The 55,930-nt window shown below is 71.0% G+C and carries 56 protein-coding genes (1 of these 56 cut by a window edge); 23 read left to right on the top strand and 33 right to left on the bottom strand.

Going from position 1 to position 55,930, the window contains the following annotated elements:
• On the top strand, positions 1-873 hold the 3' portion of the coding sequence (locus tag AB0H32_RS18240) for a S28 family serine protease (protein WP_361121020.1). Its footprint begins 495 nt before the window's first position; 873 of the gene's 1,368 nt are visible here — the last part of the coding sequence; its start codon lies off the left edge, out of view; it ends in the stop codon at positions 871-873.
• Here the strand turns inward: AB0H32_RS18240 and AB0H32_RS18235 are convergent.
• The gene (locus AB0H32_RS18235; protein ID WP_361121017.1) at positions 844-1,806 is read right to left on the bottom strand and encodes a LysR substrate-binding domain-containing protein; all 963 of its coding nucleotides are present in this window, start codon (positions 1,804-1,806) and stop codon (positions 844-846) included. The two genes, AB0H32_RS18240 and AB0H32_RS18235, sit on opposite strands and share 30 nt — an antisense overlap.
• 63 nt (positions 1,807-1,869) lie before the next feature.
• Between AB0H32_RS18235 and AB0H32_RS18230 the strand changes: the two genes are divergently transcribed.
• The 3 genes from AB0H32_RS18230 to AB0H32_RS18220 all read left to right on the top strand — a co-directional run bounded on the left by AB0H32_RS18230 (position 1,870) and on the right by AB0H32_RS18220 (position 5,510).
• Positions 1,870-3,153 (top strand): MFS transporter, encoded by a 1,284-nt coding sequence (locus AB0H32_RS18230; RefSeq protein WP_361121014.1) that lies wholly within the window; start codon positions 1,870-1,872, stop codon positions 3,151-3,153.
• Between the two features lie 97 nt (positions 3,154-3,250).
• Positions 3,251-4,387: a DNA polymerase III subunit beta gene (gene dnaN / locus AB0H32_RS18225; RefSeq protein WP_361121011.1), complete on the top strand. Its 1,137-nt coding sequence runs from the start codon at positions 3,251-3,253 to the stop codon at positions 4,385-4,387.
• Positions 4,388-4,505: 118 nt separating this feature from the next.
• Positions 4,506-5,510: a sigma-70 family RNA polymerase sigma factor gene (locus AB0H32_RS18220; RefSeq protein ID WP_361121008.1), complete on the top strand. Its 1,005-nt coding sequence runs from the start codon at positions 4,506-4,508 to the stop codon at positions 5,508-5,510.
• On the opposite strand, the gene AB0H32_RS18215 is transcribed toward AB0H32_RS18220, so the two are convergent.
• Entirely contained in the window at positions 5,403-5,789 is a 387-nt protein-coding gene (locus tag AB0H32_RS18215; protein ID WP_361121005.1) for an STAS domain-containing protein, read from the bottom strand. The genes AB0H32_RS18220 and AB0H32_RS18215 overlap by 108 nt on opposite strands.
• A 68-nt stretch (positions 5,790-5,857) precedes the next feature.
• On the opposite strand from AB0H32_RS18215, the gene AB0H32_RS18210 reads away from it, so the two are divergent.
• The gene (locus AB0H32_RS18210) at positions 5,858-6,778 is read left to right on the top strand and encodes an AEC family transporter (protein ID WP_361121003.1); all 921 of its coding nucleotides are present in this window, start codon (positions 5,858-5,860) and stop codon (positions 6,776-6,778) included.
• A gap of 3 nt (positions 6,779-6,781) precedes the next feature.
• On the opposite strand, the gene AB0H32_RS18205 is transcribed toward AB0H32_RS18210, so the two are convergent.
• From AB0H32_RS18205 to AB0H32_RS18160, 10 genes are all read right to left on the bottom strand, one after another.
• Complete coding sequence (locus tag AB0H32_RS18205) at positions 6,782-7,099, bottom strand: Uma2 family endonuclease (protein ID WP_361121001.1); 318 nt, start codon at positions 7,097-7,099, stop codon at positions 6,782-6,784.
• Positions 7,100-7,357, bottom strand: coding sequence for a hypothetical protein (locus AB0H32_RS18200; RefSeq protein WP_361120998.1), 258 nt, complete (start codon positions 7,355-7,357; stop codon positions 7,100-7,102).
• Between the two features lie 98 nt (positions 7,358-7,455).
• Complete coding sequence (locus AB0H32_RS18195; RefSeq protein WP_361120995.1) at positions 7,456-8,739, bottom strand: thymidine phosphorylase; 1,284 nt, start codon at positions 8,737-8,739, stop codon at positions 7,456-7,458.
• A gap of 72 nt (positions 8,740-8,811) precedes the next feature.
• Complete coding sequence (locus AB0H32_RS18190) at positions 8,812-9,216, bottom strand: cytidine deaminase (protein WP_361120993.1); 405 nt, start codon at positions 9,214-9,216, stop codon at positions 8,812-8,814.
• Complete coding sequence (locus AB0H32_RS18185; RefSeq protein WP_361120991.1) at positions 9,213-10,475, bottom strand: ABC transporter permease; 1,263 nt, start codon at positions 10,473-10,475, stop codon at positions 9,213-9,215. Before AB0H32_RS18185 ends, AB0H32_RS18190 begins: the two co-directional genes overlap by 4 nt.
• Positions 10,475-11,596, bottom strand: a complete 1,122-nt coding sequence (locus tag AB0H32_RS18180) for an ABC transporter permease (protein ID WP_361120988.1) — start codon at positions 11,594-11,596, stop codon at positions 10,475-10,477. Before AB0H32_RS18180 ends, AB0H32_RS18185 begins: the two co-directional genes overlap by 1 nt.
• On the bottom strand, positions 11,593-13,266 hold the full coding sequence (locus tag AB0H32_RS18175; protein WP_361121035.1) for an ABC transporter ATP-binding protein: 1,674 nt from the start codon (positions 13,264-13,266) through the stop codon (positions 11,593-11,595). The genes AB0H32_RS18180 and AB0H32_RS18175 overlap by 4 nt, the downstream gene beginning before the upstream one ends.
• Positions 13,267-13,500: 234 nt before the next feature.
• Positions 13,501-14,547, bottom strand: coding sequence for a BMP family ABC transporter substrate-binding protein (locus AB0H32_RS18170; RefSeq protein ID WP_361120985.1), 1,047 nt, complete (start codon positions 14,545-14,547; stop codon positions 13,501-13,503).
• 248 nt (positions 14,548-14,795) lie between these two features.
• Entirely contained in the window at positions 14,796-15,878 is a 1,083-nt protein-coding gene (locus AB0H32_RS18165) for a BMP family ABC transporter substrate-binding protein (protein WP_361120982.1), read from the bottom strand.
• A gap of 276 nt (positions 15,879-16,154) precedes the next feature.
• Complete coding sequence (locus AB0H32_RS18160; RefSeq protein WP_361120979.1) at positions 16,155-17,378, bottom strand: amidohydrolase; 1,224 nt, start codon at positions 17,376-17,378, stop codon at positions 16,155-16,157.
• Between the two features lie 220 nt (positions 17,379-17,598).
• Here AB0H32_RS18160 and AB0H32_RS18155 point away from each other — a divergent pair, with 220 nt between their 5' ends.
• Both AB0H32_RS18155 and AB0H32_RS18150 read left to right on the top strand, forming a co-directional pair.
• Positions 17,599-18,252 (top strand): class I SAM-dependent methyltransferase, encoded by a 654-nt coding sequence (locus tag AB0H32_RS18155; RefSeq protein WP_361120976.1) that lies wholly within the window; start codon positions 17,599-17,601, stop codon positions 18,250-18,252.
• A gap of 195 nt (positions 18,253-18,447) precedes the next feature.
• Positions 18,448-18,807: a hypothetical protein gene (locus AB0H32_RS18150; protein ID WP_361120973.1), complete on the top strand. Its 360-nt coding sequence runs from the start codon at positions 18,448-18,450 to the stop codon at positions 18,805-18,807.
• Positions 18,808-18,850: 43 nt separating this feature from the next.
• Here the strand turns inward: AB0H32_RS18150 and AB0H32_RS18145 are convergent, their stop codons facing one another.
• Genes AB0H32_RS18145 through AB0H32_RS18130 form a run of 4 tightly spaced genes read right to left on the bottom strand, consistent with a single transcriptional unit; the run spans position 18,851 to position 23,645 of the window.
• Positions 18,851-19,999, bottom strand: a complete 1,149-nt coding sequence (locus AB0H32_RS18145) for a hypothetical protein (protein WP_361120970.1) — start codon at positions 19,997-19,999, stop codon at positions 18,851-18,853.
• A 47-nt stretch (positions 20,000-20,046) separates the two neighbouring features.
• Positions 20,047-20,985 (bottom strand): N-acetylneuraminate synthase family protein, encoded by a 939-nt coding sequence (locus AB0H32_RS18140; RefSeq protein WP_361120967.1) that lies wholly within the window; start codon positions 20,983-20,985, stop codon positions 20,047-20,049.
• A gap of 12 nt (positions 20,986-20,997) precedes the next feature.
• Positions 20,998-22,293, bottom strand: coding sequence for an N-acylneuraminate cytidylyltransferase (locus AB0H32_RS18135; protein WP_361120965.1), 1,296 nt, complete (start codon positions 22,291-22,293; stop codon positions 20,998-21,000).
• A gap of 32 nt (positions 22,294-22,325) precedes the next feature.
• Positions 22,326-23,645, bottom strand: a complete 1,320-nt coding sequence (locus AB0H32_RS18130; protein ID WP_361120962.1) for a DUF6716 putative glycosyltransferase — start codon at positions 23,643-23,645, stop codon at positions 22,326-22,328.
• 198 nt (positions 23,646-23,843) lie between these two features.
• Between AB0H32_RS18130 and AB0H32_RS18125 the strand changes: the two genes are divergently transcribed.
• The 3 genes from AB0H32_RS18125 to AB0H32_RS18115 all read left to right on the top strand — a co-directional run bounded on the left by AB0H32_RS18125 (position 23,844) and on the right by AB0H32_RS18115 (position 27,475).
• Positions 23,844-24,821: a glycosyltransferase family 2 protein gene (locus AB0H32_RS18125; RefSeq protein ID WP_361120959.1), complete on the top strand. Its 978-nt coding sequence runs from the start codon at positions 23,844-23,846 to the stop codon at positions 24,819-24,821.
• Positions 24,818-26,152: an alpha-2,8-polysialyltransferase family protein gene (locus AB0H32_RS18120; protein WP_361120956.1), complete on the top strand. Its 1,335-nt coding sequence runs from the start codon at positions 24,818-24,820 to the stop codon at positions 26,150-26,152. Before AB0H32_RS18125 ends, AB0H32_RS18120 begins: the two co-directional genes overlap by 4 nt.
• A 186-nt stretch (positions 26,153-26,338) precedes the next feature.
• Positions 26,339-27,475, top strand: a complete 1,137-nt coding sequence (locus tag AB0H32_RS18115) for an acyltransferase (RefSeq protein WP_361120955.1) — start codon at positions 26,339-26,341, stop codon at positions 27,473-27,475.
• Here AB0H32_RS18115 and AB0H32_RS18110 read toward each other — a convergent pair.
• Complete coding sequence (locus AB0H32_RS18110) at positions 27,472-28,134, bottom strand: TetR/AcrR family transcriptional regulator C-terminal domain-containing protein (RefSeq protein WP_361120952.1); 663 nt, start codon at positions 28,132-28,134, stop codon at positions 27,472-27,474. The genes AB0H32_RS18115 and AB0H32_RS18110 overlap by 4 nt on opposite strands.
• A gap of 65 nt (positions 28,135-28,199) precedes the next feature.
• Here AB0H32_RS18110 and AB0H32_RS18105 point away from each other — a divergent pair, with 65 nt between their 5' ends.
• A complete protein-coding gene (locus AB0H32_RS18105; protein WP_361121032.1) occupies positions 28,200-29,579 on the top strand; it encodes an FAD-dependent monooxygenase in 1,380 nt (459 codons plus the stop codon).
• A gap of 9 nt (positions 29,580-29,588) precedes the next feature.
• Here AB0H32_RS18105 and leuE read toward each other — a convergent pair whose 3' ends face one another.
• Both leuE and AB0H32_RS18095 read right to left on the bottom strand, forming a co-directional pair.
• Positions 29,589-30,239 (bottom strand): leucine efflux protein LeuE, encoded by a 651-nt coding sequence (gene leuE / locus AB0H32_RS18100; protein ID WP_361120949.1) that lies wholly within the window; start codon positions 30,237-30,239, stop codon positions 29,589-29,591.
• A gap of 69 nt (positions 30,240-30,308) precedes the next feature.
• On the bottom strand, positions 30,309-31,889 hold the full coding sequence (locus AB0H32_RS18095; RefSeq protein WP_361120946.1) for a methylmalonyl-CoA mutase family protein: 1,581 nt from the start codon (positions 31,887-31,889) through the stop codon (positions 30,309-30,311).
• Positions 31,890-31,969: 80 nt separating this feature from the next.
• On the opposite strand from AB0H32_RS18095, the gene AB0H32_RS18090 reads away from it, so the two are divergent.
• Positions 31,970-32,851 (top strand): L,D-transpeptidase family protein, encoded by an 882-nt coding sequence (locus AB0H32_RS18090; RefSeq protein ID WP_361120944.1) that lies wholly within the window; start codon positions 31,970-31,972, stop codon positions 32,849-32,851.
• A gap of 225 nt (positions 32,852-33,076) precedes the next feature.
• Here AB0H32_RS18090 and AB0H32_RS18085 read toward each other — a convergent pair whose 3' ends face one another.
• From AB0H32_RS18085 to AB0H32_RS18050, 8 genes are all read right to left on the bottom strand, one after another.
• Complete coding sequence (locus AB0H32_RS18085; RefSeq protein WP_361120941.1) at positions 33,077-34,201, bottom strand: hypothetical protein; 1,125 nt, start codon at positions 34,199-34,201, stop codon at positions 33,077-33,079.
• Complete coding sequence (locus AB0H32_RS18080) at positions 34,201-34,863, bottom strand: RNA polymerase sigma factor (protein WP_361120938.1); 663 nt, start codon at positions 34,861-34,863, stop codon at positions 34,201-34,203. The genes AB0H32_RS18085 and AB0H32_RS18080 overlap by 1 nt, the downstream gene beginning before the upstream one ends.
• Positions 34,864-35,241: 378 nt before the next feature.
• Complete coding sequence (locus tag AB0H32_RS18075) at positions 35,242-36,027, bottom strand: hypothetical protein (protein WP_361120935.1); 786 nt, start codon at positions 36,025-36,027, stop codon at positions 35,242-35,244.
• Positions 36,028-36,129: 102 nt separating this feature from the next.
• A complete protein-coding gene (locus AB0H32_RS18070) occupies positions 36,130-36,762 on the bottom strand; it encodes an RNA polymerase sigma factor (protein WP_361120933.1) in 633 nt (210 codons plus the stop codon).
• Between the two features lie 321 nt (positions 36,763-37,083).
• Positions 37,084-37,470: a hypothetical protein gene (locus AB0H32_RS18065; protein WP_361120930.1), complete on the bottom strand. Its 387-nt coding sequence runs from the start codon at positions 37,468-37,470 to the stop codon at positions 37,084-37,086.
• Positions 37,471-37,616: 146 nt separating this feature from the next.
• The gene (locus tag AB0H32_RS18060; RefSeq protein ID WP_361120927.1) at positions 37,617-38,174 is read right to left on the bottom strand and encodes a hypothetical protein; all 558 of its coding nucleotides are present in this window, start codon (positions 38,172-38,174) and stop codon (positions 37,617-37,619) included.
• Positions 38,175-38,265: 91 nt separating this feature from the next.
• The gene (locus tag AB0H32_RS18055) at positions 38,266-39,024 is read right to left on the bottom strand and encodes a DUF4328 domain-containing protein (RefSeq protein ID WP_361120924.1); all 759 of its coding nucleotides are present in this window, start codon (positions 39,022-39,024) and stop codon (positions 38,266-38,268) included.
• Positions 39,025-39,165: 141 nt separating this feature from the next.
• Positions 39,166-40,824, bottom strand: coding sequence for a glycoside hydrolase family 20 protein (locus AB0H32_RS18050; protein ID WP_361120921.1), 1,659 nt, complete (start codon positions 40,822-40,824; stop codon positions 39,166-39,168).
• A 154-nt stretch (positions 40,825-40,978) separates the two neighbouring features.
• Here AB0H32_RS18050 and AB0H32_RS18045 point away from each other — a divergent pair, with 154 nt between their 5' ends.
• The 9 genes from AB0H32_RS18045 (at position 40,979) to AB0H32_RS18005 (ending at position 47,430) form a co-directional block, all read left to right on the top strand.
• Entirely contained in the window at positions 40,979-41,551 is a 573-nt protein-coding gene (locus tag AB0H32_RS18045) for a 2-oxo-4-hydroxy-4-carboxy-5-ureidoimidazoline decarboxylase (protein WP_361120918.1), read from the top strand.
• Between the two features lie 194 nt (positions 41,552-41,745).
• Positions 41,746-42,126, top strand: coding sequence for a succinate dehydrogenase, cytochrome b556 subunit (gene sdhC, locus AB0H32_RS18040; RefSeq protein WP_361120915.1), 381 nt, complete (start codon positions 41,746-41,748; stop codon positions 42,124-42,126).
• A gap of 5 nt (positions 42,127-42,131) precedes the next feature.
• Positions 42,132-42,614, top strand: a complete 483-nt coding sequence (locus tag AB0H32_RS18035) for a succinate dehydrogenase hydrophobic membrane anchor subunit (protein ID WP_361120912.1) — start codon at positions 42,132-42,134, stop codon at positions 42,612-42,614.
• 19 nt (positions 42,615-42,633) lie between these two features.
• Positions 42,634-44,388, top strand: coding sequence for a succinate dehydrogenase flavoprotein subunit (gene sdhA, locus AB0H32_RS18030; protein ID WP_361120909.1), 1,755 nt, complete (start codon positions 42,634-42,636; stop codon positions 44,386-44,388).
• Positions 44,388-45,149, top strand: a complete 762-nt coding sequence (locus AB0H32_RS18025) for a succinate dehydrogenase iron-sulfur subunit (protein ID WP_361120906.1) — start codon at positions 44,388-44,390, stop codon at positions 45,147-45,149. The genes sdhA and AB0H32_RS18025 overlap by 1 nt, the downstream gene beginning before the upstream one ends.
• A gap of 122 nt (positions 45,150-45,271) precedes the next feature.
• Positions 45,272-45,682 carry a VOC family protein gene (locus tag AB0H32_RS18020; protein ID WP_361120903.1) on the top strand — a complete coding sequence of 137 codons (411 nt, stop codon included), beginning with the start codon at positions 45,272-45,274 and terminating at the stop codon, positions 45,680-45,682.
• 93 nt (positions 45,683-45,775) lie between these two features.
• Positions 45,776-46,183, top strand: coding sequence for a hypothetical protein (locus AB0H32_RS18015; RefSeq protein WP_361120900.1), 408 nt, complete (start codon positions 45,776-45,778; stop codon positions 46,181-46,183).
• Positions 46,180-46,692 carry a DUF393 domain-containing protein gene (locus AB0H32_RS18010; RefSeq protein ID WP_361120897.1) on the top strand — a complete coding sequence of 171 codons (513 nt, stop codon included), beginning with the start codon at positions 46,180-46,182 and terminating at the stop codon, positions 46,690-46,692. Before AB0H32_RS18015 ends, AB0H32_RS18010 begins: the two co-directional genes overlap by 4 nt.
• Positions 46,693-46,701: 9 nt before the next feature.
• The gene (locus tag AB0H32_RS18005; RefSeq protein WP_361120894.1) at positions 46,702-47,430 is read left to right on the top strand and encodes a TetR family transcriptional regulator; all 729 of its coding nucleotides are present in this window, start codon (positions 46,702-46,704) and stop codon (positions 47,428-47,430) included.
• Here the strand turns inward: AB0H32_RS18005 and AB0H32_RS18000 are convergent, their stop codons facing one another.
• From AB0H32_RS18000 to AB0H32_RS17990, 3 genes are all read right to left on the bottom strand, one after another.
• On the bottom strand, positions 47,431-48,990 hold the full coding sequence (locus AB0H32_RS18000) for an ABC transporter substrate-binding protein (RefSeq protein WP_361120891.1): 1,560 nt from the start codon (positions 48,988-48,990) through the stop codon (positions 47,431-47,433).
• A 197-nt stretch (positions 48,991-49,187) separates the two neighbouring features.
• Complete coding sequence (locus AB0H32_RS17995) at positions 49,188-50,429, bottom strand: metallophosphoesterase (RefSeq protein ID WP_361120888.1); 1,242 nt, start codon at positions 50,427-50,429, stop codon at positions 49,188-49,190.
• A 15-nt stretch (positions 50,430-50,444) separates the two neighbouring features.
• Complete coding sequence (locus tag AB0H32_RS17990) at positions 50,445-50,684, bottom strand: hypothetical protein (protein WP_361120885.1); 240 nt, start codon at positions 50,682-50,684, stop codon at positions 50,445-50,447.
• A 205-nt stretch (positions 50,685-50,889) separates the two neighbouring features.
• Here AB0H32_RS17990 and AB0H32_RS17985 point away from each other — a divergent pair, with 205 nt between their 5' ends.
• Positions 50,890-52,182, top strand: coding sequence for a D-alanyl-D-alanine carboxypeptidase (locus AB0H32_RS17985; RefSeq protein ID WP_361120883.1), 1,293 nt, complete (start codon positions 50,890-50,892; stop codon positions 52,180-52,182).
• Here the strand turns inward: AB0H32_RS17985 and AB0H32_RS17980 are convergent.
• Positions 52,130-53,038 carry a YihY/virulence factor BrkB family protein gene (locus AB0H32_RS17980; protein WP_361120880.1) on the bottom strand — a complete coding sequence of 303 codons (909 nt, stop codon included), beginning with the start codon at positions 53,036-53,038 and terminating at the stop codon, positions 52,130-52,132. The genes AB0H32_RS17985 and AB0H32_RS17980 overlap by 53 nt on opposite strands.
• An 85-nt stretch (positions 53,039-53,123) precedes the next feature.
• Here AB0H32_RS17980 and AB0H32_RS17975 point away from each other — a divergent pair, with 85 nt between their 5' ends.
• On the top strand, positions 53,124-53,879 hold the full coding sequence (locus tag AB0H32_RS17975) for a decaprenylphospho-beta-D-erythro-pentofuranosid-2-ulose 2-reductase (RefSeq protein WP_361120878.1): 756 nt from the start codon (positions 53,124-53,126) through the stop codon (positions 53,877-53,879).
• A gap of 94 nt (positions 53,880-53,973) precedes the next feature.
• Here the strand turns inward: AB0H32_RS17975 and AB0H32_RS17970 are convergent, their stop codons facing one another.
• Entirely contained in the window at positions 53,974-54,558 is a 585-nt protein-coding gene (locus tag AB0H32_RS17970) for a 2'-5' RNA ligase family protein (RefSeq protein WP_361120875.1), read from the bottom strand.
• Positions 54,559-54,727: 169 nt separating this feature from the next.
• Positions 54,728-55,744 carry a tryptophan--tRNA ligase gene (gene trpS, locus AB0H32_RS17965; protein ID WP_361120872.1) on the bottom strand — a complete coding sequence of 339 codons (1,017 nt, stop codon included), beginning with the start codon at positions 55,742-55,744 and terminating at the stop codon, positions 54,728-54,730.
• Positions 55,745-55,930: the final 186 nt, after the last annotated feature.

The following is a 55,930-nucleotide window of genomic DNA, read 5'->3' as shown; positions in this document are numbered from 1 at the left end:
GGGCTGTACCGGGGCGCATGGATCTCCACCGGCAGCAGCAAGGGCGGCATGACCAGCGTCTACCACCGCCGTTTCCACCCCCACGACGTGGACGGCACCGTGGCCTACTCCGCCCCGGACATCGTCGACGGCCGTGACGACTCGGCCTGTGCGCGCTTCCTGGAGAACGCGGGCAGCGAGGAGTGCCGCGAGGCCCTGCGGACCGTGCAGCGGCAGGCCCTGCTGCGCCGCACGGACCTGGCCGCCCGCTACGAGGCCTGGGCCGCCGCCGCCAACACCGCGTTCCGCATCGTCGGCAGCGCCGACAAGGCCCTCGAAATCGCCGTCCTGCGCGCCCCGTTCATGTTCTGGCAGCGCAGGACCGCCGCGGACTGCGCCGGCATCCCCGGCCCGGACGCCGGCACCGACGCCCTGTACGCGTGGCTGGACGACATCACCGGCCTGCCCCTCTACGCCGACTCGGCCCTGCAGCACTACGTCCCGTACTTCTACCAACTCGGCACCCAGCTGGGGTACGTCGACTTCCCCACCGACCACCTGTCCGGCCTCCTGCGGTACCCGGACGCCACCGCGCCCCGCACGTTCGTCCCGCGGGACATCCCGATGCGCTTCGACCGTGACGCCATGGCGGACATCGACCGCTGGGTCCGCCGTCGCGGCAGCCGGCTGCTCTTCGTCAACGGCGCCCAGGACCCCTCCGTCGCCGAGCCCTTCAGGCCCGGCCGCGACGACTCCCGCATCCTGTGGGCGTCCGGCTCCAACCACAGCACCGAGATCGCCGACCTGTCGCCCGCCGACCGTGCGCAGGCCGTCGGCATGCTCACCCGGTGGGCCCGGGTCCCCTCAGGCGGGCAGCAGGCTTCCCCGGCGTGACAGCAGGAACTTCTTGAAGGCCGCCACGGGCGGGGTGTCGGGGCGGTCCGCCGGCCAGGCGACACCGATCTCCCTGACCGCCCGGGGTGCCGTGACCGTCAGTTCCACCACGCCCGGGCGCGGGACCGTCGGAGGAGGCAGCAGGGCGACCCCCAGCCCGGCCGCGACCAGCCCCCGCAGGGTTTCGGCCTCCTCGCCCTCGAAGGCGACACGGGGCTTGAAGCCGGCCTCGCGGCACAGGGCGTCGGTGATGCGGCGCAGGCCGTAGCCGGGTTCCAGGGTCACGAAGGTCTCCTCGGACGCCTCGGTCAGCCGGACGCGTTTGCGCACGGCCAGGCGGTGGTCGGCCGGGACGACGAGCCGCAGCTTCTGCTCGTCGAGACGGCGGGCGACGAGGTCGGGGGCGTCGGGGACCGGGGAGGTGAGGCAGAGGTCCAGCTCCCCCGCGCGCAGCCCCTCCAGCATCGCCTCGCCGTAGTTCTGGACGAGGCTGAAGCGCACCCGCGGATGGTCGGCACGGAAGGCGTGCAGGAGACCCGGTACGGTCTCTGCGCCCATGGTGTGCAGGAAGCCGAAGGCGACCTTGCCGGTGGCCGGGTCGGCGTCGGAACGGACCTCCTCGGCGGCGCGCTCGACCTCGGCGAGGGCTCGTTCGACGGAGGCGAGGAAGGTGCGCCCGGCGGTTGTCAGGGAGACGGTGCGGCCGTGGCGGGCGAACAGGTCGACGCCGAGGTCCTGCTCCAGGCGGGCCATCGCGCGCGAGAGGGTCGACTGGGGGACGTTCATCTCGCGGGCGGCCCGGGTGACGTGCTCGGTACGGGCCACGCCGGCGAAGTACGCGAGGCGCGGCGCGAGCAGCATCGACATCTCAGTCATGTCTTCTGTGTCACTGGACGGTGACAGTCGAGCCCGTGAGCTTTGCTGATGCGCCATGGGAACGATTATGGCGAATCCATGCATTGGACGGATGAGCAAGGCCGTACGTAGCTTCGAGGCATGTCTCCCGCCAGTACCGGGGCGTCCACCAGCGTGGACGCCGTATCGCCCGTCCGTTCCCCCGATGCCGACACCCGGCTGACGCCGGGTGGACCCGGCTACCGCCGGATGAGCTTCGCCCTCTTCCTCGCCGGCGTCGCGACCTTCGCCCTCCTCTACTCCACACAGGCCCTGCTGCCGCTGATCTCCGGGGAGTTCGGGGTCGCGGCGAGCGAGGCGAGCTGGACGGTGGCGGCCGCGACCGGCGGTCTGGCGCTGTTCGTGCTGCCGATGAGCGCCCTGTCGGAGCGCTTCGGCCGCCGTGCGGTGATGACGGCCTCGCTGGCGGTCGCGGTGGGTGTCGGCCTGCTGGTGCCCTTCGCGCCGTCGATCGGCGTGCTGGTGGTGCTGCGGGCGGTGCAGGGCGCGGCGCTGGCCGGTCTTCCGGCGTCGGCGACGGCGTACCTGGCCGAGGAGGTCCGGCCCAAGGCGCTGGTCACGGCGATCGGGCTGTTCGTGGCGGGCAACAGCGTCGGCGGGATGAGCGGCCGCCTGATCACCGGCTGGGTCGCGCAGGAGTGGGGCTGGCGGGTCGCCGTCGGGGTGATCGGCGTGATCGCGGTGGCCTGCGCGGTGGCGTTCCGCCTGCTGCTGCCGGCGCCGCGGCACTTCAAGCCCGGCTCGCTGCGCCCGCGCATCCTGCTCGGCACGGTCCGCGACCACCTCGGTGACCCGCTGCTGCGCCGCCTGTACGCGATCGGTGCGCTGTTCATGACGGTGTTCGGCGGCGTGTACACGGTGATCGGCTACCGCCTATCCGAGGCGCCGTTCTCGCTCCCGCAGGGCATCGTCGGCTCGGTCTTCCTGGTGTACCTGGTCGGTACGGTGTCCGCGTCGACGGCCGGCCGGCTGGTGGGCCGCCTCGGCCGCCGGGGCGCGCTGTACCTGGCGGGCGGCACCACGGCGGCGGGCCTGCTCCTGACCCTGGCCGCCTCCCTCCCGCTGGTCCTGCTGGGACTGGTGCTGATCACCGCGGGCTTCTTCGCGGGTCACGCGGTCGCCTCGTCGGCGGTCAGCAAGGCGGCCACCCACGGCCGCGCACAGGCCTCCGCCCTCTACCAGTCGGCGTACTACATCGGCTCCAGCGTGGGCAGCACGGTCGGCGCGACGGCCTTCCACGCGGGCGGCTGGGCCGGCACGGTCACCGTGGGCATCCTGGCGGTCCTCGGCGTCGTCACGATCACCGTCCTCGGCTCGCGGGCGGCCCGGGTGGCGTCCCGGCGCGCCCCGGTGGCGGCGCACTGACCTTCGCTCCTCGCCTTCCCCCTGCTCACCGGCCGTTGTCAGTGGCCCCGGATAGCTTCCGCGGGTCGACCGAACGGACGAGCAGGGGGATGGGCGTATGGAGTTCCGGATCGCACGGGCGGACCTCGGCGAGGCGGTGGCATGGGCGGCACGGGCACTGCCGGCACGGACACCCGCGCCGGTGCTGGGCGGCCTGTCGCTGACCGCCGGGTCGGGGCGCCTGACGGTGTCGGGGTTCGACTTCGAGACGGCCGCGCGCATCGAGACGGACGCCGAGACGGTGACCGAGGGGCGGGTGCTGGTCCTGGGGCGCAGGCTGCTGGACATCTGCCGGGTGCTGCCGGAGGGTCCGGTGAACTGTCTGCTGGAGGGCTCCCGGTTCACGGTGGAGGCGGGCGGCGCCCGGTTCGGGCTGTCGACACTGCCGTACGAGGAGTATCCGGTGCCTCCCGAGGCGCCCCCGGTCCACGGCGGTGTGGACGCGGCCGCGTTCGCGACGGCCGTCGGGCAGGTGGCCGTGGCAGCGGGCCGGGACGACACACTGCCGGTGCTCACCGGGGTCCAGGTGCGGTTCGAGGGCGAAGAGCTGGTCCTGTCGGCATTGGACCGGTACCGCTGCGCCGTGCGGCGGCTGGAGTGGAAACCGGAGGCGGGGACGGGCTCGGCCGGGGAGGCGGTGGAGGCGCTGCTGCCCGCGCGGCGGCTGCTGGAGGCGGCACGCTCGCTGGCCCGTTGCGGGATCGTGCGCATCGGGATCGATCCGTCCGCGGGGGCCGGCGGGGGCATGGTCGGGCTGGAGGGCGGACGGACGAGTACGGTCCTGCGGCGGCTGGAGGGGCGGCTGCCGGGGTACGGCACGCTGTTCGACCTGGCGGGGGCGGCGGTCGCCGAGGTGGAGTGCGGGGCGCTGACCGAGGCGGTGCGCAGGGTGGCGGTGGTGGCGGAGGCGAACAGCCCCGTGCGGCTGGAGTTCTCCGCCGGGGACGGGTCCGTGCTGGTGCAGGCCGGGATCGGGGACGACGTCGCGGCGCAGCGGCTGCCGGCCGTGCTGCGCGGTTGTGACGAGGTCGCCGTGGCCTTCAACCCGGCGTATCTGCTGGACGCGCTGAACTCCTTCGAGGGGCCTGGGCTGCGCCTGGAGCTGCTGGGGGCGGGGCAGCGGGTGCTGCTGGGCGCGCCGGGGGCGGGCGCCGGGCACCGGCATCTGCTCATGTCCGTGAAGCAACTGGTCTGAGCCGGGCCGAGCTGGGCGTTTTCGCGCTCCGGGAGCCATTGTCAGTGGGCTGCGGTAGCTTCCGGAGTGCTGGGGCGCGAAGGCGCGCGGACGAAACGGCCACAGGGGTGGGTGGACGATGGGCGACAGCACGGCGACGGCGGATCTCGACGTCGCACTGGAGAAGCACCGGACCGAGCTGACCGGGTACTGCTACCGCATGCTCGGCTCCTCCTTCGAGGCCGAGGACGCGGTGCAGGACACCCTGGTGCGGGCCTGGCGCAGCTACGACAAGTTCGAGGGCCGCTCCAGCCTGCGCTCGTGGCTGTACCGGATCGCGACGAACGTGTGCCTGGACACGCTGTCGGCGGGCAACAAGCGTGCCCGGCCCATGGACCTGAGCGAGTCGACCCCGCTGGCGCAGGCGGCGCTCGCTCCCCGCCCGGACAGCACCTGGCTGGAGCCGATGCCGGACGCGCGCGTACTACCAGGCCTGGCGGACCCGGCGGAGGCCGCGGTCGCCAAGGAGTCGGTCCGGCTGGCGTTCATGGCGGCGCTCCAGCAGCTGCCGCCCAAGCAGCGGGCGGTGCTGATCCTGCGCGAGGTGCTGGCGTGGAAGGCGAGCGAGGTCGCCGAGCTGCTGGGCACCACGGTCGCCTCCGTCAACAGCGCGTTGCAGCGGGCCAGGGCGACGCTCGCCGAGCGTGGGGCCGCGGGCGCCGAGGGCGTGGTGTCGGACCCGCTGGACGAGGAGCAGCAAAAACTCCTGGAGCGCTACGTCAAGGCCTTCGAGGGCTACGACATGACGGCCCTGACGGCGCTCCTGCACGAGGACGCCATCATGACGATGCCGCCGTTCGACCTCTGGCTGCGCGGCACCGCCGACATCACCGGCTTCATGACCACCCTCGGCGCCTCCTGCGCGGGCTCGCGTCTGCTGCCGGTCCAGGCCAACGGCCTGCCCGGCTTCGCGCACTACAAGCCGGACGAGGAGCGGGGCGGCTTCAGCCCCTGGGCCGTGCAGATCCTGGAGATCTCAGAAGGCCGGATCACCGGATTCCACTGCTTCCTCGACACCAAGCGCTGGTTCCCCCTCTTCGACCTGCCCCTCCACCTCGAAGCGGAGCCCGACCAGGTCGAGTAGGGCGTGCAGCGCGGGGTCGGGGTCGCGCAGCCGTATCCGCCCGCCGGCCCGGTGGGCAGCCAACTGCAGCCGCGCCAGCAGGTCGACGGTCCCGAGCCCGGGAGGCCCGAGCCCGCCCGCGTCGCACACGACGACGTCGGCCCCGCCGGCCTCCAGCAGTGTCCGCACGTCGTCACACAGCCCCGGCACCTCGTCGCGGGTGACGGGGCCGGGCAGCACGAGTACGGCGGGTGTCTTGGCGTCCACGTGCGGTAGACCGCCCGGGCGGACGTAACTCATCGCAGCCGCCCGCTGCCGGGCAGAAACCGCATTGACCCGCTCGCCCCTGCCCACGGAGGGTTGGCCCTGTGCAGGGGGTGCTCAGCGGGTTCGCGGTGATCGCGGTCGTCATCGGGGTGGGCTATGTGCTCGGGCGGCGCGGGTCGCTCGGCGAGCGGGCCGGTGAGGTGCTGACGAGACTGGCCTTCAGCGTGGCCGGCCCGGCACTGCTCTTCACGACCCTGGCCAGGGCCGACCTGTCGGTGCTGTTCTCCAGCCGCCTGTTCGTGACAGCCCTGAGCACGGCGGCCGCCTGCGGCGTCTTCGTCGCGGTCGGCGCGCTACGACGCTGGGGCGTGGGCCGCACCACGATCGGCGCCCTGTGCTCCGGTTACGTCAACTCGGGCAACCTCGGCATCCCGATCGCCGCCTACGTCCTGGGCGACGCCTCCCTGGTGGCCCCGGTGCTGCTCTTCCAGGTCGTCCTGGTCACCCCCGTCGCCCTCACGGTCCTGGACCTGTCCGGGATGGGTGAGAAGGGCACGGTGTGGCAGCGCCTGCTGACCCCGCTGCGCAACCCGATAGCGGTCGGCTCACTGTCGGGTGTCGTGGTGTCGGCGGCGGGCTTGAAGGTCCCTCACCCGGTCATGGACCCCCTCACCCTGATCGGCAACATGTCCGTCCCGGCGGCCCTGCTGGCCTTCGGCATGTCCCTGCACGGCAGCGCGCTCCTGAGCCGGGGGCGCAACCGCGGGCCGGTCCTGCTGTCGGTGGCGCTGAAGTCGGTGGGACAGCCGCTGGTGGCCTGGGTACTGGCACGGGGCGTCTTCGGGCTGCACGGCGCACCCCTGCTGGACGTGGTGGTCACCTCGGCGCTCCCGGCCGCCCAGAACCTGTTCACCTACGCGAGCCGCTACCGGGTGGCCGAGTCCCTGGCCCGGGAGTCGGTCCTGTTGTCGACGGTGGTGTCGGTGCCGGTGCTGGTGGGGGTGGCGGCGGTGCTGGGGTGAGGGTCAGCCGACGGGGAGTGTGAGGTGGAAGGGTCCGGGCAACCCGACTGACGCGCCGAACTCCACCGACTCCAGGACGCGGTAGGCCCCGCCCTCGGCATCGCCGTACAGCGTGACCGTCGGTCCTGTCGGGGCCAGACCGTCGACCAGGAGGTACAACGGGACAGCTGCCTCGGCGTAGCCGGCCGCTTTCGTCGTCCTATCGTTCTGCGCTGTGGCGGCCGAGGTGATCTCCACGACCAGTTCGGCTACGTCTGCGGGAGCGAAGTACTCGTCCTTTCCCAGCTGCGCCTTCTCCGGCACCACGCACAGATCGGGCACCTACAGTTCCAGCCGCGATGGAACGGCCAGGGCCACGCGCTGGGAGACGCCCCAGGACTCCGGGATCACGTCATGGAGGCGCAATTGCAAGGGCTCCGAGACCGTGTGGTGGGCAACGGCGGAATAGGGAGCCACGGTGACGAGTCCTTCGATGATCTCCACCTTGCAGCCCTTGGGGGCATCGGTCTGCTTCCGGACCCAGGCGAGTTCCTCCCACTCGTCATCGGTCAGGAGGCAGTCACCCTCGAACCCGTCCATGGGCTCATCCAACACGCCGAACGGGACCGGCACAGGTCCGCCGATCCCGTTCACCCGAAAGGGCTGTGACCTCAGCGGCCTCCGGCCGCGGGCGCAGGTCAGGCGATACGTTCCAGCACCACCGGGGAAGCCTTGAAGTCCGTCCCCGCCGCCGCGATGTCGTACGAGCCCTCGACCGCCTGGAGCGCGTACTCGAAGCGCTCGGGGGTGTCCGTGTGCAGGGTCAGCAGAGGCTGGCCCTCGGTCACCGCGTCGCCCGGCTTGGCGTGCATCTCGATGCCCGCCGCCGCCTGCACCGGGTCCTCCTTGCGGGCGCGGCCCGCGCCCAGGCGCCAGGCGCCGACGCCGATGTCGTAGGCGTCCAGGCGGGTCAGGACGCCGGAGGAGGGCGCCTTGATGACGTGCTGCTCACGCGAGGTGGGCAGCTCGGCGTCCGGGTCGCCGCCCTGGGCCGCGATCATGCGGCGCCAGACGTCCATCGCCGAGCCGTCGGCCAGGGCCTTCGCCGGGTCCGCGCCCTTCACACCGGCCGCGTCGAGCATCTCGCGGGCGAGCGCGATCGTCAGCTCGACCACGTCCGCCGGGCCGCCGCCCGCCAGGACCTCGACCGACTCGCGGACCTCCAGGGCGTTGCCCGCGGTGAGGCCGAGAGGCGTGGACATGTCCGTCAGGAGCGCGACCGTCTTCACGCCGTGGTCGGTGCCGAGGCCCACCATCGTGGAGGCCAGCTCGCGCGCGTCCTCGATCGTCTTCATGAAGGCGCCCGAGCCGACCTTCACGTCCAGGACCAGGGAGCCGGTGCCCTCCGCGATCTTCTTGGACATGATCGAGGACGCGATCAGCGGGATCGCCTCGACCGTGCCGGTCACGTCCCGCAGCGCGTACAGCTTCTTGTCGGCCGGGGCCAGGCCGTCGCCCGCCGCACAGATCACCGCGCCCGTGGTGTCCAGGACGTGCAGCATCTCCTCGTTGGAGAGCAGGGCACGCCAGCCGGGGATCGACTCCAGCTTGTCCAGGGTGCCGCCGGTGTGGCCGAGGCCGCGGCCGGACAGCTGCGGGACGGCGGCACCGCAGGCCGCCACGAGCGGTGCGAGCGGGAGCGTGATCTTGTCGCCGACGCCGCCCGTGGAGTGCTTGTCCGCCGTCGGGCGGGACAGCGAGGAGAAGTTCATGCGTTCGCCGGAGGCGATCATGGCCGCGGTCCAGCGGGCGATCTCGCGGCGGTTCATGCCGTTGAGCAGGATCGCCATGTTGAGCGAGGCCATCTGGTAGTCGGCGACCTCGCCGCGGGTGTACGCGTCGATGACCCAGTCGATCTGCTCGTCGGTCAGCTCACCGCGGTCCCGCTTGGTGCGGATGACGGAGATGGCGTCCATGGCCATGGCTGATGGCTTCCTTCCGGGAGGTGCGAAGTGCACGGCCCCCCTGAGCAGGTCAGGGGGGCCGTACGGGAGTTACTTGGTGAGATGGTCCGGGCCGAAGGCCTGGGGCAGCATCTCGGCGAGCGGGAGGACGCCCGCGGGGGTGTCGAGGAGCAGGTCGGGGCCGCCGAACTCGTAGAGCAGCTGGCGGCAGCGGCCGCACGGGACGAGCAGCCCGCCCGTGCCGTCCACGCAGGTGAAGTGCGTGAGCCGGCCGCCGCCGGTGCGCTGCAGCTCCGAGACCAGACCGCACTCGGCGCACAGGCCGAGTCCGTAGGAGGCGTTCTCGACGTTGCAGCCGGTGACCGTGCGCCCGTCGTCGACCTGTGCCGCCGTGCCGACCGGGAAGCCCGAGTAGGGGGCGTAGGCGTGGGACATGGCCTCCCGCGCCTGGGCGCGCAGCGCCTCCCAGTCGAACTCGCCGGCCGGGGTGGTCACTTGCCCTGTCCCTTCCGGTACGGCAGACCGTCCGCCTTCGGCATCCGCAGCTTCTGCGCGGACAGCGACAGGACGAGCAGCGTGACGATGTACGGGGTGGCCGTCACCAGCTGGCGCGGGACCTCGTTCGTGGAGACGTACCAGAGGAACATCAGGGCCGCGATGACGACCGTGATCACGGCGGGGACGTACTTCTTCTTCCACGCCTGGTAGGCGGCGCCGAACACCAGCAGGATCGCCAGCAGCAGGATCAGTGCGTGGACGTTCACCGTGCCGCCGCGCAGGTTGAGGCTGTCGGTGTAGCCGAACAGGCCTGCGCCGAGGGCGAGGCCGCCCGGCATCCAGTTGCCGAAGATCATCGCGGCGAGACCGATGTAGCCGCGGCCGGCCGTCTGGCCGTCGAGGTACACGTTCGAGGCGACGATGGAGAGGAACGCGCCGCCGAGGCCGGCGAAGCCGCCGGAGATGATCACGGCGATGTACTTGTACTTGTACACGTTGACACCGAGGGACTCGGCCGCCACCGGGTTCTCGCCGCAGGAGCGCAGGCGCAGGCCGAAGGAGGTGCGCCACAGCACCCACCAGGTCACCGGGATCATGGCGACCGCGATGACGGTCAGCGGCGAGAGGTCGGTGACCAGGCCGCCGAGCAGGCCCGCGATGTCCGAGACCAGGAACCAGTGCTTCTCGTTGAGCGTGTTCAGCCAGTCCGACAGGCCCGGGATGCTGAACTCGCCGAGGGAGTCGATCGGCGGGGACTGCTTGGTGGAGCCCTGCGGGGCGTTGGCGAAGGTGAACTTCGACAGGTAGCGGGTCACGCCCAGGGCCAGGATGTTCAGCGCCACACCGGAGACGATGTGGTTGACGTTGAAGGTGACCGTCGCGATGGCGTGCAGGACGGCGCCGAGTGCGCCGCCGATGATGCCGAAGACGACACCGGTCCACGGACCCCACTGGTAGCCGGCCCAGGCGCCGAACCAGGTGCCGAGGATCATCATGCCCTCGAGGCCGATGTTGACGACGCCCGCGCGCTCGGCCCACAGGCCGCCGAGGCCCGCGAGGCCGATCGGCACCGCGAGCTGCAGCGCGGTGGACATCTGCCCGACCGAGGTGATGCCGTCCGCGCCGGTGATGATGCGGACGATCGAGGTGAGCACCAGCACGCCTGCGATGACCAGCAGGAGTACCGGGAGCGACATACGGCGGCCGCCCTTGCGGGGCTGCTTCGCCTGCGGCTTGGCGATGGTCGCGGTGGACATCAGGCAGCCACCTCCTTGTTGGTGTTCTTGGCGGCGGCCGCGGCCAGCTCGGCGCCGACCCGGCGCTGCTGGCGGCGCAGAGCCCACTGCTGGACGGCCGCGTACGAGATGACGACCGCGAAGACGATCAGGCCCTGCATGATCGTCGCGATCTCCTTGTCGTACGCCACGGGGGTCGCGTAGTCGAGGGCGGGCGAGGCCTTGTCGAGGAAGGCCCACAGCAGGGCGGCCAGTGCGATGCCGCCCGGGTTGTTGCGGCCGAGCAGCGCGATGCCGATGGCGGTGAAGCCGAGGCCGACCGGGAAGCTCAGGCTGTAGGTGTGGCTGTCGCCGAGCAGCAGCGGCAGACCGGCCAGGCCGGAGACGGCGCCGGAGATCAGCATCGCGGTCAGCACCATGCGCTTGGCGTCGACACCGGAGGCCGCGGCGGCGGTCTCCGAGGCGCCGGTGGCGCGCAGGTCGAAGCCGAAGCGGGTGCGGTTGAGGACGACCCAGTAGCCGATGCCGAGGAGGACGGCGAGGAAGACCAGGCCGTAGATCTCGCCGACGTCCGAGCCCAGGTTGATGCCCGGGAACCAGCCGGACTTCTTCATGACGCCCGTCGTCACGTTGTCGCCGACCTGCACGCCCCACACGTCGGTGAGGGTGATGTAGCCGATGACCGCGGTGGCGATCGAGTTCAGCATGATCGTCGCGACGACCTCGCTGACGCCCCGGGTGACCTTCAGGACACCGGCGATGCCGGCCCAGAAGGCGCCGGTGGCCATGGCGACGATCAGCAGCACCGGGATCTGCAGGAAGCTGGGCAGGGCCAGGTGCGCGCCGACGACGGCGGTCATCACCGCGGCGAGGCGGTACTGGCCGTCGACACCGATGTTGAACAGGTTCATGCGGAAGCCGAGGGCGACCGCGATGGCGGCGATGTAGTACAGCGACGCCTGGTTGATGATCAGCACCTGGATGTCCGAGTACGGCAGCTGCTGGAGCATCAGGATGTACGGCTCGATCGGGTTCTTGCCCGAGGCGAGCAGGACCACGGAGGTCAGCACGATCGCCAGGACGAGCGCGATGACCGGTCCGGCCACCGCGACGAGCACCCGCTCCTTGTCGAACTTCTTCATCGGGCCTCGTCCTCCGGACCGGCGTTGTCGTCGCCCTCGGGGGCGGTCTCTTCGTGCTCCAGGTGACCGGACGCGGCACCCGTCATGGCCGTGCCCAGCTCCTCCGGCGTGATGGAGGCCGGGTCGGCGTCGGCGACCAGCTTGCCGTCGTAGATGACGCGCAGGGTGTCGGACAGGCCGATCAGCTCGTCCAGGTCGGCGGAGATCAGCAGCACGGCCAGGCCCTCGCGGCGGGCCTCGCGGATGCGGTCCCAGATCTGCGCCTGCGCGCCGACGTCCACACCGCGGGTGGGGTGGGCGGCGATCAGGAACTTCGGGTCGTGGCTCATCTCGCGGCCGACGATCAGCTTCTGCTGGTTGCCGCCGGACAGGGAGGCCGCGGTGACGTCGATGCCGGGGGTGCGGACGTCGTACTCCTCGACGATCCGGCGGGTGTCGGCCTGGGCGCCCTTGGGGTTCAGCCAGAAGCCCTTGGCGTTGGGCTTCTCGGTGACGTGGCCGAGGATGCGGTTCTCCCAGAGCGGGGACTCCAGCAGCAGGCCCTGGCGGTGGCGGTCCTCGGGGATGTAGCCGAAGCCGGACTCGCGGCGCTTGCGGGTGGCCCAGGGGGTGATGTCCTCGCCGAGGAAGACGACCTGGCCGGAGTCGGCGTGCTTGGTGCCGATCAGCGCGTCGATCAGCTCGGTCTGGCCGTTGCCCTCGACACCGGCGATGCCCATGACCTCGCCGGCGTGGATGGTGAAGGAGACGTCGTCGAGGACCTTCTTGACCTCGCCGGCGGGCGCGAACTCGGTGAGGCCCTCGGCGGTGGGCTCGTCCTCGGCGCCGAGGGAGACGGCACCGCGGGCGTAGACGGTGAGGTTCCGGACCTCCAGGACCGCCCGGTCGGTGACCGTGGACTCGGCGGTCTCCGGGGTGGGCAGCTCGCTGCCGACCATCAGCTCGGCCAGCTGGCGCGGGGTGGTCTCGGACGGGATCGCGGTCCCGACCGTCGTACCGCGCCGGATGACGGTGATGTCGTCGGCGACGGAGAGCACCTCGCCGAGCTTGTGGGAGATGAAGATGACGGACAGGCCCTCGGACTTCAGCTCGCGCAGGTTGTCGAAGAGTGCGTCGACCTCCTGCGGGACCAGCACGGCGGTCGGCTCGTCGAGGATCAGGGTGCGGGCGCCGCGGAAGAGGACCTTGAGGATCTCCACGCGCTGGCGGTCGGCCACACCGAGGTCCTCGACCAGCAGGTCCGGGCGGATGCCCAGGCCGTAGCGGTCGGAGATCTCCTTGATCTTCTTGCGGGCGGCGCCGCCGATGCCGTGCAGCTTCTCGCTGCCGAGCACCACGTTCTCCAGCACGGTCAGGTTGTCGGCCAGCATGAAGTGCTGGTGGACCATGCCGATGCCGCGGGCGATGGCCTCGCCGGGGCTGGAGAAGCTCACCTGTTCCCCGTCGATCGTGATGGTGCCCTCGTCCGGCTTCTGCATGCCGTAGAGGATCTTCATCAGGGTCGACTTGCCGGCGCCGTTCTCGCCGACGAGGGCGTGGACGGTGCCCTTGCGGACCGTCAGGTGGATGTCGTGGTTGGCCACGACACCCGGGAATCGCTTGGTGATGCCCGCGAGCTCGACCGCGACTGTCGACGGAGCGGTGAGCGGAGGGCTGCTGGACGCGTCGATGGCGCACTCTCCTCGGGAAAGGGGCCGCTCTACGCGCGTAGCGCCCCTGCTTTAAATAGTGCCCGGATCTGACCGACCTTGATCGGGAACTTTCCCTCGATCAAAAATCCGATCCGTTCCGAGCATTCTGCCGCGCGAACGGGGTGCGGGCAGGTCATCCTCTCCGCACCCCGTTCCGTGGCCGTAACGCTGCCATTACAGCGTTCTGTTGGCCAAGGCTTCTGACCTAGATCGTCAGGAGGTCTTCACCTTGATGGTGCCGTCCTTGATACCCGCCTCGGCCTTCTTGATCGCGGCCTGCATGGCGGCGTTGTTCTTGAAGGTCGGGTTGGAGTCGGCCAGGCCGACGCCACCGTTCTGCAGGGAGCCGCGGATCTCGCCGGTCAGCGGCTTCTTGTCCTTGAGGACGGACTTGGAGAGGTCGTAGACCGCGCCCTCGACGTTCTTCAGGGCCGAGGTCAGGATGTAGTTCTTGTACTTGGCCAGCGCAGCCTGGTTGTACTGGTCGGAGTCGACGCCGATGGCCCAGATCTTGTGCTCGGCGGCGGACTTGATCACGCCCTGACCGGACAGGCCGGCGGCGGCGTAGAGCACGTCGGCACCCGCGTCGATCTGGCCGTTGGCCGCGTTCTCGCCCTTGTCGGGGCTGGAGAAGCCACCTTCGGCCGGGGTCTGGGTCAGGTACTGCGACTCGATCTTGATCTTCGGGTTGACGGACTTGGCGCCCTGCTCGTAACCCGCCTCGAACTTGTGGATCAGCGGGACGTCCACGCCGCCGATGAAGCCGATGTGGTTCTTCTTGGTCGCCTTGGCGGCCGCGACACCGGCGAGGTACGAGGACTGCTCCTCGTGGAAGACCATGTCGGCGACGTTCTTCGCCTGGGTCTGGTTGTCGTCGATGATGCCGAAGGTGACCTTCGGGAACTTCTGCGCGGCCTCCTTCACGGCACCCGCGTAGGCGAAGCCGACGCCGATGACCGGGTTGTAGCCCGCCTTGGCCAGGGTCTCCAGGCGCTGGATCTTGTCCGCGTCAGACTCGTTGTCCGTCGGCTCGACGTCCCGGCCGCTGACACCGAAGTCCTTCTGGGCCTTCTGGAAGCCCGCGTAGGCGGCGTCGTTGAAGGACTGGTCGCCCTTGCCACCGACGTCGTACGCAAGGCCGATGCCCTTGGACTTGCCCTCGGTGGAGGAGGACGAGGACGAGCTGCCACAGGCAGAGACGGTTACGGCGAGCGCTGCGGTCGCAACGCCTGCAATCGTGATGCGGGACACCCGGCGCATGGAACTTGACTCCTTTGTGCAAGCGCCCAAACCAGGCGCTGGTTCCGCCGCAGCGTAACGCGCGTAGACCAGACGGAAAACCCCCAATGTCCGGTCCGTTATCGAGCTGTGGCCACAGTCACCTTCAAGGTTACGGACAGCAGTACACCCCTTGCGGGAGGCAAGGGGTGTACGGGGTCGACGGCGTCCTGCCGGGCGCGAAACCGGAGGTCGGATCACGCGATATTGACCATTGTCTTACCGTCGTCTCACTTGGTGTTGACGGTGATCTTTCCGTCGATGATGTCCTGCTTGGCCTTGGTCACGGCCGTGACCGCAGCGGTCATCGCCTTGTACTTCGGGTTGGAGTCGGCGAAACCGACACCGCCGGACTTCAGGTCGCCGCGGACCTCGCCGCTGAGCGGCTTGCCCTCGTAGACGGACTTGGCGAGGTCGTAGACGGCGCCGCCGACGTTCTTCAGGGCCGAGCCGAGGATGTAGTCCTTGTACTTGGCCAGCGCGCTCTGCGCGTACTGGTCGGAGTCCACTCCGATGGCCCACACCTTGTGCTCGGCGGCGGACTTGATCACGCCCTGACCGGACAGGCCGGCCGCGTGGTAGATGACGTCGGCGCCGGCGTCGATCTGGCCGTTGGCCGCGTTCTCACCCTTGTCCGGGCTGGCGAAACCGCCCTCCGCCGGGGTCTGGGTCAGGTACTGCGACTCGATCTTGATCTTCGGGTTGACCGACTTGGCGCCCTGGTCGAACCCGGCCTCGAACTTGTGGATCAGCGGGATGTCCACGCCGCCGATGAAGCCGACGTGGTTCTTCTTGGTCGCCTTGGCCGCGGCCACACCGGCGAGGTACGAGGACTGCTCCTCGTGGAAGACCATGTCGGCGACGTTCTTCGCCTGGATGGTGTTGTCGTCGATGATGCCGAAGGTGACCTTCGGGTACTTGAGGGCGACCTGCTTCACGGCAGGCGCATAGGCGAAGCCCACGCCGATGACCGGGTTGTAGCCCGCCTTGGCCAGGGTCTCCAGACGCTGCACCTTGTCGGCGTCCGACTCGTCGGCCTGCGGCTCGACGTCCCGACCGCCGATCTTGAACTCGTCCTGGGCCTTCTTGAAGCCGGCGTAGGCGGCGTCGTTGAAGGACTGGTCGCCCTTGCCGCCGATGTCGTAGGCGAGGCCGATGCCCTTGGCCGAGTACTTGCCGTCCTTGGAGGGCGTACCGGTGCCGGTGGAATCGGTGCTGGACTTTCCGCAGCCGGCGGCCGCGAGGGCGACGACCGCGACGGTCACCGCAGCCTGGGAGAACCTCGTTCTCCGGGAGAACTTCCGAGAGACCATACGCACAGCAAGCACCCTTCATCCCCACGGCGCCGTCAGCGGGCCGCTGTCCCCAATGTGCCGCCAGTGGTGGCGATTCGGCGCACAGTAACGCGCGTAGAAGAGGAGAGGAACGGGGTTTCTCATGGCCGTTATCGATTCGTGCCGACCCCGGGTCACAGCCGTGTGCCGCCGGTTACGCGGGGATGACACAAGGGGACGAAGAGGCACCAACCGGGCGCCCCTCCCTCCTCCCGTGCGGCCCGCGGGTCGTCGAGCAGTACGGCGGCCGTGCGCCTACAGGCCCTCGAGCAGTACAGCGGCCGTGAACAGCTCCACACCGACCGTGATGGCGGACTCGTCGGCGTCGAAGTTGCCCTGGTGCAGGTCACGGACCGTGCGGTCACCGGGGGCGCGGACGCCGAGACGGGCCAGGGCGCCGGGCACCTGCTCCAGGTACCAGGAGAAGTCCTCGCCGCCGAGGCTCTGCTGGGTGCTCTCGACGGAGTCCATGCCGCGTCGGGCCACCATGGCCCTGCGCAGCAGCTCGGTGGACTCCCGGTCGTTGACGACCGGCGGCACGCCCCGCACATAGGTGATCTGCGACTTGGCCCGGTGCAGGGTGGCGACCTCGTCGATGGCCGCGTGCACGATGTCGGGTGCCTCGCGCCAGGCCTCCAGGTCCAGGCAGCGGATGGTGCCGGACAGCTCGGCGTGCTGCGGGATGACGTTCGGGGCGTGGCCCGACTCGATCCGGCCCCAGGTCAGGGCGAGACCGCTGCGGGTGTCGACGCGGCGGGCGACGATCGCGGGGACGTCGACGGCGACACGGGCGGCGGCCGTGACCAGGTCGGTGGTCAGGTGGGGCCGGGCGGTGTGCCCGCCGGGCCCGTCCAGGGCGACCTCCAGCCGGTCGCAGGCGCTGGTGATGGGCCCGTGCCGCAGCCCGACCCGGCCGGCGTCGACCTTGGGGTCGCAGTGCACGGCGAGGATCCGGCCGACGCCGTCGAGCACCCTGTCCTTGATCGCGCCGAGGGCGCCGCCGGGCATCACCTCCTCGGCGGGCTGGAAGAGCAGCCGCACCGGCCGGGACAGCACGCCCTTGTCGTGCAGGTCGGCGAGGACGAGCCCGGCGCCGAGGACCACGGCGGTGTGCACGTCGTGGCCACAGGCGTGGGCGCGGTCCGGCACGGTGGACCGGTACGGGCAGTCCGTCTTGGTGTCCGGGATCGGCAGCGCGTCGATGTCGGCACGCAGGGCCATCAGGGGGATGGCGGGCCGCTCCCCCTCGGCCAGCCCGATGTCACAGATGAGCCCGGTTCCGGTGGCGAGGACACGGGGGCGCAGCCCGGCCTGCTCCAGCCGCTCCTTGATCGCGGCGGTCGTACGAAACTCCTGGTTGCCCAGCTCGGGGTGCATGTGCAAGTCGCGGCGGAAGGCGACGAGTTCGGCGTGCAGGGGTGCGCTGAGCACGCCGGGGAGCACATCCCCGGGGAAACCGGCCTCGGACTCTCGGGACATCAATTGGTTCACCCTCTGAAGGGTAGGACGCCCGACCGGCCAACTGCCCATCGATCAACAAAAGTTCAGCCCGTTAGGGGAAGAAAAGCTGGCCGGCGGACGCATGGCGGCGGACACTGGTGGGTAAAACCTTTGTTCCTCCTTACACGGATACCACGCATCACCACCGTCCCGCGCGACTTGTCCACGGAGCGGAACCGATCCCGGTAGGTTCGCGATCGTGAGCGACTCGACCGCGGACTTCCTGCAGACCACCCGCTCCTCCTACGACGCGATCGCCAAGGACTACGCCTCCTGCTTCCCGGACGGCCCGTCCCACCCCCTGGACCGGCAGCTGATCACGGCCTTCGCCGAACTGGTCACGGCGAACGGCGCAGCCCCCGTCGCCGACCTCGGCAGCGGCCCCGGCAACGTCACCGCCCGCCTGCACGACCTGGGCGTTCCGGTCTTCGGGGTGGACGTCTCCCCCGCGATGGCGGCCCTGGCCCGCGAGGCGCACCCACGGCTGCGCTTCCACGTGGGCTCGATGACGTCCCTGGACCTCCCGGACGCCACGCTGGGCGGGATTCTGGCCCTGTACTCGACGATCCACGTCCCCGACGACCACCTGCCGACGGCGTTCGCCGAGTTCCACCGCACGCTGGCGCCCGGCGGCCACGCCCTCCTCGCCTTCCAGTCGGCCACCGAACCGGACCACCTCCATTTGGCGGAACGCTTCGGCCATGAGATCGACCTCGATTACTACTGGCGCACGCCGGAGCAGGTCACATCCGTGCTGATCGAGGCGGGTCTGGAACTGGTGGCGACGGTGGTCCGGGAGCCGGACGGGGAAGAGACCCGGTCACGGGCGTTCGTGCTGGCGCGGAGACCCTGAGCGCCCCCACCATCAGCTCCCCCTGCCCGGAGACCAGACGAGCCGCCGCAGCAGCGGCCGCAGGACTTGCGCTCAACCATCGCGGCCACGACGGCCACGACAATGATCCAACAAGTTGCGCAGTTGGACCGATCGGGATGTAACACCCCCGTCCGATCCGCACCATCGGGTGGGGCGAAGTCCGGGAGGAACAGCATGGAGAAACACGAGCGCCGGCGATTTCTCGGCGAGGTCCACGCCGAACGCGACAGGCTACTGCCGCTCCGCGCGGAGGCGACGCAGACCACGATCGAGATGGTGAGGAAGAACGCGGCCCAGGTCTCACAACCCGACCTCGTTCCCTATCTGAACCTGGCCTACCTGCTGGCGGTCAGGCGCGGTCATGGTGAGGACCAGCTGATGGCCTTCGCGCTGTCCCTGGCGAACTGGGCGGTCTCGGTGACCGCCGACCTCGCCGAGTGCACCGACCGGACCGTGGAACAGGTCATCGACGTGTACGAGACCGCGATCATGGCGGCGGCGGAAGCGGCAGGGGCCGACGAAGAACCCACGTGACCCGGGCTGTGGCAGGGCCCGTCGTCGGGGTCGTCCATGGTGGCTACGCCAGCCCCACCGCCGCCAAGCGGTGCACGTCCCGGGCCGTCCCGGTGACCCCCGACAGGAAGCCCTGCGCCCGCGGCGAGGCGCTCTCCGTCAGCCAGGTGGGGTCGATGTCGCAGACGGCGACGCGGACGCCGGTGCCGGCCAGGGCGAGGGGGAGGGTGTGGACGACCGTGGAGGGGAAGCTGAGGATCGTGCGGCCGATGGGGCCGCGGCGGGCGATCAGTTCGAGGGGGAGGTCCGGGCGGACTATCTCCAGGCCCGTCTCGGCGGCCAGCCGGTGCAGCTTGTCCGCGCTCTCGCGGCGGTGGGCGAAGTACCGCGTGGCGCCGTGGGCCTTGGCCAGGCCGCGGACCGCCTCCAGGTAGCGGTCGCCGTCCACCACGCCGGTCTCGACCAGGGACGTGCCGACCATGTCGGCGCTCCTGGTGACGCGCGGCGGGCCGAAGCGGGCGCGGGTCCAGGCGAAGTCGTTGGCGGTGACCGTGACCCCTTCGGGGGTCTCCGTCACCGGCATGGAGGAGAAGACCTCGACCCGGCGGCCCGCGCTCGGCGTGAGGCGGCGGCGGGCCGAGGAGGAGACCGGGGCGAAGAGCAGGTCCCGGGCACCGGGGCGGCCGCCCTTGCGGTGCCAGCGCACCAGGCGCTCGCCGCGGGCGAGCTGGGCGACGAACTCCATCGTCGCCGTGCCGTCGTCGACCACGACCAGGTCCTTGGCCCGGGTGATCGTCAGCAGCAGTTGTACGTAGCGGGAGAACGGGTCTCCCATCACGATGCGGTCGGCCCGGCGCAGCGCACCCGCCAGGCCGCCGATCGTGTGGAAGGGCGCGGTCGTACCGCCCCGCGCCTCTTCCCAGCGCACCCGGTACCCCTCGTCCCGGGCCAGGTCCGCCATGCGGCGCAGCTGGCCCCGGGTCATGGGGTCGGTCGGGGACAGGACGACGAGGGTGAGCTCCGCGTCGGCGGGCGCCGCGGTGCCGGCCGGTGAGCGCCGTGCCTGCGCGGGCACGGACGGCCGGGCCGGCTCCGCGGTGTCGCGCAGGCCCTGCAGGTGCGCCCACTCCAGTACGTTCAGCAGCTGTACCGGGCTCTCCACGAAGGCGAGCGTGCGGGGCAGGTGGCCGGCCTGGCCGGCGCGGGGGCTCATCGTCGTACGACCGTCCCGTCGTAGGGCAGTTAAGGCGATCAGGGCACTCAGACCGAGACCGGCTCGCCCGCCGCCGCGGCGATCTCCGCCTCGGCGACGACGCCGGCGACACGGCGCAGCTTCTTCATCGGGCCCTGCTCGGACTCGTAGACCTTCTTGACGCCGTCACCGAGGGAGGCCTCGATGGTGCGGATGTCGCGCACCAGGCGGGTGAGGCCCTGCGGCTCCACGGAGGCGGCCTGGTCGGAGCCCCACATGGCGCGGTCGAGGGTGATGTGGCGCTCGACGAAGGTGGCGCCGAGGGCGACGGCGGCCAGCGTGGTCTGCAGGCCGGTCTCGTGGCCGGAGTAGCCGATCGGGACGTTCGGGTACTCCTTCTCCAGCGTGTTGATCACGCGGAGGTTCAGCTCCTCGGCCTTGGCCGGGTAGGTGGAGGTGGCGTGGCACATGAGGATGTTGTCGCTGCCCAGGACCTCGACCGCGTGGCGGATCTGCTTGGGGGTGGACATGCCGGTGGAGAGGATGACCGAGCGGCCGGTGGCGCGCAGGGCGCGCAGCAGCTCGTCGTCCGTCAGGGAGGCGGAGGCCACCTTGTGGGCGGGCAGGTCGAACTTCTCCAGGAAGGCGACGGCCTCGGTGTCCCACGGGGAGGCGAACCAGTCGATGTTCCTGCTCTTGCAGTATTCGTCGATCTGGCGGTACTCGTCCTCACCGAACTCCACGCGGTGGCGGTAGTCGATGTAGGTCATCCGGCCCCAGGGGGTGTCGCGCTCGATGTCCCACTGGTCGCGCGGGGTGCAGATCTCCGGGGTGCGCTTCTGGAACTTGACGGCGTCGCAGCCGGCCTCGGCGGCCACGTCGATCAGCTTGAACGCGTTCTCCAGCTCACCGTTGTGGTTGATGCCGATCTCGCCGCAGATGTAGACGGGACGGCCGGGGCCGACCTCGCGCGAACCGAACGTACGCAGACGGGAGTTGGTGCTCATCAGGGGATGTCCTTACTTGGGGAGGGAATCGAGAGAGGGGCCGAGGATCCAGCTGGCGATCTCTCGGATCGCGCCGTCACCGCCGGGGACTGTGGTGACCGCGCGTGCGGCGCCGCGTACGACGTCGTGGGCGCTCGCGACCGCCACGGGCCAGCCGACGAGGGCGAAGCACGGGAGGTCGTTGACGTCGTTGCCGACGTAGAGCACGCGCTCAGGCGCGATGCCCTGCTCCTCGCACCACTGCTTGAGGGCGAGGTCCTTGCGGTCGATGCCGTGCAGCACCGGGAGCTTCAGCTTCCGGGCGCGGGCGGCGACCACCGGGTTCTGTTCCGTGGACAGGATCAGCATCTTCAGGCCGCTCTTGCGCAGGGCGGCGATGCCGAGCCCGTCTCCGCGGTGCACGGAGACGAACTCCCGTCCGTCGGAGTCGATCAGCACCCGGTCGTCCGTCTGGGTGCCGTCGAAGTCGAGTACGACCGCGTCGATGTCGTCGGCGGTCGGGAGGGCGCCGGGGCGGTCCGCGTCGAAGAGCGGGGCCAGGGCCCGGGCGCGGGCCAGCTCGTGCGGGTCGTCGATCTCCAGCACGCGGGCCGGGTCGGTGCGGACCAGTTCGGTGTGGCCGAAGAAGCGGTGCCTGTGCTCGCGGAAGCCGGTCGCGGCCATCGCGTAGGCGGCACCGGTCTCCAGCAGGTCCTGGGGGCGGTCCTGGCGGCGCGGGCGGAAGGACTTGTCGTGGTTGACGCCGTAACCGCCGCTGACCGTCGTGGAGTTGGTGACGGTCACGGATCCGCCGAGGGACGCCGTGGACTGTGTGTCGACGGCCACCGGGTCGTCCGCCGCGTCGCGCCAGATGAAGCCGTGGAAGGGGGCGACGGTGACGGCGGTGTCGGCGCCGTTCTCGACGACGGCCGCCGCGACCCCGTCCACGTCCTCACGGACCAGGAACGGGCTGGTGCACTGCACGAGCAGGACGACGTCGACGGGCGCGCCGCGCAGGGCCTCGTGGGCGTCCATGGCGTGCAGGACTGCGGCCTCGGAGGTGGCGGTGTCACCGGCGATGGCGGCGGGGCGCAGCACGACCTCGGCGCCGGCCTGGCGGGCGGCCGCGGCGATGGCCTGGTCGTCGGTGGAGACCACCACGTCGGTCACCAGGCGGGCGGCGCGGCACTCGCGCACCGCGCGGGCCACCAGCGGGATACCGCCGACGGGGGCGAGGTTCTTGGCGGGGACACCCTTGGAGCCGCCGCGCGCCGGGATCACCGCGAGCACGCGGCGCACCGCGGGTGCGTCGGGGTTGGCGTCGGTCATGTGCTCCACTCCTTGCCGTGGGATCCGGTCGCTCACAGCTCTCCCATTCGTCGGATCACGGGGGCCACGCGCTGCACGCCGTGGCGGTAGGCGCCGCGTGCGGCCCGGCGCACGATCTGGCGGACGGGTCCGGGCGCCTTGTCGGCGGCGGGCGCGCCGGGCAGCGGCGCGCCGTCGGGGCCGAGATGGTGGCGCGCGAGGATCCCGGGGAGGTAGCCGGGCGCGGTCTCGGGTGTGTAGTAGGGGTTCAGGGGCGGCAGGCCGCCTGCGCGGTCCAGCAGCTCGGCGATGCGCTCGCGGGCCGCGTCGAAGGCGGTGGCGTAGGAGCCGTCGGCGGCGACGCCCTGCCGGGCCACCCACTCCTCGTCGGGCACCGGGCGGTGCCCGGCGTCCAGCTGGTCCCAGGAGGCGAGGCATCCGGAGCCGGTGAAGTGGTGGTTGCCGAGCACCTCGCGCACGCCGAGGTCGGTCAGGACGACCGTCGGGATGCGGCGGTGCAGAGCCTCCAGGGCGGCCGTGGAGCTGACCGTGACCAGCAGGTCGGTGCGGTCGAGCACCTCGCCCATGTGGCCGTACACCAGGCGGAAGTTGGCGGGCACGTCCTTGCCCTGGACCAGCTTCTGGTACGGCAGCTCCTCGATGTGGGTGGTGTGCTCGCCGGGCTTGGAGCGCAGCTTCAGCAGCACCTCGCGCTCGGGGTGCCTGCGGGCGTGCTCGATCAGCCGGTTCAGCAGGTAGACGCGGTCCTTGCGGCTGTCCGGGACGGACGGCTGGGCCGCGAACACCACCGTGCAGGGGTCGTGTTCGCCGGTGTACGGCTGCCCGCCGAGGAACGGCAGCGCGACCTCGGTCACCGCGGACGCGTCGGCGCCGACCCCCTCGTACACGGCGCGGAACCGGTCCGCGTCGTGGCGGGAGTTGGCGAGGACGAGGTCCGCGCCGTGGCGCAGCAGCAGCCCGTCGGCGAGCTTCTCGTAGACGACGCCGACGTAGCCGGTGACGACGACGGGGCGCTTCCCGGAGCCCCAGGCGCCTCGCAGCCCGTGCAGCATCGCCTGCACACCGCCGCCGACCAGGGAGAGGACGAGGACGTCGTACGGGTCTTCGGTGCTCTCGGTCATCGCGCGCAGGAACTCGACGGCGGTCACCTCGCGGAGGGAGTCCGCGCGGACGCCGACCTCGTCGAGCTGGCGGGCGGTCGGGGTGGCTCGGCCTCGCAGGAGGTAGCCGTCGAGCCGGATCCCGGCGTCGGTGGGGGTGACGCGCTGCGCGGTGAGCGCGCCCCACTTCCACCGGGTGTCGGAATCCGCGAGGACGGCCACCCGCAGGGCTTTCGTTGCACTTGCTGGCACGTCGAAGACGCTAGGAAGGCATTCCGAGGTTCCGCCCAACCCGAATACAACAAACGGTTAACAGCACATCGCCGAATGGCGAATCAGGCCGTGATTGCGGCAGGAAAAAGCCCGGTTCACAGCTTCGCCATATGTCGTTCACCTTGTATCAAGGCGACCGTCAAGACACATGACGGGCTTCCCCCTAACGTCCTTGACGTGGTCAAGCTCTCCGTCATCGTGCCGTTCTACAACGTGCAGCAATATGCGCCCGACACGCTCAGGAGCCTGAAGGCGAACGCGCGTGAGGACTTCGAATTCATTCTCGTCGACGACTGTTCGCGCGACGGGACACCAGAGATTCTCGCGCGCGCGGAGCGCGAGCTGCCGGGCGCGGTCTTCGTCCGGCACGAGAAGAACGGAGGACTGGCGACCGCCCGCAACACCGGCATCGACCGGGCCCGGGGCGAGTACCTGACCTTCCTGGACGGCGACGACTGGCTCGCCCCCGGCTACTACCCGCAGCTGGTCGGCGCGATCGAGGATCTCGGCTGTGACTTCGTGCGCACCGACCATGTGCAGTGCACCGCGCGGGCGCGCAGTGTGCAGAGGGTGCCGGTCGGCCGCCGGGGCGTCGTGCTGAACCCGCGCGAGGCGATCCTGCCCGCCGACCGGTCCACCTCCGTGGACTACGCCTTCGCCTGGGCCGGCGTCTACCACCGGCGCCTGGTGGACAAGGGGCTGCTGCACTTCACCGACGGGCTGCGCACGGCCGAGGACCGGCCGTGGATCTGGAAGCTGCACCGGGAGGCGGAGTCGTTCGCCGCGGTCGGCCTGCTCGGTGTGTTCTACCGGCGCGGGGTGGCCACGTCCCTCACCCAGATCGGTGATGTGCGCCAGCTCGACTTCATTCGCGCGTTCGACCAGGTCGTCTCGGAAACCGCCGCCGACCCGGAGGCGGCCGCCCTGCTGCCGAAGGCCGTCCGCACGTACTGCGCCATCATTTCCCACCATGTGGGATCCATCGAAAGGTTCGAGCCCGCGGTGGCGAGGAAACTGAAATCCATGAGTGCCGCGGCCCTGCGGCGCATGCCGCAGGACATCCTGGACGAGGCACTGGACTCGATGGACATCCAGCGCGCCTCCAAGCTGCGCCGGCTGCGCCGCCGTCCCGCCCCCGCGGGAGCCGCCGCGTGACCACCCAGATCTTCCAGGCGTCGACGCTGTACGGCACGGCCACGCTCGCCGCCGCCCTGGACTCCGGCTGCTTCCGCCCGGCCGACCGGCGGATCCTGCTGGTCTGCAACAACGCGGCCACGCCGGAGACCACGCCCGGCCTGGACGAGATGCCGGGCTTCGAGCGGCTGCGCGACCGCTTCGACGACGTGCTGTCGTACAACGAGACGATCTTCCCCTTCCACCCCGGCGGCTGGGCGCCCCGGGTGGACGACATGCCCTTGTGGGAACGGTTCCTGCGCCACGAGTGGCAGCTCGGCGAGGACGACGTGGAGCTGGCCGTCGAGTCGATCCAGGTGAACCCGTCCCTCGCGCTCGCCCAGATCTTCACCGGCGCCCCGGTCACCGTCTACGCCGACGGCCTGATGAGCTACGGCCCGACCCGCAACAAGATCGACCCGCTGGTCGGCACCCGGGTGGACCGGGTGCTCCACCTCGATCTGGTGCCGGGTCTGAAGCCGCTGCTGCTTACCGAGTTCGGAGTGCCGGGCGAGATCGTGCCGACGCCGGCCTTCACCAAGGTGCTGGCCGGACTCACGCCCCTCGGCGACGAGCTGCCCGGGATCGAGGAGCCCGCGCTGCTGCTCGGCCAGTACCTCTCCGCGCTCGACATCCTCACCCCCGAGCAGGAGGAGAACCTGCATGTGCGGATGCTGAAGGGGGCCGTCGAACTCGGGCACACCAAGGTGGTGTTCAAGCCGCACCCCACCGCCCCGGCCCGCTACGCCCGCACCCTGGAGGAGGAGGCGGAGCGGCTCGGGGTCGACCTCACCGTGCTCGACACGCCCGTGCTGGCCGAGGTGCTGTACCAGCGGATGCGACCGGCGCTGGTCGTCGGCTGCTTCTCCACCGCGCTGCTGACCGCCTCCGCGCTGTACGGCCTGCCGGTCGCCCGGGTCGGCACCGACCTGCTGCTGGAGCAGCTGACGCCGTACGAGAACAGCAACCGCATCCCGGTCACCGTGGTCGACGCGCTGCTGCCGGAGCTGGGCGACCGTGCCGCGGTCACCGAGCAGCGCCGGGGCACGGACGTGGAGGCGCTGGGCGCCCTGGTGCGCGCGGTGGGCTTCGCGATGCAGCCGAAGATCCTGCCGCGGCTGCGCGAGGAGACCGAGCAGTACCTGGAGAAGAACCACAGCGAGCGGATCCTGCGCTACTTCAAGCGCAGGCGGCTGACCTCGCTGGCGCTGCCCGGCGGGGTGCCGACCCAGCTGGCGTTCATTCCGCGCAATGCCACGGTCCGAAGGGTGGCGCGCCGGGCGCGCAATCTGCGCCGGGCCGTGCGTCGCTGAACGTGCATTCCTGATGAGGGCGGGCCCGGCACGGGCCCGCCCTTTTCCTGTCGGCAGGAAGCAAAAACGACGAACAGGTAAACGAGCGAGGTCGGTCGGGCGAATTCCTGGAGCATGGACGCACCACGGAAATTCATATGAAAATCCGAGGTGGTTAACGCTTGTTCGGGAAAAATGTCGAGCATCATGTCTGCTTCGCCCTCCACCCTCACCAGCGCTCCGCCCACACCGGGACCGGCCCCCGCCCCGTCCGTCTCCGGCGGCTCCAAGAGCCGTCTGCTCGCCCTGGACGGACTGCGGCTCGTGGCCGCGCTGATGGTCTGCCTCTACCACTACGCCGGACGCGGCGGACCGGTCTCCGGGTCCTGGCACGGGAGCCCGACCCACCTCTTCCCCACCCTGTCCCGGGTGGCCGTCTACGGCAATTTCGGTGTGCAGTTCTTCTTCGTCATCAGCGGTTTCGTGATCTGCATGAGCAGTTGGGGCCGCACCCTCGGCGATTTCTTCCGCTCCCGGATCGCGCGCCTCTACCCCGCCTACTGGGTGGCCCTGGTCCTGGTCACGGGTGCGTCCCTCGCCCTGCCCGTCGTGGTCCACCCGGTCCGGCTGGACGAGTTCCTGGTCAACCTGACGATGCTTCAGCAGCCGATGGGCGCGACCCGGGTCCTGGGCGTGTGCTGGACGCTCTGGGTCGAGGTCCGCTTCTACGTGCTGTTCGCGATCCTCGTCGTCCTGCGCGGGGTGACCTACCGCCGGGTGGTGCTGTACGCCTGCGTCTGGACCGTGGCGGCCGTCCTGTGCCACTCGTCCGGCAACGAGCTGCTGAACCAGGTGGTCATGCCCGAGTACGCCCCGTTCTTCATCGGCGGTCTGGCGCTGTACCTGATCCACCGCTTCGGCAGCGACCTGCTCGCGTGGGGCATCGTCACGATGTCCTGGCTGCTCGCACAGAGCGAGGCCACCCGCGGCCTGTGGGGCCCGCACCCGCACCGCAATCCGTACGTCGTCGTCCTGATCGTCACCCTCGCCTTCGCGGCCGTCGCCGTCGTGGCGCTGGGCTGGACCCGCTGGGCCTCCTGGCGCTGGCTGACCACGGCCGGCGCGCTGACGTACCCGTTCTACCTGGTCCACGAGCACCTGGGCTGGTTCGTCATCCGGGTGCTGCACCGGGCCCTGGGCCTGCCCGCGTGGCCGACGCTCGCGACGACGGTGCTCGGCATGCTGCTGCTGGCGTGGCTGATCCACCGGTTCGTGGAGAAGCCGTTCGGCCCGCGACTGAAGAAGGCGCTGAAACGGGAGTCTCTCGCCGGCCACCTCGGCTAGCCGCGTTCCGCCGGCCCCGCGTAGCGCGCCTCGACCCCCGCGATCACCAGCGCCAGGCCCTCCTCGAACTGCTCGTCGTAGGCGTCGAAGAGCACCCTTCCGGCCTCGGCGGCGAGCGGGAAGTCGGCCAGGCGCCGGGCCCGTTCCTCGATGTCGTACCCCTCCCGGCGCTCGCCCGGGAGGGGCTCGACGCCCTGTTCCTCGGTGACGAAGCCGATGGTGTACGCGGTCACGGTCCGCGCCGCGTTGACCGCCTGGACCAGGCTGAAACCGGCAGCGGTGAGGACACGCAGGTGTTCCTCCATCTCACGGGCGTGGTCCGTGCCCGTGAAGCGTGATCCGCTGTAGACCTTGGCGCCGTCGCGGTAGCCGAGCAGGGCGGCGCGCAGCCCACGGCCGACCTTCAGCAGCCGCTCCGACCAGGTGTCGGCCGGATCGAGCACGGTGCCGGCGACCATGCGGCGGTACATCTCCGTCGCCATCTCGTCCAGCAGCGCCTGTTTGTCCTTGAAGTGCCAGTACAGCGCCGGGGCCTTGACGTCCAGCTCCTTGGCGATGGCGCGCAGGGTCAGCCCGTCGAGGCCGACCTCGTTCAGCAGCCGCAGCGCCGTGTCCGCGACCCGCCGGCGGTCCAGGGGCGCGCGTCGTTCCGTACTCACGCTTGACAGCTTAACAGCGTTAAGGGCAGCCTGGTCGTCGACGGCACTTAACGACGTTAAGGGGAATCGCGATGGATGTCCTGATCGTGGGCGCCGGTCCCACCGGACTCGCCCTCGGCATCGACCTCGCCCGGCGAGGGCTGGACGCGCTGGTCGTGGAGCGGGAGCGGGGGCTCTTCCCCGGATCGCGCGGCAAGGGGATCCAGCCGCGCACCCAGGAGGTGTTCGAGGACCTCGGCGTGCTGGACGCGATCCGCACGGCCGGCGGCACCTACCCGGCACGGGTGGTCTGGAAGGACGGCGAGCGGGGCGGCGACCAGCCGATGTTCGAGCCCGTGGCGGCGGACGAGGGCGCGCCGTACACCGAGCCGTGGATGGTGCCGCAGTGGCGGACCCAGGAGATCCTGTACGCGCGGCTGGTGGAGCTGGGAGGCAAGGTCGCCTTCGGCCGCGAGGTGACGGGCCTGGAGCAGGACGCGGAGGGCGTTCACGTGCGGTGCGCCGACGGTACGGCCCTGCGCGCGCGGTACGTGGTCGCGGCCGACGGCGGCCGATCCGTCGTACGGCGGGCGGTGGGCGTGGGGATGACCGGGGAGACGGTCGACCCGAGCCCGTTCGTGGTGGCGGACGTGCGGGTCGGGGGACTGGACCGGGCGTGCTGGCACACCTTCCCGGCGGCCGACGGCACCGGTCTCGCGCTGTGCCCGCTCGCCGGCACGGACGACTTCCAGCTGGCCGCGAAGCTGCCGGAGGGCACCGAGCCGGACCTCACCCTGGACGGCCTGCGCAAGCTGGTCGCCGCGTACACGCACCTGGACGGGGACGACCTCACCGAGCTGCGCTGGGCCTCGGGCTTCCGGCCCCGGGCGGCGCTCGCGGACCGCTTCCGGGCGGGCCGGGTGTTCCTCGCGGGCGACGCGGCGCACGTCCACTCGCCCGCCGGCGGGCAGGGACTGAACACGAGCGTCCAGGACGCCTACAACCTGGGCTGGAAGCTGGGCGCGGTCCTGCACGGCGGGGCGCCGCAGGAGCTGCTGGACACCTACGAGGAGGAGCGGCGGGCCAATGCGGCGGCCATGCTGGGCCTGTCGACGGGAGTGCACCGCGGGGAGGTGCAGCGCGGGAAGGCGACGGTGCAGCTCGGACTGGGCTACCCGGACTCGTCCTTGAGCGAGGAGAGGCGGGCCGTCCCGTCGGCCGTACGGGCGGGCGACCGGGCACCGGACGGGACGGTGGACGGCGTACGGCTCTTCGACGCGTTCCGGGGGCCGCACTGGACGCTGCTCGGCGCGACGGCACCCGTCGCGGGGGTGAAGGCCCTCCCGGCCGCCCCCGAGTCCTACGGACCCGGTGTCTTCCTGGTCCGTCCGGACGGGTACGTCGGCTGGGCGGGCGACTCGGCGGACGGACTCGGCGACTACCTGGCCACGGTCGGCCTGCGCTGACCCGGTGGCCTACGCACTGGCCAGCGACAGCTTCACCGCGAACCCAAGGAACAGGGCCCCCGCGGCCGAGGTCGCCGTCGCCGACAGCCGCCGGCGGCGGCGGAAGGCGGCAGCGAGGCGGGTGCCGCCGAATATCAGCGCACTGAGGTAGAGGAAGCTGGCCAGCTGGGCGAAGGCGCCGAGGACGACGAAGGAGAGGGCCGGGTAGGCGTAGCCCGGGTCCACGAACTGCACGAAGAAGGCGACGAAGAACAGGATCGCCTTGGGGTTGAAGAGGCTGACGACGAAGGCACGGCGCAGGGGCCGCTCCTCGGCCGGAGCGACCGTCACGGCCTCCTCGACGGCCTTCTCGCGCCGGGTGCGCCACATCTCCCGGGCGGACCGCAGCATGCCGATCGCCAGCCAGGTCAGATATCCGGCCCCGGCGTACTTCACGATCCCGAAGAGCACGGCGTTGCCCTGGAGGAGCGAGGCGACCCCGGCGGCCGACAGCGTCATCAGCACGGTGTCCCCGCACCACACCCCGGCGGCGGCGGTGTACCCCGCGCGCACGCCGCGACGGGCGGCCACGGAGAGCACGTACAGCGAGTTGGGACCGGGCAGCAGGACGATCAGGACGAGACCGGCCAGATAGGTGGGGAGATCGATGACGCCGAACATGGGAAGGAGTGTCGCACGGGGGCTCCCGTGATCACCCGCACGGAGCAACCGCCGTGAGCGAGCGAGGGATCAGAACGTGTCCGAGGGCACGTAACTCCCCCAGACCTCCCGCAACGCCCCGCACACCTCCCCCACCGTCGCCCGCTCCCGCAGCGCCTCCTTCATCGGATACAGCACGTTCTCCTCGCCCTGTGCCGCCTTCTTCAGCGCGGCAAGGGCCGTATCCACCGCGCTCCGGTCCCGCTCCGCCCGCAGCCTCGCCAGGCGCTCCGTCTGCCGGGTCTCGATGGCCGGGTCCACCCGCAGCGGCTCGTACGGCTCCTCGTCGTCCAGCCGGAAGCGGTTGACGCCCACCACCACCCGCTCGCCGGAGTCCGTCTCCTGCGCGATGCGGTAGGCGTTCTGCTCGATCTCCGCCTTCTGGAAGCCCCGCTCGATCGCCGCCTCCGCGCCGCCGAGATCCTCGACCCTGCGCATCAGGTCCAGCGCGGCCGCCTCGACGTCGTCGGTCAGCCTCTCCACCGCGTACGAGCCCGCGAACGGGTCCACCGTCGCCGGGACGTCCGTCTCGTACGCCAGGACCTGCTGGGTGCGCAGCGCGAGGCGCGCGCTCTTCTCCGTCGGCAGCGCGATCGCCTCGTCGAAGGAGTTGGTGTGCAGGGACTGGGTGCCGCCCAGTACGGCCCCGAGGGCCTGGACGGCCACCCGGACCAGGTTCACCTCCGGCTGCTGGGCCGTCAGCTGGACCCCGGCCGTCTGGGTGTGGAAGCGGAGCATCCAGGACTTCGGGTTCCGTGCGCCGAAGTCCTCCTTCATCACCCGCGCCCAGATCCTCCTCGCCGCGCGGAACTTGGCGACCTCCTCCAGCAGCGTCGTACGGGCGACGAAGAAGAAGGACAGGCGGGGGGCGAAGTCGTCGACGTCCATGCCGGCCGCCACCGCCGTACGGACGTACTCGATGCCGTCGGCGAGGGTGAACGCGATCTCCTGCGCGGGCGAGGCGCCCGCCTCTGCCATGTGGTAGCCGGAGATCGAGATCGTGTTCCACTTCGGGATCTCGGCGGTGCAGTACCTGAAGATGTCGGCGGTCAGGCGGAGGGAGGGCTTCGGCGGGAAGATGTACGTGCCCCGCGCGATGTACTCCTTCAGGACGTCGTTCTGGACGGTGCCGGTCAGGCGGTCCGCCGGTACGCCCTGTTCCTCGGCCACCAGCTGGTAGAGCAGGAGCAGCAGCGCCGCCGGGGCGTTGATCGTCATCGACGTCGAGACCTTGTCCAGCGGGATGCCGTCGAAGAGCACCCGCATGTCCTCGACCGAGTCGATCGCCACGCCCACCTTGCCGACCTCGCCGTGGGCGAGAGGCGCGTCGGAGTCGTGACCCATCTGGGTGGGCAGGTCGAAGGCGACGGACAGGCCGGTCGTGCCGTGCGCGATCAGCTGCCGGTAGCGGGCGTTGGACTCGGCAGCCGTGCCGAAGCCGGCGTACTGGCGCATGGTCCAGGGGCGGCCGGTGTACATGGTCGGGTACACCCCGCGGGTGTACGGGTAGGCCCCCGGTTCGCCCAGCTTCCCTGCCGGGTCCCAGCCGGTCAGGTCCACCGGCCCGTAGACCGGCTCGATCGGCAGCCCCGACTCCGACTCGCGCGCCATGGATGCCTCCGCAGTACGTTCTGTCCCCCCTCACCATGCCCCGTAGTTCGGCGGCGGTCACGCGGGGAAGCATCTGGGGCATGAGGATCTCGGGGAGACCTGCCGCCGTACTCGCCTCGGCCGCCGCCCTCGCCGCGCTCTGCGGCTGCACCGTGCAGCCCCCGGGCGCGGACGGCAAGAACCGGTCACCGGTGCACGTCCGGCTGCCGTCCGGCGGCCCCGAACGCACCCGGACGGCCGAGAGCCCCGGCCCCGCCCGGACGGGCGGCACCTCCGGCACCGCCGGGACACCCGGGGGCGTGCCCGCCGCGAAGCCCGTCCAGCCCGTGCCCGAAGTGTTGTGGCGGCGCGGCAACAGCGGCTCGGGGGTGCGCGAGCTGCAGGCGCGGCTCCGCCAGGTCGGCTGGCTGTTCGACGGGCCGACGGGGTCGTACGACGACCTGACCGAGCAGGCCGTCCAGGGTTTCCAGGGCAAGCGCGGGCTGCCGCGGACCGGGGTGCTGGACACCGTCACCTGGCAGCGGCTGCTGGCGATGACGCACCGGCCGGGCATCTGGGAGCTGTATCTGATGGGAGGTCAGCCGGCTGCCATGCCTGATCCGCGCTGTCTGACCGGCCGGGTGCTGTGCATCAGCAAGACCAGCCGGACGCTGCGCTGGATGGTCGACGGGCGCACGGTCTCGACGGTGTCCGTGCGCTTCGGCACCCAGTACAGCCCCACCCGCGAGGGGGTGTTCCACATCTACTGGAAGTCACGGCACCATGTGTCGACGATCTATCACTCCCCGATGCCGTACGCGATGTTCTTCAGCGGCGGCCAGGCGGTGCACTACTCCTACGACTTCGCGGCGCGCGGGTACGCCGGCGGTTCGCACGGGTGCGTCAACGTGCGGGACGAGACGGCGATCGCGGAGCTGTTCGCGCAGGTGCGGACCGGCGACAAGGTCGTCGTGTACTGGTGAGGCACCGGGCGGGAGGGAGATGTGGGGCGCGGGCGGGACCGGGGGAACGTGTCCCGCCCGCGCCAGGTGCACGAGCCGTAGGTACGGGGGGAACCCCGGCTCAGTGCGACGGCCGATGACCAGTCGGCTCACTCAGTACTGCGTCCCGGCGGCCAAAAACGTCACACCCCTCGCGGAAAAATTTTCGCGACCAACGAAATCGCAGGTCAGCGGGGTCGGCCGAGGTCAGAGCGCGGTGTACGACGGGCTCGGCGAGAACGCCGGCACCGGCCGGCCCTGGGTCCGCGGGGTGAAGACCGAGGGCGCGGGTGAGGCGATGCCACCCCGGTGACGGCCGTGGCGGTGGTCCCGGTCTCGATGACCGCCGTCGTCACCGCCGTGGCCGTCCCCGTCGCCCTTGCCGTCCCCGTCGCCCTTGCCGTCGCCGTCCTTGCCGCCGTCGCTCTTGCCGTCCGAGCCGCCGCCCTTGGCATCGTTGCCGTCGTCGCCCTTGTTCTCGCCCCCGGAGGCGTTCTGGGCTGCCAGGACGAACGTGCAGTACTTGGTCACCCGCGCGGAGCCGCCCGCCAGGAACTCCAGGACCCGCCTGCGCTCGGCCCCCGGGTCGCGGCCGTCCCGCAGGTCGCGACAGGCGGAGACAACGGCCTTGCGCCATGCGGTGCCGCGGGTCCCCTGGGGTGCGCCCGCACCCGGCTCGGTGCCCTTCTCCGTGCCCTTGCCCCTGCCCCGGTCGTCGGCGTTGCGGGAGGGGTCCGCGCCGGGGGACCCGCTGATGCCGGGGCTGGGCGTGTCCAGGTCGGGGACGATGCCCGGGGTGGACTGCGGGGAGGGAGAGCTGGGCGGCCGTCCGGAGTTCTGGGCGGAGACGGAGGCGGCGGGCCCCGGGTCGTCGCGGAACGGCATCGGCAGCACCCCGCTGCCGGCGGCCATGGCGACCCCGCCGAGCATGCCCGCGGCCACCGCCGCGGCGAGCGCGAGGCGCACCGGGCGGGCCCAGCGCGGGCGGCCGGAGCGGGTTCCGGTACGGGTGGGGGCGCCGATGCGGACCAGGCCTGCGTCCGCCTCGCGTGCGGGGCGGCCGAAGCGTCTGCCGGAGCTCGCGTCGCCGAGCGCGGCGGCGGTCCGCTCGGCCTCGGCCGCCTCGCGGGCCTTGCGGAACGCGGCCAGGGCGGCCTGCTCACCGGGCAGTTCCGCGGCCGTGGGGGCCGTCTCGGCGGCAAGGGAACCCAGCACCTTGCCCAGCTGTTCCGCCTGGTCACGTCCGGATTCGTCGACGGCTTCCAGCGACTCACCGCGCAGCAGACGTTCCGCCGTCTCTCCGGTCAGCCACTTGTACTGCTCGTCGGCCATCACATGTCCTTCTGCGTCCGCGAACGCGTATGCGTCACAGTTGCGGACGTCACCGCGCGCCTGCGCGGTTCTCGCTGGGGCGGGAGCGCGTCGAGCACGGCCGCCGATTCCGGATCGTCGCCGAGCAGCTCCGCGAGCCGCTTCAGGCCGCGGTGCGCGGCGGTGCGTACGGCGCCCGCGCGCTTGCCGAGCGTCTCGGCGGCGGTCTTGGCGTCGAGGCCCACCACCACACGCAGGACGACCGCCTCGGCCTGGTCCTGCGGGAGCCGCGCGATGAGCGAGAGGGTGCCGTCCGTGGCGAGCGCCTCGATGGCCTCGCCGGCCGTGTCGGACTCGGCGGCACGACCTGTCAGTTCGGTCTCGTCGCCGCCGATCGCGGGGCGGCGGCCGCGCATCCGTATGTGGTCCAGGGCGCGGTTGCGGGCGATCCTGGCGGCCCAGCCGCGGAAGCGGTCGGCGTCGCCGCTGAACCGGTCGAGGTCCCGGGCTATCTGCAGCCAGGCCTCGGACGCGACGTCCTCGGCGTCCGGATCGCCTACCAGTGTGCGTACGTATCCGAGCAGCCTCGGATGCACCGCGCGGTACACCGTACGGAACGCGGTCTCATCCCCGTCCTGTGCCGCACGCACCGCGGTGGTCAGCTCCGCGTCGTCCCCCAGCACCGCACTCCCTTTACGCCCGTCTTCGGTCGGCGCGAAAGGCACGTTACGGCGTGAAACCTCTCCTCGTCCATGTCTGTAGAAGATGCAACTAACTCGTGACACGCATGGGTGTGACAGAAAACGCACTCATGACGCTGAAGGAAGTACGGGCCGCCGCGCGGCCCGTGTCGCGCGACGGCCGGGGCCTCTCCTGTGGGGGGTGGCGGCCCCGGCCGTTGCCCCGGCCGCTGCGGGCGGCCCGCAAGCCGATGTGCGAACCGCCGTACGCGGACGGAAAACAGCTGGCCGGAGCGCCGCACGCGGACGAGGGGCCGGTGCCGGGACTGCCGTTTCGGACGGGAAACCGTTGCCCGGACCACTCGGCGCGGACGGGACGGGTCAGTTCTTCCCGCCGGGTTTCGGCGAGTCACCGGTGCCGCTCCTGCCGGTTTTCTCATCCTTGGGCGCCTTGTCACTGTTGTTCGACTTGGCGGCTTTGTCGGCCTTTTGTCCGTCGGCCCGGGTCAACTGGGAGGCACAGTACGCCGTGACGTTCTTCTCGCCGCCCGCGGCCGTGACGAGCCGCTGCCGGGCCGTCGCGTCCAGCGTCCTGCCACGGTCCCGGACGTGCTCGTAGGCACGGCAGTGGGCCAGGGTGTCCCTGGCGGTGGCCGGGTGGTGCGGGCGGGCCGAAGGGGCTCCGGACGCGGTGTCGTGCGGCCGGGCCGCCGGCCGGTGCGGGGCGCTCGCCGCGGGCTGCGGCCGCCGCCCGCCGTCGCCGTCCCGGTGCCCGGACGGGCCGGCGGAGTTGATCGCCGCGACGGCCACCCCGCCCAGCGTGACGCTCGCGAGGAACACCGAGAGCGTGGCCTTCACCGAAAGCCGGGCGCGGCGCGACGCCCGGGGCCGCCAGTCGTCCCGGCGCCGGGTCCGCGCCCGGTGCGCCCCGCGGTCCCGGGCGGTGCGGAACGCGGTCACGGCGCGCCGCTCGGCCGCGGGGTCGACGCCGTCCGGGAAGCCGTCGGGGACGGCCTGCGCGCGGATCGCGGCGGCGAACCACGCCTCGAACACGGCGTCCCCGCAGTCCGGCGCGTCCGCGCCGGCCGGCCCCGCTCCCAGGACCGCGCCGCCCGGGTGCCCGCGCCGACGACCGGGCAGCCCGTCGCCGCTGTGCCGTTCACCCATGTCTGTTCCCGTTCCTGGTCCGGCCCGCTCGGCCCCTCGGATCCGCCGGGGGCCTCGCGCCGCCGGTTCCCGTGTATCCATACGGCCGGTGGCGGCCGTCGTTCATTCCGACTCCCCCAGCGTTCGGGGGACCTCGTCCGTCACACCTGCCGCCGCAGCCTCCTGAGCACCCAGTTCGCGGGCGAGTCGCTTCAGCCCGCGGTAGGCCGCGGTGCGGACCGCGCCGGGGCGCTTGCCGAGGACACGGGCGACGGCGGGGCCGTCGAGGCCGACGACCACCCGCAGCAGCACGGCCTCGGCCTGGTCCGGCGGGAGTGTCCGGACCAGTTCCAGGGCGCGCTCGGTGGAGAGGGACTCCAGCGCCTGCTCGTACGTGCTGTGCGGTCCGGGCAGCTCCAGTACGTCCTGTTCGAGCGCCGCCGCCCGGGGCCGTATGCGCTGTCTGCGCAGGTGGTCCAGGGCCCGGTGGCGGGCGATGGTCGCGGTCCAGCCACGGAACCCGGCGCCGTCCCCCCGGAACCTTCCGAGGTCGCGGGCTATCTCCAGCCAGGCGTCGGAGGCCACGTCCTCGGCCTCGTCGCCGACGATGCCGCGCAGATAGCCGAGCAGACCCGGCTGCACGATCCGGTAGGCCACCGCGAAGGCGCTCTCGTCACCGTCCTGCGCCCGCGCGACGGCCGCGCCCAGTTCCCCGTCGCGTGCCTGCGGTCGACGGGTTTCCCCTGCCTGGCCCAAGACTGACCTCGTTCGTGCCGAGTTCGTGGCCACCGCACGGCGCATGCCCCACCGGGCGGCGCACTACGGCCCTCTCCACGCCTTCCAAGGTCATCAGCGCCCGGCCTCACAGAAGTGTCACAGCCCGCCGAGGACCGGACGGCCGACCGGAGCAACGGGGGCACGCGGAAAGGGCGGACTGCCGGTGCCGCATCCTGCGCTGCACGGTGCTCCGGTCGGCCGGCCGACCGGCACGGATCGACTCTCAACGAGTCACGCCGGACCAGCGCGGTGCCCCGTCGGACCGGAGCCCGCCCGTGCGAGGGGTCCTGGGCCGGGTGGTCAGCCGGCGGCGGTCGCGTCGCGGCACAGCAGGCGCAGCGAGCCCTGGCCGCCGAAGCACCGCCGGGCCTCCTCGATGGGGTCCCACAGCCGGCCGTCGGGCGTGCGGATCCAGTGGTCGCCGCCCGTCGCCCACCACTCGGCGCCGGTCTGGCGGACGATGACCTCACCGGCGTAGGCGCCGAAGCCGCGCAGCACGCTCTCGACCGCCGCGTGCGGCGGATCCTCGCGTCGTATGTCCTCGATCATCCGGTCCACCCGCCACAGGCTCTGCGCCGAGTAGTCGAGCCGTACCCGCGCACCCTCGCGCATGGTCGCCACCGTGTCGGCCGCCCACCGTGCGGGCCTGGCCGCGGCGTGTGGTCTGGTCTCCTGCTGTGCTGTCACGTAGTGGGCTGTCACATAGGGAAGAGCGGGCGCGGCCGGGCATCCGTCACGCGGATCCGGCGGGTTTCCCCAAAGGGCGCAGGACCGCCCCACCCCACCGCACGACGATTACAGAATCCGCCCGGGCAGGAGGGTTTGATTTCCGGTCAGCCGCGCCCGCGGGCCCGGCGGGACACCACCGCACGCAGCACCCTGCGGCCCTCGACCGTGACGTCCAGGGCGCGCCGCAGGCCGTGCGTGCCGTGCTCGGCGAGGAGTTCCAGGACGACGATCTGGCGCCGCAGCTCGGCGGCGACGAGCGGGGACGTGCCCTCGGTGCCGCTCTCGCGCCCGTCCTCCGGGCTGTCGGCCGCCGCGGTGTCGTCCACGGCGGGGTCCAGGAGCCGGTGGATGCGCAGGGAGGCGACCGAGCAGGCGTCCGCCCAGGCCCGTATCGCGTCGGCGGTGCGCTCGGCGGGGGCCGCGTCCAGCATGCGGCGGGCGAGCAGCGCGGCCTCGTCCGCGTCCGGGCCCGCCGGATCGATCGCGCCGCGCGCCTTGTCCAGGCTCCCGGCCCAGTCGGAGCCGTCGGCGAGGCTCGCCCACAGCGGGCGCAGCACCTCGTCGTCGCCGCCCAGGAGGGGCACACACCGATCCAAACAGGCCAAACCGCTGGCTGCCAGTCCCCGTTCATCGGCCTGTGCGATCAGTTCCACCAGGCTCATGAAAGCCTCCCTCGCCAGGGCACCGCCTTTACGGAGCCCGCACTTCCCCTAACTGCGTGCAACGGCCCGGGAGTGTCACAGCCAGAGGTTTTCAGCCAAAGACGGGCGCCGGCACGGGGCCCGCGAGCGCCCGGTGGTGCTGCATTCGGGTGATCTTGAGAACGATCAGGACGGCGAGCGCGGCGGCCGCGATGTCGATCACGTCGGCGAACAGCATCTGGCGGGCGGCGTCCCGCAGTTCGGCCACACCGTGGGCCCGCGCGTACTCCGTGGTGGCGGCCCGGTCGGCGAACAGGGAGATGATCCACACCGTCCACCAGCAGTTGACCGGCGCATGGCTGGGGCGCTCGGCCCAGCGGGCGCTGGAGTCCCAGATGTCGAGGGTGATCCGGCGCGGGAACCACAGGTTGACGACCGGGACGAACCAGCCGCCGATCGTCCAGCCGCGCCCCTTGCTGTGCCCGCCCGGGTTGAACACCTCGGCGTTGACCCGCACCCGCCACAGCCAGCACAGGTACACGACCATCGTCGCCAGCAGGGCGATCCCCTGGGCGACGCCGGAGGCGGTGTAGAGCGAGTCGGCGTGGTCGGCCCGGTGGATCACGTCGGCGCCGGTGGCCCCGTCGGCCATGTCCCCGGCGACGTTCATCTCCAGCGCATCGGCCACGACGGCGAACAGGTCGGTGGCGATGACCAGGCCGAGCAGCGCGGCGGCGGCCCGGCCGAGCCCGACCGGAGAGCGCAGCACGGCGCCGGGCGCCGCGGCGAACGGCGGAGCGGACATGGCGCACTGGGCGCACAGCGTGCCCCCGGGTGCGGCGGCGAACTGCTGACAGCGGGCACAGATCATGAAAGGAGTTCCCCCGAAACGACATGGAAGCGCGTGGTCTCCCCGGGCCGGGGCCGCGCCGACGAGCGCCGGAAGACCGGCGACGGACACCGGAACATACGGTTCGCGGCGCTCGCACGTCCACTCGAATCCGGGTACGCCTCAGCCCAGCCGGTCCGCCAGCGCCTTGAAGTCGGCCCAGGACATCGCCGGGGTGCCCGGGTCCCACAGCTTCTGCACGGTGGCGCGCAGCGGCATCCGGATCCCGGCGGCGACCTGGTCCTGCGTCTGGGCGTTCGCGATGTCGCTCCAGACCGCGAACGTGCCGCCGAGTATCTGCCCGTCGTAGCTCGCCGGTACGGCGGCCGTCCCGCGCAGCACCCGCGGGTTCCACTGCTCGTAGATGCGCTGCCCGGTCGGGTAGACGAAGGTCTGGGGCTCCCCGAGGACGTAGTACAGGAACTCGTCGTTGTAGTTGATGACCTTGCGGCCCGCGCCCAGGTACTCCACCGGCTGCCGGGCGCCGATCTCCTTGCCGGTCCAGTAGGCGACCTGGAGGTCCTTGGCGGGCTGCACGGAGGTGTTCCGGAAGAAGCCGTCGTTCCAGGCGCGCATGGTCCGGCCGTGGGCGCGCACGGTGGCGGCCCGGTCGTTCAGCCATCCGGTGGTGAGGTCGGCGACGGTGGCGCCGGAGCCGTACTTCTGCTGGGCGGCGGCCGCCAGCTGGGGGAAGGAGGCCTGCGGGTTCGCCACGGTGAGCGCCTGGTACTCGTCGCCGCCGAGGTGCCACTGGTTGCCGGTGAAGAGACCGGCGTACTCGTTGAGCAGGTCGTCGACGATCTTCGCGGAGGCGCCCTTGGAGATGTCTATCGCGCCCTTGGTCGCCGCCCCGTTCGCGTTGCGCAGCTGCAGGTCCGGGTGGGCGGCGATGACCGCGCCCAGGTGCCCGGGCGAGTCGATCTCGGGCACCACGGTGACGTGCCGGGAGGCCGCCAGATCGACGATCTGCTTGACCTGCGCCTTGGTCAGGTGGTCCTTGGAGACGATCTCGGGATGGGTGCCGGACTCGATCCGGAAACCCTGGTCGTCGGAGAAGTGCAGCCCCAGCTCGTTGAACTTCAGGTCGCCCAGCTCGCGTATCCGGTCCTCGATCCAGGGCGCGGTGTACGGCTTGCGCGCGATGTCCAGCATGAAGCCGCGCACCGGCTTGGCGGGCTCGTCGCGCACGACGCCCTCCGGCGCCGTACCACCGCCGTGGACCTCCTGCTTGAGGGTGCGGGTGCCGTAGAAGACCCCCGCGTCGGCCGGCCCGCTGATGTCGACCCGCCCCCCGCGCACGGTCATGGTGTACGACTCCGGGTTCCCGCCCCCGTTGCCCAGGGCCAGCCGCAGGTCCCCTGCCCGTACGTCGTTCTTCTCCCCCGCGTACGCCAGTCCCAGCTCGCCGGCTATCAGCCGGCCCTCGTCGGCCAGCTCCGGATCGCTCACCACCACCCGCTCGCCGTGCTGCGGCCGCCAGCCGGGTCCGCGCGCCGGGGTGTGGGAACGCACCGCGGGTATGGTGCGCGGCGCCTTGGAGAGCGGATAGGAGCGGCTGGGCGGGGGGCTGGCCGGCGTGGCCGCGCCGCTGGACGCGGCGGCCGACGCCTGCTTCGACGGCGCCTCGCCCGTACTCCCCACGGGCTGCCCGCCGCCCCCGTCCGCCGAGGCCCAGACACCGACGCCCACGCCGAGCGCGACGGTCCCCGCGAACGCGGCGGCCACGACCGCCCGCTTGCGTCTCACCTGCTGCACCGAAGCCCGGCGCTTGTGCTGGCTCACCCGAACAACGTACGTCCGATCCGCGGTTCATTCGTCACCGAGACGTTCCGAAACTCTCCCGTCCGGGTGAAATTCAGGCATCCCCCGGACACACAGTGACCACTCTCGATAACGTGATCACACATCTTTCACAGCATCCGCTGCCACACCACATGTGACGCGAGGACCCACGCTGCCTGCGCACCGTCTCCCGACCCTCCCCCAGCCGCTGGACGCCTTCAACGCCGCCTCCCCCGACGAGGCCCGCGCCCTGCTCCAGTGCTGTCTGCACTGCCCGCGCTGGTCCCGCCGGGTGGCCGACCACCGGCCCTACCCCGACCTGGACTCGCTCCTGGCAGCGGCGGACGAGGCGGTGTACGACCTGTCGCCGGGGGACCTGTCCGAGGCCCTGGCGAGCGAGTCGCTCCCGGACCTTCCGGAGGACACCTACGCCGTCGCCCACACGGCCCTGAGTGCGGCCCACGCGGCCTACGAGGCCCGATTCGGACACGGTTTCGTCATCTATCTGGGTGATTGTCCTCATGAAGAAGCTCTCGACCGCACTCTCGAAGGCATCCGATCACGATTGACAAACGATCCCGAGGAGGAACGGGTCATCGCGGCGGAGGAACTACGGCGCCTGGCAAGAAACAGACTGGCAACCCGCCTGAGGGGCGCGGGGCTGCATCTACCTGCGGCTCCGCCGCGGGGCGCCATCAGTCACAACAGCGCCGCACCGGGCGGATGAGCGGGACACCCCACCCCCCTGTGGCCGCAGGGCAATAGCCCATCCGATGCCAGTTTGATCACACAGGTAGGCCCCCCGTAAGCGGCAGCGCACCGCATGGATACGATGCTGAGGGCCGGTGGACCGTACCCGGCCGGGCCCGACCGACAGTGAAGCCGGCGCGGCCCTAGTCCCCGCTCCCGGAGGGTTCTTCCGTGCCGGCTGGAACGCTGTACCGCGGCCGGGAAGGCATGTGGTCGTGGGTGGCTCATCGAGTCACCGGTGTCCTCATCTTCTTCTTCCTGTTCGTTCACGTGCTGGACACCGCACTCGTGCGTGTCTCCCCCGAGGACTACGACAAGGTCGTAGCCACGTACAAGACCCCGATCGTCGCGCTGCTGGAGTACGGCCTCGTCGCCGCCATCCTCTTCCACGCACTCAACGGTCTGCGCGTCATCGCCGTCGACTTCTGGTCGAAGGGCCCGCGCTACCAGAAGCAGATGCTCTGGACCGTCGTCGGTGTCTGGGTCGTCCTGATGATCGGTGCGATCTACCCCGTCCTCGGCCACGCCGCTCGTGTTCTGTTCGGGAGCTGAGGCCCATGTCCACGACTGAAACCACCGCGTCCGGCGTCGGCCCCGTCGAGGGCGCCCCCGTCTACAGCGTCGAGAACCCGGCCCCTCTCATCGAGGCGCCGCGCAAGCGGACCAAGAAGACCCCGCGCTCGACCCGCGGCAACTTCGAGATGGCCGCATGGCTGTTCATGCGCCTGTCCGGCGTCGTACTGGTCGTCCTCGTCCTCGGCCACCTGCTGATCCAGCTGGTGCTGGACGGCGGCGTCTCCAAGATCGGCTTCGCCTTCGTGGCCGGCCGCTGGGCGTCCCCGTTCTGGCAGGTCTGGGACCTTCTGATGCTGTGGCTCGCCATGCTGCACGGCGCCAACGGCCTGCGCACGGTCATCAACGACTACGCGGAGCGCGCGAACACCCGGCTGTGGCTCAAGGGGCTGCTCTACACGGCCACGGTGTTCACCATCCTGCTTGGCTCGCTGGTGATCTTCACCTTCGACCCGAACATCCGCTAGGCACGGGGCTGCGAGAATCATGAAGATCCACAAGTACGACACCGTCATCGTCGGCGCCGGTGGCGCCGGCATGCGCGCGGCCATCGAGTCGACGAAGCGCAGCCGCACCGCGGTCCTGACCAAGCTCTACCCCACCCGCTCCCACACGGGCGCCGCGCAGGGCGGTATGGCCGCCGCGCTCGCCAACGTGGAGGAGGACAACTGGGAGTGGCACACCTTCGACACGGTCAAGGGCGGTGACTACCTGGTCGACCAGGACGCCGCCGAGATCCTGGCGAAGGAGGCCATCGACGCCGTCCTCGACCTGGAGAAGATGGGCCTGCCGTTCAACCGGACGCCGAACGGCACCATCGACCAGCGCCGCTTCGGCGGTCACTCCCGCAACCACGGCGAGGCCCCGGTCCGCCGGTCCTGCTACGCCGCGGACCGCACCGGCCACATGATCCTCCAGACGCTGTACCAGAACTGCGTCAAGGAGGGCGTGGAGTTCTTCAACGAGTTCTACGTCCTGGACCAGCTGATCACCGAGGTCGACGGCGTCAAGAAGTCGGCCGGCGTGGTGGCGTACGAGCTGGCCACCGGCGAGATCCACGTCTTCCAGGCGAAGGCCGTCATCTACGCCTCCGGCGGCACCGGCAAGTTCTTCAAGGTGACGTCGAACGCCCACACGCTGACCGGTGACGGCCAGGCCGCCGTCTACCGCCGCGGTCTGCCGCTGGAGGACATGGAGTTCTTCCAGTTCCACCCGACCGGCATCTGGCGCATGGGCATCCTGCTGACGGAGGGCGCCCGCGGTGAGGGCGGCATCCTCCGCAACAAGGACGGCGAGCGCTTCATGGAGAAGTACGCGCCGGTCATGAAGGACCTCGCGTCCCGTGACGTCGTCTCCCGCTCCATCTACACGGAGATCCGCGAGGGCCGCGGCTGCGGTCCCGAGGGCGACCACGTCTACCTGGACCTGACGCACCTGCCGCCGGAGCAGCTGGACGCCAAGCTCCCGGACATCACCGAGTTCGCGCGCACCTACCTCGGCATCGAGCCCTACACGGACCCGATCCCGATCCAGCCCACCGCGCACTACGCGATGGGCGGCATCCCGACGAACGTCGAGGGTGAGGTCCTGTCGGACAACACCACCGTCGTCCCGGGCCTGTACGCGGCCGGCGAGGTGGCCTGCGTGTCGGTGCACGGCGCCAACCGCCTCGGCACCAACTCGCTGCTGGACATCAACGTCTTCGGCCGTCGCGCGGGCATCGCCGCCGCCGAGTACGCCCACGACGCCGACTTCGTCGAGCTGCCGGAGGACCCGGAGGCGTTCGTCGTCGAGCAGATCGAGCAGCTGCGCAACGCTACCGGCAACGAGCGGGTGGCCACGATCCGCCGCGAGCTGCAGGAGACCATGGACGCGAACGTCATGGTGTTCCGTACCGAGCAGACGATCAAGACGGCGGTCGAGAAGATCGCCGAGCTGCGCGAGCGCTACAAGAACGTGTCGATCCAGGACAAGGGCAAGCGGTTCAACACGGACCTCCTCGAGGCGATCGAGCTGGGCAACCTGCTCGAGCTGGCCGAGGTCATGGCGGTGTCGGCTCTCGCCCGCAAGGAGTCCCGCGGCGGTCACTACCGCGAGGACTACCCGAACCGTGACGACGTCAACTTCATGCGCCACACGATGGCGTACCGCGAGGTCGGCGCCGACGGCTCGGAAACCGTCCGTCTCGACTACAAGCCGGTCGTCCAGACCCGCTACCAGCCGATGGAGCGTAAGTACTGATGGCAACTCCTGTTCTGGACAAGGTGGAGGCGGAGGCCGCGGCCTCTCCCTACATCACCGTCACCTTCCGGGTCCGCCGCTTCAACCCGGAGGTCTCGGCCGAGGCGACGTGGGAAGACTTCCAGCTGGAAATCGACCCGAAGGAGCGCGTCCTCGACGGTCTCCACAAGATCAAGTGGGACGTCGACGGCACGCTGACCTTCCGTCGCTCCTGCGCGCACGGCATCTGTGGTTCGGACGCGATGCGGATCAACGGCAAGAACCGTCTTGCCTGCAAGACCCTCATCAAGGACATCAACCCCGAGAAGCCGATCACGGTCGAGCCCATCAAGGGCCTCACGGTCCTGAAGGACCTGGTCGTGGACATGGAGCCGTTCTTCCAGGCGTACCGGGACGTCATGCCGTTCCTGGTCACCAAGGAGACGAACGAGCCGACGCGCGAGCGTCTGCAGTCCGCCGAGGACCGCGAGCGCTTCGACGACACGACGAAGTGCATCCTCTGCGCGGCCTGCACGTCCTCGTGCCCGGTCTTCTGGAACGACGGCCAGTACTTCGGCCCGGCCGCCATCGTCAACGCGCACCGCTTCATCTTCGACTCGCGTGACGAGGCGGGCGAGCAGCGCCTGGAGATCCTCAACGACCGTGACGGCGTCTGGCGCTGCCGCACGACCTTCAACTGCACGGACGCCTGCCCGCGCGGCATCGAGGTCACGAAGGCGATCCAGGAGGTGAAGCGGGCGCTCATCACGCGCCGCTTCTGACGTCTTCCGCCTGCGCCACCGAGGGCCCCGTTCCCCCCTGGGAACGGGGCCCTCGGGCGTTGCGGGGCAGTGCTTCGGTGGGGCTCCTCGCACAGGGTGGAATTCGGCCCTAATGTGACGACATGTCAGACGAAGAGTCGTACGAACTGCTCGGGTTCGACAACGCACTGCTCGCCGTCGGCGACCTCGGCGCGGCCGTCGCCTTCTACGAGCGGGCCGGGTTCAGCGTGGGCTTCCGCTTCGACGAGGCCGGGGTCGCGCTGCTGAAGGTCGGCGGCGAGACGCCCGGGATCCTGCTGTGCGCCGAGGAGTCGCTGGGCCACCGGCCGCCACCCTGGCACACGCCGCGGCTGTGGCTGGAGGTGCCGGACGCGCGGGCCGCGGCGCGGGAGCTGGCCGCCGCCGGCATCACGCCGCTGGACGAGGCGTCCTCGGGAGCCACCGGCTGGACCGTGGAGATCGCCGACCCGTGGGGGAACGTCCTCGGCTTCACGGACTACACCAAGCGGCCGGAACTCGGACGCAGGGACTGACGGGTCGGCTCCGTCTTTGAGTTGAACACGTTCAAAAACAGGTCTACAGTCATTCCTGTCAGCGTTTTGAACGCGTTCAAGAAGGGGTGGGGCATGGACCGCACCGTCATCGCCTACGTGATCTACCTGGTCGTCAGCGTCGCGCTGACCATCTGGGTCGCCCGCACGCTCAGCCGCAACGGCCGGATCTTCCTCGCCGACGTGCTGCGCGGCAACGAGAAGCTCGCCGACGCCGTCAACCACCTCCTGGTGGTCGGCTTCTACCTGGTCAACCTGGGCTTCGTCGCGCTGTATCTGAGCAGCAGCGGGAACATCGACGACACCCGCGGCATCTTCGAGGCCCTCTCGACCAAGCTGGGCGTGGTGCTGCTGGTGCTCGGCGTGATGCACCTGGGCAACGTGTACGTCCTCAACAAGATCCGCCGGCGCGGGGTGATGGAGCGGGAGCAGCAGCCGCCGGTGCCGCCGCAGGCCTGGGTCCCGCCGACGGTCGGGGCGTGAGCGCCGTGACCGGCGCAACAGCGGACCGGGGCGCCGGCGGCGCCCCGGTCCGCGGGCTCACCGTCCTCTACGACGCCGAGTGCGCCCTCTGCACCCACCTGCGCAACTGGCTCGTACGGCAGCCGCAGCTGGTGCCGCTGGAGCTGGTACCGGCCGGGTCGGCCGAGGCCCGCAGGCGCTACCCGGGACTCGATCACGCCGCCACCCTGGACGAGGTCACCGTCATCGGCGACGCGGGCCAGGTCTACCAGGCCTCCCGCGCCTGGATCGTCGTCCTGTGGGCCCTGCGCGAACACCGCCCGCTGGCCCACAGGCTGAGCACCCCGGCAGGGGCCCGGCTGGCCCGGGGCGCGGTGCTGGCGGCGGCGAAGTGGCGGGGTGCGCAGGGCCACAGCCGGCAGTGGGGCGGTCAGACCTACCCACGGGCCGACGGGTGGTCGTACCACCCGAGCACGGGCTGGAGTCACAACCCCCCGTCCTGCTCCGACGGTGCCTGCGCCACTGGTTAGGCTCCTCCCGTGCCCGCGAACAGCGACGGCCCCGAGGCGGCCGACCCCAAGACCAAGTCCGAGCAGACCCGCGCACTGATCCTGGAGACCGCGATGCGGCTGTTCCAGGAGCGCGGCTACGACAAGACGACGATGCGGGCCATCGCCAAGGAGGCCGGAGTCTCCGTCGGGAACGCCTACTACTACTTCGAGGGCAAGGAGCACCTGATCCAGGGCTTCTACGACCGGATCGCCGCCGAGCACCAGGTGGCGGTACGGCAGGTCCTGGACCGGGAGACCGATCTGGAGGCGCGCCTCGCGGGCGTCCTGACCGCATGGCTGGACATCGCCCGGCCGTACCACGAGTTCGCGGTCCAGTTCTTCAAGAACGCCGCCGACCCGGACAGCCCGCTCAGCCCCTTCTCGCCGGAGAGCGAGCACGCCCGTGAGCAGGCCATCAGCGTCCACCGCGAGCTGCTGGCCGGCTCCAAGTCCAAGGTGGCACCCGAACTGCGGGACGTCCTGCCGGAGTTGATGTGGCTCTCGCAGATGGGCCTGGTCCTGTACTGGATCTTCGACCGCACCGAAGGGTACGAGCGCAGCTACCGGCTGGCCCGCCGGGGAGCACGGCTGACCGCCCGCGGAGTCGCCCTGGCCCGCTTCCGGGTGCTGCGCCCGCTGGTCCTGGAAGTCCATGAGCTGTTCACGGACTTCCTGCCGGGGATGACGCGGGCGCTGCCCGATCCGAGCGCCCGCTGATCAGATCCAGTTCAGGCGCCACAGGCGGAAGACGCCCGTGCCGTCCGTGAGGTACTGGCCGCCGCCGATGTCCTCGATACTGACCACGTACTCCTTGGCCTGCCACAGCGGGATCAGCGGCACGTCGGCCGCCACGTCCGCCTGGATCTCACGGAAGTCGTCCGCGGCCCGGCTGCGGTCGGGGTACTGCTGGCTGTGCAGGATGAGGCTGTCCACTGCCTTGTTGCTGTAGCCGGTGCTCATCGTGGAGCCGGAACCGACGAGGGCGGAACCGAAGGTGTCCGCGTCGGGGTAGTCGGCCACCCAGCCGACCGCCCACGCGTCCATCTTCCCGGCGGCCCAGCGCTTCTGGAAGTCGGTCCACTCGTACCCCTGGACGTCCACCTTGAACAGGCCGCTCGCCTCCAGCTGCTTCTTCAGCACCGCGGCTTCCTGCGCACCCTGGCCGCGGCCCTTGCCGTAGCCGAAGGTGAAGCGCACCGGCAGGGTCACCCCGGCCTCGGTGAGCAGCTGCCGCGCCTTCCTCGCGCTCTGCGTCGAGTAGGCGTCGAAGAAGGACGTGGTGTGGCCGGTGATGCCGGTCGGGATCAGCGAGTACAGCGGGTCGACCGTGCCGTGGTACACGGTGGAGGTCAACTCCTCGCGGTTGACCAGCCAGGCCATGGCGCGGCGCACCCGCACGTCGTGCAGCGGGGAGCCGGCGCGGGTGTTCAGGTAGAGGTTGCGGGTCTCGGAGCTGTCGGACTCGGTGACGCGCAGGTTCGGATCGCTCGGGTTCAGCTCGGAGAGCACGGCCGGCGGCAGCGTCCGGGTGGCGACGTCGACCTGCTTGGCCTTCCAGGCGCTGTCGAGCTTCTCGGAGTCGTCGTAGTAGCGCAGTTCGACGGGGCGTCCGGTGCTGCTCAGATAGCCCTTGTAGTGCGCGTACGGCGCGAGGTCGGCCCGCTGGTCCTTCGTGTACGAGGTCAGGGTGTACGGGCCGGTGCCGTCGACCCCGGAGTCCTTGCGCAGGGCGTCGGCCGGGTACTTGTCCTTGTCGACGATCGAGCCGGCGCCGGTGGCGACCTTCAGCGGGAAGGTGGCGTCCGAGGACGACAGATGGAAGGTGACCGTCGTCGCGCTGTCGGCGCTCACCGAGCGGAGCGTGGAGAACAGCGACGCCGGGCCGAGATCGGAGTTGATCTTCTTGACCCGCTCGAAGGAGTACTTCACGTCCTCGGCGGTCATCTTGCGTCCGCTCGGGAACGTGATGTCGTCGCGCAGCGTGCACTGGTACGTCTTCTGCCCGCCGCCCTGGAAGCTGCAGCTCTTCGCCGCGTCCGGGACCGGCTCGACACCGTCCGGCTCGAAGGTCAGCAGCGACTGGAAGACGTTGCTGAACAGGGCCCAGGAACCGGCGTCGTAGGCGCCGGCCGGGTCCAGTGACGTGACGGCGTCCGTCGTTCCGACCGTGATGGTCCTGTTGTCGTTTCCCTGTGACGGCAGCAACTGCCAGCCGCCGATTCCCACGACGGCGAGCACGAGCAGCGTCACGAGAATCCGCATGCGAACAGATCGCATGGTGGTGCCCTCCCCAGGCCCTTTCAGGCCCTACCCCTGGCCAGCACAATTTCGCCACTCCCCTAAAGCGGCGCGGCCACCTAATCACACGGATTTCACCGGGGGAAGGGCCTTCTGACCAGTTGTTGAAGAACTTACCGAGGCGTTGTTTCCGCCCGGGTTTCACAGCGTCTTCACAGACATGGGAGCGGTCCCGGTCACGCGCGCACGGCGGCCAGCTCGATCACCGTCACGTCCGACGGCGCGCCCACGCGGGTGGGCGGCCCCCAGGCACCCGCGCCCCGGCTGACGTACAGCTGCGTGTCGCCGTAGCGGTCGAGACCGGCCACGGTCGGGTTGGCGGCGGCGGCCACGAGGTTGCCGGGCCAGAGCTGGCCGCCGTGGGTGTGGCCGGACAGCTGGAGGTCGACGCCGTGCCGGACGGCCTCGTGGATCTGCACCGGCTGGTGGGCGAGCAGCACGCACGCACGGGCCGGATCCCGGCCGCCGAGCGCCCTGTCGAAGTCCGGTCCCTGCCCCTCGCTCTCGCCCTGGAGGTCGTTGACCCCGGCGAGGTCGAAGTACGGCAGCTCGGTGCGGGCGTTCTCCAGCGGGTGCAGGCCGAGCGTGCGGACCTCGGCGACCCAGTGCTCGGCGCCGGAGAAGTACTCGTGGTTGCCGGTGACGAAATAGGCGCCGTGCCGCGCTTCGAGCTGCGCGAGGGGCGCGGTGGCCGGGCCGAGGTCCTTGACGCTGCCGTCCACCAGATCGCCGACGACCGCGATCAGGTCGGGCCGGGTCGCGTTGACGGTGTCGACGACCTTCTGCGCGAAACCACGGCCCAGGACGGGGCCCAGGTGGATGTCGCTGACGACCGCGATCCGGAAACCGTGCGCGGCGCGCGGGAGTTTGGCGAGCGGCACGGTGACGCGCTTCACGCGCGGGCCGCGCAGCACACCGTAGGTTCCGTACCCGACGGTTCCGGCGGCCGCGGTGGCGGCGGCGCCCGCCACGACCCGGGAGACGAAGAGGCGGCGGGAGGGGGCGGACACGGCCCCGTCCTCCGGGGAGGGCTCTGCGGTCCGTGGTGACGGCTGCGCACCGTCGTGGCCCGTCGCGCAGTTCCCCGCGCTCCGGAAGGGGCGCTCCGGCAACCGCCGGAGCAACGGCCGCACCGCCTCCCCCGCCACCACCGCCAGCAGCAGGTACAGGGAGAGGGCCATCCACAGGAAGCCGGGCCAGGCCAGGGTGCGCTGGAGCCAGAAGGGGGCGCCGGAGCGTTCGGCGACCAGGGCGCCGATCATCAGGACCGGGCCCACGACGAACGCCGCCGTACCGGCCCGGCGGGCGCGGCCGGGGCCGCGGGTGGTGTCGCGGACCAGGCGCCGCCACACGTACCAGTGCAGAGCCGCCGCGACGGCCAGGACGACCAGAGCGACGAGAACGAGGACGACGACCACCCCGACCAGGCCCCGCTATGACGTCCGGCGCAATGCGCGCAGGCCGCGCAACCCGATGACCCCGATGACCGTCCCCAATACGGAGGAGACGACCGCCAGCAGCAGGTGCACCCAGAAGTACGCGGTCGGGTGACCGTCGTCGAAGGCGAGACCACTGCTGTCCTTGACCAGGTTCTTGACGAAGGTGACCCAGATGACCCAGCTCCACACCCCGAAGGCGAGCAGGAACCAGGAGACCGGGCGGCTGAGTTTCACAGGGACAGACCTTTCGACACAGTGCCGGGCCGGCGCACCCGGCCGAGGCGGCCGGGGGTCCGGCCCGCTGCGCAGCAGCAATGGGATGCAGTGCCCTCAGGACGAGCACGGCATGACGTCAGTATCGCTGTCGGCCGACCGGTTCCGTGTCCGGGGTGGGGTGCGGGGCGGGACTTCACGGTCCGCGGCCGGTACGTTCTCGACCGTGCCCGCACCCCAGAAGACCGGCCGGCGGTCCCTGCTGGTCGCCTCCGCCGCGCTGCTGTCCCTCTCCGTCGCCGCTCCCGCCGCCCTCGCGGCCCCGACCCCCTCGACCAGCCCGACGGCCACGCCCCCGGCGCACATGTCCCAGGTGGGCGGCGCCCGGCTCGGACAGCCCGGGACACAGGTGAACCTCGCCGCCGGAGTGCCCGTGCTCCCCAAGGACCTCACGGCCCGCTCCTGGATCGTCTCCGACGCCGAGTCGGGCGACATCCTCGCCGCGCACAACGCGCACTGGCAGCTGCCCCCGGCGAGCACCCTGAAGATGCTGTTCGCGGACACCGTGCTGCCCAGGTTCCCGAGGACGACGAAGCACAAGGTGGTGCCGAACGACCTGGCGGGCATCGGGGCGGGCTCCAGCATGGTCGGGATAAAGGAGGACGAGACCTACACCGTCCACGACCTGTGGCTCGGCGTCTTCCTTCGCTCCGGCAACGACGCCGTCCACGTGCTGTCCTCGATGAACGGCGGCGTCGACCAGACCGTGCAGGACATGCAGGCGCACGCCCGGGAGCTCCAGGCCCTCGACACACATGTGGTCAGCCCCGACGGCTACGACGCCAAGGGCCAGGTGTCCTCCGCGTACGACCTGACGCTCTTTGCCCGTTCGGGCCTGCAGAAGAAGGACTTCCGGGAGTACTGCTCGACCGTGCGGGCCAAGTTCCCGGGCGCCACCGTGAAGAAGGGCAAGGGCAAGGGCAAGGGCGTCTCGTCCGCCCGCGAGTCCTTCGAGATCCAGAACACCAACCGGCTGCTGAGCGGCGACACGGACGTGCCCGTCTACCAGGGCATCGCCGGCGTGAAGAACGGCAACACCACCAACGCGGGCGCCACCTTCACCGGTGTCGCCGAACGGGGCGGCAAGGTGCTGCTGGTCACCGTGATGAACCCGGAGAAGCACGACCACAACGAGGTCTACAAGGAGACCGCGAAGCTGCTCGACTGGGGCTTCCGCGCGGCCGGCAAGGTCAGCCCGGTGGGCGAGCTGGTCCCGCCGGAGAACGCCGCGCAGTCCACCGCCCAGCCGGGGGCCACCGCCTCCGCCGGAGCCACGCACGGCACCGGCGGTTCCGGCTCCAGGCCGGTGGCGAGCTCCACCGCTGCGGGCGGCTCCAGCGGCGCCTGGACCGCCCTGGCCGTCGCGGGCGGGCTGCTGGTGCTGCTCGCGGGCGGGGCGTTCCTGGTCAACCGCCGGTGGCCGCTGCCGGATCTGATGCGTCGTCGGTCCCGTCCCTGAGACCGCTGCCGCCGTTCTGCGTCGCCGTCCAGGCGGCGCAGAACAGGACCAGTTTCGCGGTGAAGTTGATCCACAGCAGCAGGGCCACGGGGACACCGAACGCGCCGTACATGCTCTTGCGGGCGACGCCCTGGATGTAGCCGCTCAGCAGCAGCTTGAGCAGTTCGAAGCCGACCGCGCCGAGCAGCGCGGCCACCAGCAGGCGGTGGCGCGGCGGTTCGACGCCGGGCAGCAGGGTCAGGACGTAGAGCAGGACCAGGAAGTCGGCCAGAACGGCGACGGTGAACGCGGCGGTCCGCAGCAGGATGCCGCCCCAGCCCGAGCGGTCGATGCCGAGCTGGTCGGTCATCCAGCCCACCAGCGCGGAGGCGACGGTGGAGATGGCCAGCGTGGCGAGGACGGCCCCGCCGAAGCCCACCAGGATGCCCGCGTCCTTGGCCTTGGCGAGGACCGGGTTCTGCCCGCTGTCGGGCAGCTCCCACACCGCGCGCAGGCAGTCGCGCATCTGGGCCACCCAGCCCATGCCGGTGAACAGCAGCAGGACGCCGGCGATGAGCCCGACGGTGCCGGCGTTCTGGACCAGGGAGTGGATGTTCACCTGGTCGGCCAGGCCGGGGATCTGGTCGGCGATCTTGTTCTGGAGGTTCGTCTGCTGCGACGGGCTGAGCGTGGCGGCGGCGATCGCCCCGGCCAGCGTCAGCAGCGGGAACAGCGCCACGAAGCTGATGAAGGTCATCGCGGCGGCCAGCCGTGTCCACTTCACCCGGTCCAGGCGCTCGTACGACCGCCACGCGTGCGTGGTCGTCAGCCAGGTGACGATCGGCCCGATCCCGGGAAGCTTCTTCAGCCAGTCCATGATCGGACTGTGCCCGCTCCCAGTGAACGTCAACACCGCGTTTCTTCACCAAGACGGTCATACCAGGGCGATACGGTCGGCTGTCATGAAGGATCCCACCGGCCTGCCCCAGTCCCTGCTCGTCCTCGGCGGCACGTCCGAGATCGCGCTGGCCACCGCCCGCCGTCTGATCGCCCGCCGCACCCGCACCGTCTGGCTGGCGGGCCGCCCCGGCCCCGACCTGGACCTGGCGGCCCGGAGCCTCGGCGCCCTGGGCGCGGACGTCCGCACCGCCGCTTTCGACGCCCTCGACCCCGCGTCCCACGAGGCGGTCCTCGGCAAGGTCTTCGCCGAGGGCGACATCGACATGGTGCTGCTCGCCTTCGGCATCCTCGGCGACCAGGCCTACGACGAGCGCGACCCGCTGCGCGCCGTGCAGGTCGCCCAGACCAACTACACCGGAGCCGTCTCGGCGGGACTGATCGCCGCCCGCGCCCTGCAGACCCAGGGCCACGGCTCCCTCGTGGTCCTCTCCTCGGCGGCCGGCGAACGGGCCCGCCGCGCCGATTTCATCTACGGCTCCAGCAAGGCCGGCCTCGACACCTTCGCCCAGGGCCTGGGCGACGCGCTGTACGGCACGGGCGTGCACGTCATGGTCGTACGCCCCGGATTCGTCCGCACGAGGATGACCGCCGGGCTGCCCGAGACGCCGCTCGCCACGACCCCCGAGGCGGTCGCCACCGCCGTCGAACTGGGCCTGCGGCGCCGCTCGGAGACCGTGTGGGTACCGGGAGCACTGCGCCTGGTGATGACGGCGCTACGACACGCGCCACGGGCGCTGTACCGGCGGCTGCCCCTGTAGCGCCCCCAAGGGGCGCGGGGAACTGCGCGGTCAACCACAACGGCGCCGCAGACGAACAACGGCAGACCCCGGCACTGCGGCACACCCCGCGCAGCTACCGGCTGGCGATCGTCCCGCGCTCGATGCCGGGGTGGCCCCCCTGCGGCGGCACCACGGACCCGCCGAACGTGTACTCCCGCAGCTTGCGCCACACCTCGTCGACGCCCTGCTCGTACAGCGCGAAGCCGGTGCACGGCCACTCGGCCTCGAAATCGGCCAGCTCGGCGAAGGCGCGGTCCATCGCCGCGTCGTCGATGCCGTGCGCGACCGTGACATGCGGGTGGTACGGGAACTGCAGGTCGCGCGCCAGAGGTCCGGAGGCGTCGCGGACCTGCTGCTGCAACCGGCTGCAGTCGTCCGCCCCCTGGACGATGCGCACGTAGACCACCGGCGACAGGGGCCGGAAGGTGCCGGTCCCGGACAGCCTCATCGGGAACGGCCGCCCGGCCGCGGCGACCTGGAGGAGATGCGTCTCGACCGTCGGCAGATCGGCCGCCGCCACCCCGGTCGGCGGCAGCAGGGTGACGTGCGTGGGGATGCCGTGAGCAGCGGCGTCGCCGAAGCCCGCGCGCCGCTCCTGGAGCAGGCTGCCGTGAGGCTCCGGGACCGCGATCGACACGCCGATCGTTACGGTCCCCACGTCGTCTCCTGTCGTCGCGAGTTGTCTTCCGGCGGCATTCGTCCCGGCCGTCGGCTATCGACTGTACGGCCCCGGATGTCCTGTGGGCAGGCGCAGCAGAAGTGATGTGCAGCGCTCTGCCCGGTCGGACGTGTGGGCGGTCGTGCGCCGCAGCGCCGGCCCGTGCTTCTCAGTGCTTCGCCGGCAGGAATCCCACCCGGTCGTACGCCTGCGCCAGAGTCTCCGCGGCGACGGCACGCGCCTTCTCCGCGCCCTTGGCCAGGACCGAGTCGAGCGTCTCGGGGTCGTCCAGGTACTGCTGGGTGCGTTCCCGGAACGGCGTCACGAACTCGACCATCACCTCGGCGAGGTCCGTCTTGAGCGCGCCGTACATCTTGCCCTCGTAGTCCTGCTCCAGCTCGGCGACCGACCTGCCGGTGAGCGTGGAGTAGATGGTGAGGAGGTTCGAGACGCCCGGCTTGCTCGCCACGTCGTAGCGGATCACGGTGTCGGTGTCGGTGACCGCGCTCTTGACCTTCTTGGCCGTCGCCTTCGGCTCGTCGAGCAGGTTGATCAGGCCCTTCGGCGTGGACGCCGACTTGCTCATCTTGATCGACGGGTCCTGCAGGTCGTAGATCTTCGCCGTCTCCTTGAGGATGTACGGCGACGGGATCGTGAACGTGTCGCCGAACCGGCCGTTGAAACGCTCGGCAAGATCGCGGGTCAGCTCGATGTGCTGGCGCTGGTCCTCACCGACCGGCACTTCGTTCGCCTGGTAGAGGAGGATGTCGGCGACCTGGAGGACCGGGTACGTGAACAGGCCCACCGACGCCCGGTCCGCGCCCTGCTTGGCCGACTTGTCCTTGAACTGGGTCATGCGGCTCGCCTCGCCGAAGCCGGTGAGGCAGTTCATGATCCAGGCCAGCTGGGCGTGCTCCGGGACATGGCTCTGGACGAAGAGGGTGCAGCGGTCCGGGTCGAGACCCGCCGCGAGGAGCTGGGCGGCGGCCAGGCGGGTGTTGGCGCGCAGGTCCTTCGGGTCCTGCGGGACCGTGATCGCGTGCAGGTCGACGACCATGTAGAAGGCGTCGTGGGACTCCTGCAGGGCCACCCACTGGCGGACGGCGCCGAGGTAGTTGCCGAGGTGGAACGAGCCCGCCGTGGGCTGGATGCCGGAGAGCACGCGAGGTTGGTCAGCGGAAGCCATGTTTTTAATTGTCTCAGAGAGCTCGGGGGGTTCGGTGCACGGGGAACTGCGGACCGCGTGGGCTGATCGCGCCCACGCGGCGGGGCCGCATATTTCGATGCGGCCCCGGGGGCCCGGGCGGGGGGGGGAGGCCCGCGGGGCTGTAGGGGGGTGGGGGGGTGGGGCCCCGCCCGCCGGGGGGGGCGC

Source organism: Streptomyces sp. NPDC020362 (assembly GCF_040642095.1).
Lineage (GTDB): Bacteria > Actinomycetota > Actinomycetes > Streptomycetales > Streptomycetaceae > Streptomyces.
Note: the sequence above shows the minus strand (reverse complement) of the source record. Positions and strands in the feature narration are given on the sequence as shown.

Coding starts and splice junctions, on each gene's coding strand:
- AB0H32_RS18235 (WP_361121017.1), bottom strand. CDS start 1,806: ATGGCGCATCAGCAAAGCTCACGGGCTCGACTGTCACCGTCCAGTGAC.
- AB0H32_RS18230 (WP_361121014.1), top strand. CDS start 1,870: ATGTCTCCCGCCAGTACCGGGGCGTCCACCAGCGTGGACGCCGTATCG.
- dnaN (WP_361121011.1), top strand. CDS start 3,251: ATGGAGTTCCGGATCGCACGGGCGGACCTCGGCGAGGCGGTGGCATGG.
- AB0H32_RS18220 (WP_361121008.1), top strand. CDS start 4,506: ATGGGCGACAGCACGGCGACGGCGGATCTCGACGTCGCACTGGAGAAG.
- AB0H32_RS18215 (WP_361121005.1), bottom strand. CDS start 5,789: ATGAGTTACGTCCGCCCGGGCGGTCTACCGCACGTGGACGCCAAGACA.
- AB0H32_RS18200 (WP_361120998.1), bottom strand. CDS start 7,357: ATGGACGGGTTCGAGGGTGACTGCCTCCTGACCGATGACGAGTGGGAG.
- AB0H32_RS18195 (WP_361120995.1), bottom strand. CDS start 8,739: ATGGCCATGGACGCCATCTCCGTCATCCGCACCAAGCGGGACCGCGGT.
- AB0H32_RS18185 (WP_361120991.1), bottom strand. CDS start 10,475: ATGTCCACCGCGACCATCGCCAAGCCGCAGGCGAAGCAGCCCCGCAAG.
- AB0H32_RS18180 (WP_361120988.1), bottom strand. CDS start 11,596: ATGAAGAAGTTCGACAAGGAGCGGGTGCTCGTCGCGGTGGCCGGACCG.
- AB0H32_RS18170 (WP_361120985.1), bottom strand. CDS start 14,547: ATGCGCCGGGTGTCCCGCATCACGATTGCAGGCGTTGCGACCGCAGCG.
- AB0H32_RS18165 (WP_361120982.1), bottom strand. CDS start 15,878: ATGGTCTCTCGGAAGTTCTCCCGGAGAACGAGGTTCTCCCAGGCTGCG.
- AB0H32_RS18160 (WP_361120979.1), bottom strand. CDS start 17,378: ATGTCCCGAGAGTCCGAGGCCGGTTTCCCCGGGGATGTGCTCCCCGGC.
- AB0H32_RS18150 (WP_361120973.1), top strand. CDS start 18,448: ATGGAGAAACACGAGCGCCGGCGATTTCTCGGCGAGGTCCACGCCGAA.
- AB0H32_RS18145 (WP_361120970.1), bottom strand. CDS start 19,999: ATGAGCCCCCGCGCCGGCCAGGCCGGCCACCTGCCCCGCACGCTCGCC.
- AB0H32_RS18140 (WP_361120967.1), bottom strand. CDS start 20,985: ATGAGCACCAACTCCCGTCTGCGTACGTTCGGTTCGCGCGAGGTCGGC.
- AB0H32_RS18135 (WP_361120965.1), bottom strand. CDS start 22,293: ATGACCGACGCCAACCCCGACGCACCCGCGGTGCGCCGCGTGCTCGCG.
- AB0H32_RS18115 (WP_361120955.1), top strand. CDS start 26,339: ATGTCTGCTTCGCCCTCCACCCTCACCAGCGCTCCGCCCACACCGGGA.
- leuE (WP_361120949.1), bottom strand. CDS start 30,239: ATGTTCGGCGTCATCGATCTCCCCACCTATCTGGCCGGTCTCGTCCTG.
- AB0H32_RS18095 (WP_361120946.1), bottom strand. CDS start 31,889: ATGGCGCGCGAGTCGGAGTCGGGGCTGCCGATCGAGCCGGTCTACGGG.
- AB0H32_RS18090 (WP_361120944.1), top strand. CDS start 31,970: ATGAGGATCTCGGGGAGACCTGCCGCCGTACTCGCCTCGGCCGCCGCC.
- AB0H32_RS18085 (WP_361120941.1), bottom strand. CDS start 34,201: ATGGCCGACGAGCAGTACAAGTGGCTGACCGGAGAGACGGCGGAACGT.
- AB0H32_RS18075 (WP_361120935.1), bottom strand. CDS start 36,027: ATGGGTGAACGGCACAGCGGCGACGGGCTGCCCGGTCGTCGGCGCGGG.
- AB0H32_RS18060 (WP_361120927.1), bottom strand. CDS start 38,174: ATGAGCCTGGTGGAACTGATCGCACAGGCCGATGAACGGGGACTGGCA.
- AB0H32_RS18055 (WP_361120924.1), bottom strand. CDS start 39,024: ATGATCTGTGCCCGCTGTCAGCAGTTCGCCGCCGCACCCGGGGGCACG.
- AB0H32_RS18035 (WP_361120912.1), top strand. CDS start 42,132: ATGTCCACGACTGAAACCACCGCGTCCGGCGTCGGCCCCGTCGAGGGC.
- sdhA (WP_361120909.1), top strand. CDS start 42,634: ATGAAGATCCACAAGTACGACACCGTCATCGTCGGCGCCGGTGGCGCC.
- AB0H32_RS18025 (WP_361120906.1), top strand. CDS start 44,388: ATGGCAACTCCTGTTCTGGACAAGGTGGAGGCGGAGGCCGCGGCCTCT.
- AB0H32_RS18020 (WP_361120903.1), top strand. CDS start 45,272: ATGTCAGACGAAGAGTCGTACGAACTGCTCGGGTTCGACAACGCACTG.
- AB0H32_RS18015 (WP_361120900.1), top strand. CDS start 45,776: ATGGACCGCACCGTCATCGCCTACGTGATCTACCTGGTCGTCAGCGTC.
- AB0H32_RS18000 (WP_361120891.1), bottom strand. CDS start 48,990: ATGCGATCTGTTCGCATGCGGATTCTCGTGACGCTGCTCGTGCTCGCC.
- AB0H32_RS17980 (WP_361120880.1), bottom strand. CDS start 53,038: ATGGACTGGCTGAAGAAGCTTCCCGGGATCGGGCCGATCGTCACCTGG.
- AB0H32_RS17975 (WP_361120878.1), top strand. CDS start 53,124: ATGAAGGATCCCACCGGCCTGCCCCAGTCCCTGCTCGTCCTCGGCGGC.
- trpS (WP_361120872.1), bottom strand. CDS start 55,744: ATGGCTTCCGCTGACCAACCTCGCGTGCTCTCCGGCATCCAGCCCACG.